The organism is Paenibacillus sp. 203 (genome assembly GCF_037027525.1).
Lineage (GTDB): Bacteria > Bacillota > Bacilli > Paenibacillales > Paenibacillaceae > Paenibacillus > Paenibacillus polymyxa_B.
The window spans coordinates 461,372-519,042 of sequence record NZ_JAXCHD010000001.1; the positions used below are offsets into that span (position 1 = coordinate 461,372).

Consider the following 57,671-nt stretch of genomic DNA (forward strand, 5'->3'; position numbering starts at 1 on the left):
TTTATATTCGTATTTTTATGGAGTTTCGTTCGGTCATCATGGATTTCGATATTAAAATACCGCTCGCAATGGTTGCATACGCCGCGTGCATAGAATGTATAAGATTCTGGCTGCTGATACGTGTAATAACAATGAGAGCATCGAACAATGTAATAACATTCTTTTTTGGATCTGGAAATAAAAGCTTGGCCCTGACAACGGGGACAGTGAACAGCTACTTGTTCTCCTCTCCGGATCACGGCGGCAAAGTCATATTTATATCCATGTTCATCTTTGAAGCGCTTTTGCTCCATATTCGTTCCTCCTTTCGGAAAGAGCGTAAAAACGTACATTTTATGATTCATATGTTATAATATTCCTTAATAACATTAACACTTGAAAATGGCCTTTTCAATGCACCGAAGGGTGAAAAGGTGAATAGGACGTGCAAAAGGAGAGGGCGAACATGAGCATTTTTACAGGGCTGCAACGTCCACAGTTTCAGGCTTATTATGACGAGACTTTTCTAATAGAACATCGTTTTGAAAATGGTATGAGTTTTCCGCCTTCTTATATAGATTATGTCAAAACTCTTGGTTACGGGCGACTATGCGGCTTATGGAACATTCATATTCCTCTTGGCGATCACCCCGATTCATGGCTTCATCGTTATCATGACTGGCGGCCCTGGTTTGATGATTTACTCGAATCGGAAGAGGTTTTACAAGAAGCGGCGCTGGAGCCAGATGGCTTTCCAGAACTTTTGGAGCATGCGGTTCCCTTCGCTTCCAGTGAAGGGAATGACCTGCTGATTTGGGATATTCAATTGCCTGATGAACGGGGAGAATTCCCAATCTATGCTTTGAATCTACGCACATGGGGCAATTTTCGGTATGCAGCCTCGGATTTGTATAGCCTCGTCGAAGCGTTGGTGGATGAAGAGCGCGTAAAGTCGGTATTGGGCTCAGATCGTACACCATTCCCTTATACATTCGAGCCTTTTTAACAACGCTTTTTTGAATCTACCATACAGTGCGCAGATCACCTGACATACCGCAAATCGGCCGTCATGCGTGGGAATAACAAAAATATCGCCTTCCCGATGCTTGATTCCCTTGAACACCATCGTCAGGCCAGCTCTTCCTGAATGATCTCTGTTTTTAGACCTTTAGCGCTGGTAATCGTAATGCTGATCGCATCATAGCCGTTCCGCTTCACATCTTCAAAATCGCATCGTTCGCCGTTGATCAGCTCTAACTGTCCATTCTCATCCACATCGTCTGCAAACTCGTCATCCCAATCCACATTATAAAAAGCGGTCAAGCTTACCTCGAAAGTATCTTCACCATCTTCGTCCAGATAGGGCAGCAGGGGAGTGCGATTGTTCTGTTGTTCCTTGGTATAAACTTCGCATAGCAGAGCATCGTAACCATGGCGGGTTCCGTCAAAAATCACGATCTGTTCACTTGTGACTGCATCTTCTGCAATAATGAGCTGGGGTGCAAATTCAGTTACAGCGATAAGCTCGTCCATAAGCTCTCCATAATAAAAAATGTGGAATTTTGTATGTCCGGCCTGTGAACGGAGCTTACCTGTCCACTCCTGCTCAACCCATGCCTCCGGGTTTTCGGGTACAATCCAACCTTCCAAATAAGCCGGTCCCCATTTAGGATTATGTATTTCTGTCATCAGTAGGCCTCCCTTTCTGCTCGTTGAGTCGTTCAATTACCTGATTAAAAAACGTTGTAAAGTCTGTTGCCACCAGATACAAATGTCCACATTCGTCCTGCTCTGCAATATCATAGTTCAGTTTGTCATCATAAGCATGAAGATGTGTGCGGTCCCAGTAGTACACATACGGGGTGTATTCATTACATATCAGAACGTAAAAATTGTCGCCCGCATCTGCACCAATTAACAAAGCGTTCTCGACATGATTGATTTCATCCAGAAAATCATTATTAATCGCTAGCGGTGCATCATTTGTGAGATCATGTCATAGATAAGGTGACGATTTTGTTGTTCTCATCCACATCTACCTTCACATTCACTCCCAGCTTGTCCTTAAACAGCTTGCTGATATTAATATAGTCATCCTTTACCGCACGGCTTGATCTACCGGTTGTGCGAGTCATCCCAGCGGTGATGATGGAACGGACGTATGTTTTATCGAGCTTGGCTTCGGGATTATAGGTATAAATGATCTGTTCCTGCTGATTGTAATAATGGGTTAATTCCGTGTAGTCGTTAGCATTCTCATACTGCTTTTCCTCACGCACATACTCAGGATGATCCATGGTGTAGTGGACTTCCCCGTCCAGAAAAGGATTTTCCTTGGAGGGTCGGAGTTCATAATGCCTGTAGGCTAGTTGAAACAGATACTCTATGCCCGAGCCCTTCGCCTGATAGTAGAGCTGACGATTATCCCCTTTTTTATCTATAGCGGTATAGCTGCTGATTAAAGGCCAGGCATCATACTTTTTATCCTTTACCTCAATGGCAAGCTTGTAATGTACAAGCACCTTTTCATTTTGAAATAATCCAAAGCTGCTCATAATGAAATAGGCAGGCACACATATAATTCCGATAATCAATATGAATATAAATATTCTTACACGCATAAGTAGAGTGATTCTCCTTTGGATGTCGATGATGTGGACAGCTCCCGTTCTACGGATGGTTTCTCCAACTCATCTGCCAGAACTTCAATGATGGTCATCAGCTCATGGAAATTATCCTCAAGCAGTTCTCCCTGGAAGGGGCGGAGCATCCCTAGAAATCCGTTTTGCATTTTGGGATGATCCAGATCATCGTGAATAAAAGAATGACAACGTAACAGCTCGCGAGCCTCCTGTTTATTCATTCAGTTCCTTAATCTCTGCGCGGATACCTCTGCACAGAAAGCTACCTGACAGTCCCGACAGGGCATCAATATCAACGACCATGTCTGCTTCTTCATAGCGGAAATCAAGCTGCAAGATGATATTTTCTGTTTCTACAGGAGTTAATACATGCTCTTTGGTTTCCAGAAATGTAAAAGTAACTACATAACGTGGGACGTCTTCTGCTGGAGCTTCAGGGATTACAGGTGCCTCAGCCGAAGGCTCCAGCTCCGGTGATTTAGGGACAAGCACGCTAGCGTAGGACAGCTCAATCGTCAGCGTAATTTGGTCTTTCGTCATATTAGCAGCCGTAATTCGGTCATAATGAAAGGGAGGGAAATAGCCGAGCTTTTCGACAATGCTGTCTGCACCTTGAATAGAAACGGTTGGAGAGAAAGCCAGCTCCAGTCCGATGGACCCTGCCAGTTGGTCTTCATATTCTGGATTGATACGTACAAGGGCTTGTTCCGGCTCTACTTTCAAAATCGTGCCTATAAAATACTGTTTGCCATGGATCAGAACAATATCATGCGGAACGAACGGCAACGCTCCCCCGGCTTGATAATGAATGAGATATTCGTTCTCTTTTTTTTCAACCTTTTGAACTTGAATTTGCATAAATTGCAGCCTCCTAGGGTTAATGGTATGGCGGATTGTTTAAGTGTGTGGTAAAGGGAACGGAGTCCACGATTGAAAAACATACTTCATATCCGGGGTATCCTGTTCGAGCATAAATGGAACAATATCCATAATAGCGCGTGCTTTACTGCCAGCATAAAAGTTACGCGGGCTGTGTAGCAGCTTGTGTGCCTTTAACCACTGGCTCAGCTTCATCATAACGTCTTCGACGATTGCTTGGTCGATATTTTCATAAACGTCCTGACGGATTGAAACGAGCATGCCGCAATGATTAGAAGATTGGCACATGGGGTCATTGGACAAAAGAATGTACACTTCCGGCGTTGTCCCTTTGTTATAGGATGATTTGATACTGGGAGCCTCGATAGCTAGCATCAGCGGAATCAATTCATCATCGGTTACAATGCGGAGCAGCTCTTGCAGGTTGTTAACCACAAGCATCCATCCTTTATTCATGAATTACCAATTCTTATACCATAATATATGACATGAAGATCGAATTCACCTTTTACATTGACTGTGGTACTGTTCATTAAAATCGTTTGGAAACCAGTTCAACTTCGCGTATACTAGGAAAGTCATACATGGAACGGGCCTGAGCCGCATGGCGGCCGTATGTTGGTTACATGAACAGATTCAACGATAACGGATAAGCTCCCTTCCTGAAAAGGGTAGAATGAGAACCGATACAAAAATGGGAATTCTGAACTATGGAACGATAGATGTCATATGGCACATGAACCTATTTTACGTGACACATATTGAATACAGATAAGGGAAGTGAATACCACTTGAAGAATTTTGCAGCATTAGGCGTAGAGCAGCATTGGGTAGAAGCCTTGAAAGAACAGGGAATTTCATCCCCAACTCCTGTACAGCAGGAGTCGATTCCACTGTTGATGGAAGGTCAGGATGTTATCGCCGAGGCACATACGGGAACCGGGAAGACGCTTGCGTTTTTACTGCCGATTCTACAAAAGCTGAATTTGGATAAGCGACACCCACAGGCGCTCGTGATTGCACCTACGCGTGAACTGGCGCTCCAGATTACGGAGGAAGCAAAATGCTTGGCTGCTACGGAGCCGAACCTGTCATTACTGGCTGTATATGGAGGACAGGACGTAGAGCGTCAGCTTCGTAAACTGAAAGGCGGCGCACAACTGATTATTGGTACACCTGGGCGACTGCTGGATCACCTGAGACGTGGCACGCTGGATCTGGGTGGCATTAAAATGCTGGTCCTGGACGAAGCCGACCAAATGTTACACATGGGCTTTTTGAACGATGTGGAGACGATTCTTCAGGAGGTTCCTTACCGGAGACAGACGATGCTGTTTTCCGCTACGATGCCAGCCGGTATTCGCAAGCTGGCTCGTGTATATATGAATGAACCCGTAGATGTCAAAGTGAAATCCGCTTCTTCCGTTCCAGTGAGCCAAATCCGTCAGGTCGTTGTGCAAACAACAGACCGTGGTAAGCAACAGGCATTGGTGGATATGCTGAATACAGATCGTCCGTACTTGGCTGTTATTTTCTGCCGTACGAAGCGCCGGGCTGCCAAGCTGAACGAAGAGCTGCAAGAGATGGGCTTCGAGAGTGGTGAGCTTCACGGAGATTTGTCCCAGAACAAGCGGGAGCAAGTGATGAAGGCATTCCGGGAAGCGAAACTCCAATTGCTCGTAGCGACTGATGTAGCTGCACGCGGCTTGGATGTAGAAGGCGTCACGCATGTCTTTAACTATGACATGCCGCAGGATGCCGAAAGCTACATCCACCGCATCGGGCGTACCGGCCGTGCCGGAGGCAAAGGCGTGGCGGTGACGCTCGCTACGCCAAGGGATGTTCCAGAGCTTCGGAACATCCAAAGAGTTGCTGGTGTCACATTCACCAGCAGTGAGGGCGGCGGACAGCGTAGACCTGCTTCCGATACGGCTGATCGGCAGGGTCGAGAACGCCGCTCGGGCAGAAACGACCGCCGTTCCTACGGCGGCAACGACTCTGGCGGTGGACGCCGGGGCAGCGGCCGCGAACAGGCGGGCCGTCGTGATGCCACAGGCGGCGAACGTCGCTCTAGCCGCGGCAGTAGCGAGCGTGGCGGGTATGATCGCAGTAGCGGCGGTTCCGCACGCGGAGGTCAGGGCCGCTCGGCAGGACAAAGCAGCGAGCGTGGCGGGTATGACCGCAGCAGCGGCGGTTCTGCACGCGGAGGTCAAGGTGGCCGCGGTGGACAAGCCAAAGGCGGCCCGCGTGGTGGTCAAGGACAAGGAGGCCGTCGCGGACGGTCTAGATAGTTAAAACAGGAGTATTCTCATAGAATACTCCACTATGGTTATCATAATAGCCCCGGGGAGGCTCATCTTCCGGGGCTATTGTAATCTTCATCCATACCGCTGAAGGAGCAGCACCATAAGATGACATGAGTAGCGGGGCTACCTTGAAATATACGATTAGCGTTTAGGATGCATTTTTCAAAAGATAAATTTGGAGGGATTATACATCATGCAGGAACAGGATATGGGCAAGCGCGCCATGGTCTCAGCATGGATCAGCCTGATTAGCAACATCCTATTAACCGGCATTAAGATTATTACAGGACTCATGTTCAACAGTAAGGTGCTGGTAGCCGATGGTGTGCATAATGCCGGAGACGTGATTGCCTCTGCAACGGCACTGGGAGCGATGCGCATATCCAGCCAGCCGCCGGATGAGGATCATCCTTATGGTCACGGCAAAGCAGAAGTGATTGGGGCAAGCGTGGTGGCGGTCATATTGTTTGGAGCGGGCATATTTATCGGCTATCATTCCATTGCAGCACTGTTCGAACCGATGCCACAGGAGCATATACTGGCATTGGTAGCCGCTATTATTTCCTTGCTCTGGAAACAGTGGCTGTATATTTACACGATTCGTATCGGGAGAGCGGCCAATAGTCAGGGTCTTATTGCAACGGCAAAAGATCATCTCGCTGATGTGTACGCCTCTGGGGCTGCTGTACTGGGTATCGGCTTAGGGCTAATTGGGGAGCATTGGAGCATTTCAATCTTATCTTACGGCGATCCTATTGCGGGATTCGTAGTGGCATTGCTAGTTCTGAAATTGGCGTGGGAAATGGGCCGTGAATCCATAGATGTACTTATGGAAAAAGCGATTGCAACGGAGGAAATTGAAAGCTACGCCGCAGCCGCACTGAGTGTAGCCGAGGTTCAACGTATTGACCGTATCCGTGCCCGTGAGCACGGCCATTATATTATTGTGGACATCCGCGCTTCGGTGGATGCCTCTTTGACGATTCAGCAGGGACACGATATTATCCGACTGATTAAGGGGGCTGTTATGAAGCGGGAACCTCGGGTTTATGAGGTGCTTGTCCATTTGAATCCATGGTATGCGGACGACCACTAGAACAGACGACACGAATTGACAGATAACTTGCAGGAAGGGTATGCTTTTAAAAGCCGAACGATGATGAATAAAAGCGAGGTTACCCGAAAATATGCGAAAATTTTTAAAATGGTTAGGCATTTCTGTGACTGCGGCGGTTCTTTTAGTGGGCGGTTATTATACGTATTCTATATATCATTTTACGAATCAAATTTCGGTTGCTTCCGGACAGGATTCGAAATTCAAACCGCAGGCACAAACTCAAACCAATGTACAACCTGTAGAGGTATCTCTCCCACCGGAATGGGATGGGACAGAAAGAGTGAATATTCTGCTGCTAGGCGGCGACTCCCGTGGAGAGGATTCAGGGCGTTCTGACTCCGTTATGGTTGCTTCTATTGATCCGGTTACGAAAAAGGCTACACTTATGTCGATTCTTCGTGATACGTACGTCAATATCCCAGGTCATGGGCAAAGTCGATTAAATGCTGCTTTTTCCTACGGTGGACCGGATTTGACCAGACAGACCGTGAGCGACCTGCTGGGCATACCGATTCAATATTATGTATATACTGATTTTAATGGCTTTATTGCGCTGGTTGATTCTGTGGGTGGTATTGACCTGGATGTCGAAAAAGATATGCACTATACCTCCAAGGCAGATAAACACCAGTTTGATATTGATTTGAAAAAGGGAATGCAGCACATGGACGGTAAAACAGCCTTGCAATATGTACGCTTCCGTCATGATGCTACTTCCGATTTTACGCGTACGGAACGGCAACGCAAATTCATTACCGAGCTTGGCGGTAAAATTCAGTCAACTTCATCTCTAATTAAACTGCCGAGTATTCTAAATAGCATTTCTCCTTATATTGAAACGAATCTCAGCACTACGGAAATGCTGCAATTGGCTTCATTGGGCTTTAATATCGATGCAACAACAGTAGCGAAGCAGCAAATCCCGCCGAATGAATTGGTGCGCGGGGAAACCATTAAGGGTGCGCAGGTGTTGGGTGTAGACGAAAGAAAGCTCAAGCGCTTCATACAGAATCTTTTTGAACAGGAGAACAAACCTGTGACCACGACGGTGGATGCTGCAACCACGATAAATGATACTCCATAACCCTCGAAAGCAAGCGAAGTTCGTACGATGACGTACAACTTTGTTTGTTTTTGTGTTTATTTGGGTATAACCTTGTATATTTTGTTCCAAAAATATATCGTATCTATGAAGAACGTCTACTCATTTGTGTAAAGAGAAGGGGAATGTGGTGTGGAAATAACTCCGGCATGGAAAGACCGATTCAAGAAGTTTTTTCTGAACAACAAGTTTGTGTTATTCCTGCTGGTACTGCTGCTGATCGGCTTGAATATCTTGGTGCTTACCAAAATTTCATACATATTCACACCTGTCATGGTGCTGTTAAAAACGATAATTCTCCCTGTCATTTTATCCGGCGTGTTGTACTATCTGTTCAACCCGTTGGTTGATGTACTGGAGCGTAACAAGGTGAAACGAGTATACTCCATTGTTGTACTGTTTTTGCTCATTATAGGGGTTATTGCGATTGTGGTTACATCGGTGGTACCTGTAATCCGCGATCAAATACAAGGACTTATCCAGAATTTTCCTGGCTATAGCGAGCAAGTACAACGACAATTTGAGAAACTGATCGGCAGCGATTTTGTAAACCAATTCCAGAACACCATTCAAATTAATCCATCTGAGCTGGCCTCCAAAGCTTCTGAAAAGTTATCTAGCTTTATTAATAATGCATGGACGGGTGTGGGCAGCTTTTTGGGCGTGGTTACAGAAACGGTACTTGCGATTGCCACGGTTCCATTTATTCTGTTCTACTTGCTAAAAGATGGACACAAGCTGCCACAGTTTATCCTGAAAGTGCTGCCGCCTATGTTTCGTAAAGAAACAGATCGCATTATGACCGAGATGAATCATCAGGTCAGTTCCTATATTCGTGGCCAGATTATTGTCAGCTTCTGTATTGGGGCGCTGTTGTATATTGGTTACCTAATCATTGGATTAGACTACTCTCTGACGCTTGCAGTCATTGCATCCTTTACGAGCGTTGTCCCCTACTTAGGTCCCGTCATTGCCATTACACCTGCGTTAATTGTAGCCTTGGTCACCTCACCGATTATGCTGCTCAAGATGGTTATCGTGTGGACAGTCGTACAGCTCATTGAGGGTAAATTAATTTCTCCACAAATTATGGGCAAATCTCTTCGGGTACATCCGATCACGATTATCTTCGTTATTCTGACCGCAGGCAATTTGTTTGGTGTGGTGGGAATTGTACTGGCGGTTCCGGGGTATGCTGTCTTGAAAGTAATCGTTACACATCTGTACAGTTTCTTTAAAAAGCGTTCGCATCTCTATGAGGCGGATAAAGGGAACGCAAGTCTTTACGAAAAATAAACGTTTCCACTATAAAATTGATATGGGCCCCTCTTGGGTAACTGTGGCTGCGCGTGCTATAATTAATGCCTATCCTTATTCCCAAATAGAAAGGTCAGACTTTTATGATAAAACTCAGCATTCTTGACCAATCTCCGGTATCGGAAGGCATGACGCATGCGCAGGCATTACAAAAGACCGCTGAGCTTGCTATAGAGGCGGAACGCTTGGGTTATCATCGCTTTTGGGTATCAGAGCATCATTCTGCCGCAAATCTCGCAGGCTCCAGTCCGGAGGTGCTGATTTCACATCTTGCCGCATGTACTTCAACCATTCGAGTGGGGTCGGGTGGTGTGATGCTGCCCCATTACAGCGCTTATAAAGTAGCGGAAAACTTCCGTGTGCTGGAGGGATTGTATCCGGGACGCATTGATTTAGGCCTGGGACGAGCGCCCGGAGGCATGCCCATTGCTACCAGAGCCCTGCAAGAAGGCAAAATGCGAGGTGGTGTAGATCTATACCCTGAGCAGTTGGATGACCTGTTAGCTTATTTACATGACAGCACAGGCAATAATCACCGTTTCGGTTCGCTACAGGCGATGCCGCTTATAGAAACTGTACCGGAAATGTGGTTGCTCGGCTCCAGTGGTGATAGCGCAGGTCTGGCAGCCGAGCGTGGCGTGGGCTTTGCGTTTGCGCAGTTCATTAATGGTGAAGGCGGCACAGGGGCTATGAAGGAATACCAGGAAAGCTTCCACCCTTCCCAGCATAGTGACCAACCACGTTCGCTTGTTGCCGTATTTGCGATCTGTGCGGATACCGAAGAGGAGGCGAATCGCTTGGCTTCCAGTATGGACTTGTCTCTTGTTCTATTAGAGCAGGGAATGCGCTCCGCTGGAACACCTTCCGTCGAAAAGGCACTGGCGTATCCGTATACGCCGTTTGACCGGATGCGGATTCGTGAGAATCGCAAACGTATGGTGGTCGGTTCGCCCGAACAGGTGAAGCGTCAGATTGAGCAGTTAAGTAAGGACTATAATGCACAGGAGATCATGGTTGCGAGCATTATTCACGACTTTGATGCCAAAATGAAATCTATACGTCTCATGGCTGAAGCATTTGGACTGTCTTCTGTACAGTCATAATGCGATTCGCCGGATTTAAAAGATCACAGCTTCGTGGAGCTGTGATCTTTTTTTGAATTTTTTGTGGAAATATTGGATGATATGCACTGTATGATATAGGAAATAAACCAGTTAACACTTGATAATGATTATCAATATCTTTATTATATAAAGATAGAATGAAGTTTTGATGAAAGTCGTGCGTTAAGCCCGTGACTATATATATTGGATAAGGGAAAGGGATGATTCCAAATGTTTCGTCTGAAAACGGCAAATCTGGATATCGCTTATGAAGATCGATTGATTGTAGAAGATCTGAACGTAGAAATACCGCAAGGGAAAATCACAGCCTTGGTGGGCGCAAATGGTTCTGGTAAGTCCACCATTCTGAAGACGATGGCTCGCATCATGAATCCTAAGGGCGGCAGTGTTCTGCTTGACGGTAAATCCATTCATAAGCAATCCACCCGGGAAGTAGCTAAGCAGTTGGCTATTTTGCCACAAAATCCGACTGCACCGGAAGGATTAACCGTGACGGAACTGGTATCTTACGGACGTTTTCCCTATCAAAAAGGTTTTGGTTCCATGAAAGCGGAAGATCGCAAAATGGTGGAGTGGGCCATTCAAGTAACGGGAATGAGCGAGTTCCACGATCGTCCGATTGATCAGCTTTCTGGCGGTCAGCGTCAGCGTGCCTGGATTGCTATGGCGCTTGCGCAGGATACGGATATTTTGTTTCTGGATGAGCCGACGACATTTTTAGATATGGCACATCAATTGGAAGTGCTGCATTTGCTAGAGTATCTAAATACTTCGGAGGAGCGCACCATTGTTATGGTCGTGCATGATTTGAACCATGCCGCCCGGTATGCTCAGCATATGATTGCGATCAAAAAAGGGAAGGCCGAGGCGGTAGGAACTCCAACTGAGGTTATGTCCCCTGATGTGCTGCGTGAGGTGTTCGGGATCGAGGCGGATATTGTAACAGATCCTCGTACGGGTGTACCGCTCTGTCTTCCGTATGCTTTGGCTGGACAGCCTGCCGTGAGCCAAGCAGTAAAAGAAATGAATGTGGAAGATAAGAAACTCGTGGGTTCTGTTGCTGAGCGACGTGATGCTAGAGCACAAGTAGCGGCAAGAGGTTAAAGAGGACATACCATGAAACCACTGGATTACGATCAGCTTGAGCAACTAGCGAAAATAGTGAGAGTCACGCCGGAGGATGCAGTATATTCCGGGCCAGTGGCTGAATGGCTTGAACCAGAGAAGATCCGCTCTGTGATGGAGTATTACGGTGATCTTCTGCGTGCTGAAGACGATTTAACCGCAGCCGTTTATTTTGTGAACCAGTTGCGTGGTCTCGTGTTTGCACAGCATTTTATGGTGTCACTGTGTGAACGCCGTTTGGATCTGTCCGTATCTAATCTTAGATTTCATATTTGTTATGAAGGTCAATATCCCTCTATTAGCCTTCAGGTCATCGACCTCACAGAGCTGGACAATACGCGGAACAATGGGGATGACCCTTCTTCCGAACAGGCTCAGCAAGTGTTACGTGACTTTTACAGTTTGCAGATGCGGCCCATATTGGAGGCAATAGCTGCAGTGGGGAGCGCATCTATTGGGCAAATGTGGGGACAGTTTCCGTTGACATTGCTGTATTTTAAGGATAGAGTACAGCCATTGTTGACTGATCCTCAGGATGTGGAGCGCTTTGAACAAGATTATATTTTTGTGACACGTGAACTTGAGGGAGAGGTATTCGGACGTAAAAGAAACCCGTTTACGGTTCGTCTCGTTGAATTGGATAATCCTTACCGCCCCGGTGAAAATACCTACATGAAACCGTCCTGTTGCCAATATTACAAGACAGGTGGAGGCCAGCGGTATTGTTATGCTTGCCCAAAAATGTCCGCTTCCGAACGTGAAGAACGCAGACTCGAAGTGATGGCATCACGGTAAAGGATCTGCGGATGTTGGCATGTCCGTCACCTTTTGGTTAAAATAGGTTATGTAATCTAAACCAAGCGACACGAAGGAGGATGCTGTATGTCTGTCTATTCACATAATGCCGTAACACCAGCCAATCAGGAGGTTTCTCTGGATACTTACATCGGTAAGGTGCTGGTTATTGCGAATACCGCCAGTAAATGTGGACTTACCCCGCAGTATGGGGATTTGCAAAAGCTTTATGATGAATATAAGGATCGGGGATTAGTTGTATTAGGTTTTCCTTGCAACCAATTTGGCGGTCAGGAGCCGGGCAGCAGCGAGGAAGCGGCTGAATTTTGCCAACTGAATTACGGGGTTAGTTTCCCGGTATTCGCCAAAGTGGACGTCAACGGACCGGATACAGCGCCTCTGTTTGAATATTTGAAAAAGCAACAGCCTGGAGAACAGGAAGATGGAACAATTCAGTGGAATTTCACGAAATTCATTGTGAATCGTGAAGGTGTACCTGTGGGTCGTTTTGAACCGAAGGAGTCACCAGAAGCGATGAAAGCAGCCATTGAACAATTGCTATAGTAGCTTTGCCTTAACTCCAAAGTATATGTTTAAAAAGGTCTGATTTCCTGCGTGTCTCCGGGAAACGGACCTTTTTTTGTTTCTCTACATGTGCATTTGTTTAAGGGTGGTCGCATCATGTGTAAGTCGATTCCAAGAGCATAATCAGGGGGCTTACAGGGAAAACTGAATGGAGCGAAAAAATATTTCAGCAAACCGTTGATTTTGTATATCCTTTCTTTTTTAAATGTGGACAAATTGTGAATATCACGAAAAGCTATTGTAATGTGAAAAATATCACACTATAATAAGCGCATGAAGTGAAATAAATCACAAACGCAAACGAGCTGTATACGTGAAACTATTCACAATTATTATACATTTTATGCCCACACACCAAGGAGGAATTTAACATGAAAGTAGCAGTTATCGGATGTACACACGCAGGCACGGCAGCTATCGTCAACACAGCTAAATGTTATCCAGATGCAGAAATTACCGTTTACGAGCGTAATGATAATATTTCATTTTTATCTTGTGGTATTGCGCTGTATGTAGGTGGTGTCGTCAAAGATCCACACGGCCTGTTTTATTCGTCTCCAGATCAACTGTCTGACTTGGGTGTAGTGACCAAGATGCTTCATGAGGTAACGAGTGTGGATACGGCAGGCAAGACGCTGCATGCACGTAATCTCCAAACAGGTGAAGAATTTACAGACACATTTGATAAATTAATTGTGACTACGGGTTCGTGGCCTATTATTCCAAAGCTGGAGGGCATTGAACTTGATCATATTTTGCTCTGTAAAAACTATAATCATTCCAATGATATTATTGAGAAAGCCCAGCACGTACAGAACATTACAGTCGTCGGGGCTGGATACATTGGTGTTGAACTGGTAGAAGCTTTCCAAATGAACGGTAAAAACGTAACACTGATCGACAGTGCTGATCGTATATTGAATAAGTATTTGGACCATGAGTATACAGACCGGATTGAAAGTTCCCTGAAGGAACATGGCATTAAGCTGGTACTTGGCGAGACGGTGAGTCGTTTTGAGGGTACGAACGGTAAGGTGAGTAAAGTCGTGACCTCTAAAGGAGAATATGAAACAGAGCTTGTTATTCTCTGCATCGGTTTCCGACCTCAAACGGATCTGCTCAAAGGTCAGGTAGATATGTTGCCTAACGGTGCGATCATTGTGGATAACTATATGCAAAGTAGCTGCCCGGACGTGTTTGCAGCAGGTGACAGTTGTGCAATCCGCTATAATCCGACAGGTAAAACGGCTTATATCCCTTTGGCAACCAATGCAGTTCGTATGGGTACACTGGTAGCACGTAATCTGGTACAACCAACGATTGCCTACATGGGAACCCAAGGAACTTCGGGTATCAAAATTTACGAAGACAATATCGCAGGAACAGGCTTGACGGAAGCGGCGGCAACGGACGAAGGCATGACTGTAGAAGCTGTAACCATTGAGGACAGCTATCGGCCTGAATTTATGCCAACCTCCGAAAAGGTATTACTGAAAGTGGTATATGAGCAGGAGACACGAAGAATTTTGGGGGCTCAAATTATGTCGAAGGTGGATTTGACGCAATCCATTAACACACTATCCGTAGCCATTCAAAATCATATGACCATTGACCAGTTGGCCTTTGTCGATTTCTTCTTCCAGCCGCATTATAACAAGCCTTGGAATTTCCTGAATGCAGCAGGTTTACAAGCATTGCCTACAATATCCGAACGGAACCCAGTTACTGTATAATTAGATTTGTCTGTGACATTGTTCATAAGTTTGTCAACAATCTGAGACGTACGGACGAATCCTTATAGTACAATATAGAGTAGCATAAGGATTAGGGGGTAAGTAGCTTATGGATTTGTTTTATATCCTTTTTCTTGTAGTCGTGGCCCTGGTAGGCCTCGGTGGAGTTATTTGGTTCTTGAGAGCAGTTGAAAAGGAAGAATACAACTAAATGTAAAGCGCGTAGTAGCGCAGTAGATGTAATAATACAGAAAGACAGTCCTTTTTCCAAGGGCTGTTTTTTTATAGTTAAGAAAGTGATTTTTTTCACAAACATAATCACTGATTTTAAATAAAATATGAAAGAAGAATATTTTAGTAAAAAGATATTAAAGGAGCGGGGACATATGGCGAGCTATAAACCGGGGCAAATTGCTGAAAAGACGGTGGAAACAGGAGTGGCCAAGGCGAACAACCCGTGGACTGTGGCGGTGGTACTGGGATTTTTGGCAGGTGCATTTATTGCACTCGGGTTTTTGCTGGATATACGTGTTATTGCAAGCGCGCCTAAAGAATGGGGAAGCATTGCCACCTTTATTGGAGCTGCGGTGTTCCCCGTAGGTTTGGTATTAGTTTTGATCGCCGGCGGAGAATTGCTGACCGGCAATATGATGGCGGTCCCTTTGGCGAGATGGGCAGGACGGATTAAGACAGGAGCCATGCTTCGTAATTTGGCGATTATTACGCTCAGTAATTTTGCAGGTGCGTTATTCGTTGCATTTTTCTTTGGGCATGTACTGGGTTTGACAGAAACGGGCCCTTACCTGGACAAAGTGGTGGATATGGCAGGACATAAGCTACATGAAAGCTTTTTGCAGTCTTTTATATCGGGTATAGGATGTAACTGGCTCGTAGCACTGGCTGTATGGCTGGCATATAGCACAGACTCTATCGGTAGCAAAATCATGGGGATTTGGTTCCCGACAATGGCCTTTGTCGCTATTGGATTTCAGCACGTTGTTGCCAATATGTTTCTCATTCCGGCGGCTATTTTTGCAGGCCACTTTTCGTGGGCAGATTATGTTATGAACTTCATTCCGGTCTGGCTGGGAAATTTGGTAGGAGGTAGCCTGTTTGTGGCTGGAGCCTACTGGTTGGCCTATTTGAAAAAGCCTCAAACCAACGCACATCCAGTGAATGAATCTCCAACTACTTCTTCGGTTGCACATCAAATCCGTTGAGTGATCCTGCTTAATTACGGTACTTTAAACAGCAATGAACAAAGCAAATCCGCCATGACAGGCCCGGGGGAACGAAACCTGTCATGGCGGATTTTTTTGGGAGTGGTCCATGATTTGGCATGGAGGATGAGTGTGCTCTCGTCCCATAATGCCTTGATCTCTTTTACCCTCGGTAAGATATGATGAAACAGGATGTTGAAAAAAATTATGATTCTAAAAAAATCCGTTTTGCTCTATGCAGCAGACGGATTTTTTTAATGTTTTGGAGAGCGGCTGTGTGGGAAAATCCTTCTCTTGCCATAGGCCAAAGCTGTGGATATGATAAGATCAGTGTAATTTTTGGAAACGGTAACGGAAAGGAGCATCAACACTATGGATCATCGTAATAGCGCGCCTCCTGAGGCCACGCTTCAACAAGACTTACAAAGGGGGCAGCGGATGACGGAGCAGCAGGACGGTATTTTTCCGGCTGTATGCCCGTTAGATTGCCCGGATACGTGTGGGCTCCTGCTTCACAAGGAAAATGGAAAGATAGTCAAGGTGACTGGGAACCCGGATCATCCTATTACCAAAGGGGCTATTTGTAACAAAGTTCGCAATATGACGGAGCGGGTATATGATCCTGATCGGGTGCTCTATCCGTTGAAACGTATAGGCCCCAAAGGAGAAGGAAAATTTGAACGTATTAGCTGGGAGGAGGCGGTCGATACCATTACAGGTCGGTTCAAGGAGCTGATACGTATGGACGGACCGGAATCTATTCTCCCCTACAGCTTTTATGGCAATATGGGCGTATTGAGTGTGGACGGAATGGACCGCCGATTTTTTAATGCGCTGGGTTCAAGCCAACTGGATCAGACGATATGTAGCGTAGCAGGGAATGAAGGCTGGGCGTCCGTTATGGGTTTTAAGGGCGGCACCAGCCCGGAGGACACGGAGGATGCAGACCTCATTATTGTGTGGGGTGGAAATGTCATTAGCACCAACATGCATCAGGTCGTTTTGGCTGAGAAAGCACGTAAAAAAGGTGCTAAGGTGGTCGTTATTGACGTTCATCGCAACCGGACGGCGCAATGGGCGGATTGGTTCATTCCGTTATATCCGGGGACGGATACGGCGCTCGCGCTGGGTGTTATGAATGTGCTGTTCGCTCAGGGACTGACGGACGACGAGTTTTTACATCGCTACACGGTAGGCCATGAGGAACTGCGCGAGCATGTTAAGACATATACACCAGAGCGAGTTTCGCGGATTACCGGCGTACCGGAAGCGGATATCATCCGTTTGGCGAAAATGTACGGAACTGCGCGAGCAGCGTATATCAATATCGGCAATGGGCTTCAGCATCATGATAATGGCGGTATGAACGTACGTGCGGTTACATGCTTGCCTGCGCTCACTGGACAATGGCTGAAGCACGGCGGGGGAGCGTCACGCTCTAATGGCGCTTATGGCAAGTTTAACGGCGCCAATCTGGCGCGTCCTGATCTGCGACAGAATCCGGATGCCCGGGTGATCAACATGAACCGGATCGGAGAAGCGCTGCTACAGAAGGAACAGCCGATTAAGGCGTTATTCGTATACTGCAGTAACCCCGTAGTTGTAGCCCCCGATTCGGAACGGGTGACTGAAGGATTTGGACGAGAGGATTTGTTCACAGTCGTTCATGACCTGTTTCTTACGGATACTGCCCGTTATGCCGATATTGTGCTGCCTGCAGCATCTTCCTTTGAAGGTACAGACCTATATAAATCCTACTGGCATCACTATGTTCAGATGCAGGAACCCGTCATTGCTCCACTCGGGGAAAGCAAAAGCAATTATGAGCTGTTTAGCCTGCTCGGACGGGCTATGGGCTTTGACGAAGCTGCCTTTACGGAAAGTGAAGAGGACATGATCGCAGGTGCGCTTGATAATCCAACGAACCCTTATCTCAACGGTGTAACTTTGGAAGCCTTAAAGAAGTCACCTTTTGTAAAGCTCGATATGACGCCAAAGGCTACTTATTTGGATCGTTTAACCACGCCTTCAGGCAAGATTGAGTTGTATTCGGAAAAAATGAAACAAGCAGGTCTGCCCGCGATGCCTTCTTATGTACCGCTGATTGAAGGGTACGACGGAGAGCATCGACCGCAAGCGGACGAGCGGTATCCATTAATGTTTATTTCACCGCCAAACCATAATTTTCTGAATTCTACTTTCGCTAACTTGCCCAAGCATCAGCGACTGGAGCGGGAGCCCTTGCTACAAATTCACCCGGAGGATGCTCAGACAAGGAACATCGCGGATGGGGACCCGGTTACCGTATGGAATGATCGAGGGACGTATGAGCTGAAAGCGAAAGTCACTGATCTAATGCTGCCCGGTACAGTGATTAGTCAGGGATTATGGTGGGAAGGCAAAGGACGCAGACAGCGTGCCAATGTGTTAACCTCTGATCGGCTGTCGGATATGGGACAGGGGGCTACTTTCTTCTCAACGGTGGTGAATGTGAAGCGTCAATGAGATAATGCCTTTTATGGCGTCAGATGCAAAAGGAGAAACAAAAGATATGAAATGGTTGGAGTCTTATCCGAAAGAAGTGAAAGTGTTTCTCGTTGCTAGTCTGATTAATTCTGCTGGAAGTTCCCTGATGTGGCCGTTGGTTAGCATGTATGTGTTTGACGAGCTAAACCGTAGTATGGGAGATGCAGGGATTGCGATTTTAGTGCAATCTCTGGGCGGAATTTTTGGTCAAGTGCTGGGCGGAGCCCTCTATCACCGTATTGGAGCCAAGAAACTGATTGTTGGCTCACTCGCGATGAACGCGCTGGGACTTCTCGCGCTTCCATTTACCAGTGGCCATTGGGTAGCGTTTGTCATCATGATGGGCTTTATCGGCTTTTTTAATGTCGTATCTGTGCCTGCGATTCAGGCCTTTGTAGGTTTTCGTTTTGCTGACCGTCGTGGTGAGCTGTTTAATATTATTTATGTCGCTAACAATATTGGGGTTGCAGTGGGTACGGGATTGAGTGGCGTTCTGGCTGACCTTTCCTATCAGCTCAGCTTTGTGATGAACGGAGTGACCTCTGCGGTATTTGCCGGGTTCTTCTGGTCTTATCTAAGCAGGGTGGATCGGGAAGAGGGAGAAGTGCAGCTCAGTAAGTCTGTGAAAAAAAGAGAGGAAATACCAGCTCGATTGCTGTTTCGTGATACCAGACTGTATCTCTTTGTGGGGTTAGGTTCGCTTTTTTTATGGTTCGGGAATTCGATCTGGAATACAGGAGTGTCTCCCCATATTATTGAGCAGGGCTTGCCTAAAACGATGTATGGATTACTATGGACACTGAATGGTATCCTTATTTTTGCCGCACAACCCATTATTTTTTGGATAAAACGACTGTACGCTCATCACGCTTCAGCGCAAATGACATGGGCCGGAGGATTTTATTTGGCGGCTTATATTGTCATGCTGGGCACACAGAACTATACTGGAATGATATTCGCTATGGTTCTGGCGACCCTGGGAGAAATGCTGATTGCACCTGCCGTTCCAGCATTCCTGTCTGATCATGGAGGTCGGGGTGCACCCTTTTACATTGGGCTTGTGGGGGGCATTGGCGCAGCCGGACGGGTAATGGGGCCTTATATTATGGGGAAGTTGTATGATGGCGGTGGGTTACCGCCTACACTTTGGCTGGCATCAGGCGTAGCGGTGTTGTCGATCCTGTTTTTCGTCCTGCATAGCTGGTTGAACCGTTTCCGGCATCATTCGGATACTTTGGATACTACGACGTCCAAGGTGGACGCTCCCAGTTCTTAAGTCCTAATAAAAGTGCAGTAATATGCTGTGATTATGGTACAATAGTGACGGATGGTTGTAGTTATTGCTTCAGGAAAGCCTTCACAGGAAGGATTGAAAGGAATTGTTTACAAGTCAACCCTTGACGATACGTCATTCGGAGATGAAGGATGCTCCTGATCTGATTGCGCTGGATGAATTGGTATGGAATGAACGCACGGCTCCCGCTTCATTGTCTTGGAAGTCGCGCGGAGAGTTTCTGCGCAATACGCCTCCAGGCTCTCAACTGGTTGCCATCGAACAGGAAGTACTCTGCGGGTATATTGGATTTCGTCCTCCAACGCTGTTGGCTAGTAACTGTCATGTACTCGAAATAAATATAGCTGTACATCCAGCTTATCATCGCAAAGGTATTGGGACGGCCCTCATGAACTCCATGAAGGACATTGCAGCTGCGGAGGGCATACGTAAGTTGAGTTTGCGTGTACTCTCATGCAACACGGAAGCCCTTATGTTTTATGAAAAAAGCGGTTTCGCGATTGAAGGACGTTTGCATGAGGAGTTTTACATAGCAGGTCAATTCGTAGATGATGTGTTAATGGCCTATTTCTTAAAATAGGCGGAAGGCTACAGACAGCAATTCGGTTGTATGCCCGGGCCTAAACCAACAACGCCGCAGACCTGATCAGGTCTGCGGCGTTGTTGTACAATACAATATTACCGAAGCTGCTTCCATTCATTTTGGAGCATACCGTACACTGCGTGGTTCATGTAGCCGTCGGGCAGCAATTCCGCTTCGCGTACAATGCCTTCGAGCACAAAGCCCAAACGTTCCGGAATACCGCGGCTGCGGCGGTTCGTAGTTGCGCAACGGATTTCGACCCGATGCAAGTCCAGCTCCATCAAAGCATATTCAACGAATACGCGGCAGGCGCTGGTCATTAGACCTTGTCCTTCGTACCCGTGTCCAAGCCAGTATCCGATGCTAACGGAGCGGTGAGTCCAATTGATCTCATGGTAGCTGATGATGCCAGCAAGCTCGTTGTCTATCCAAATTCCGGCGGTCAGACTACCGTTCTCTGCGGCTTGTTTCAAGGCGCCCTGCACGAACTGCTCTGTGTGGCTGATTTCCGTGGTAGAGTCTACCCATGGAAGCCATTGACGCAGGCGGTCACGGGACATTTCGATCAGCTCAAACAGAGGCTGCACATGCTCCTTGGTGAGCGGCCGAAGGACTGTGCGTTCGTCCAACGCATATGTAAACATGATTGATCCCCTCTTTCACTCGGAAAATCGCTAAACCAGCCAGTCTAGCATTTAATCCCATGCTACCTTATTCTGCGAGAGTCGTCAAAAGGGAGAGGAAGCTTCAAATTCAATAGGTCCCACCCGGAACCGTTCATGCTCGTATACATATTTCAGATCCAAATCCCCTACAAATTCGGTTGGGGATACACTGCCAGATACAGTGGCTTGCAGAGGAAGCTGTTCAGCATCATACATTACGACAGAGCTAAAATCGAGATACTTTGTAAATTGGGCTGGATCATCGTAAAATACGGATGCTTTAGGGTTTATCGTGTGTGTAACACCGTCAATCGTGACAGCAATATGAACCTGGCGGTTGTGGTCACGTAGCTCCACTGAGCTATGTACGCGCTGGGACACAGCATCTACTGCCGATTCGACCGCATATTCTTCCATCGTGCGTGCGTTAACAATATGCAATTCCTGCAATTCGACACCCGTTCCCGAGGCACGCGTGAGGATCACGACGGCTTCACGGACACCATCCCCGTTCACATCCCTATAAAATAATTGTGGTGCGGTGGAGATATCCGCCGAGCCTGACCATCGGAATGTGCGGCGTTGCTGGCCGATTTCCAGTACAGCTGATTGGAATAATCCCTGTGACGGATTAACGGCATATAAGCGGACGGATGAGTCTTCTGGAGCGCTGGCTAGCGGCTGAGATTGTACAGTTTCGTTCACTGGGTCCGATGAAGGATGGCCGGAAGTCATGACGGAAGAGGACAAAAGCATAGACAGCAGGATCACAATGAGCAGCTTAAACACGGGTGGGTCTCCTTTTCCGGGCAAAATAAAAGATATATACACTATAACGAATTTATTTGCCGAAAATGTTAACTCTTTTTCATAACTTGTCACTTTTTTTGCTGAAGAGAGCATAAGGATTTTCATTTTATTGAGTTATGCGGTGTGAAAGGGTATATTTAAGGGAACAGGTTTTACACAGATTATACGGAAGAAAGGTTGATTAGCGTGGAGAAGCCGATCACTCCCCCCAATTTTATTAAAAATGTTATTGAAGAGGATTTACGTACGGGTAAGGTAAAGGAGGTTGTTACACGATTTCCGCCTGAACCTAACGGATATTTGCATATTGGACATGCCAAAGCTATCTGGATCAATTTCTCGCTGGGAGATGAATTCGGAGGACGCACAAATTTGCGTTTTGACGACACCAATCCGGCGAAGGAAGACACGGAATACGTGAACTCCATTCAGGAGGACGTGAAGTGGCTCGGTTATGAATGGGAGGAAAAACATTTTGCCTCCAATTATTTCGAAGAAATGTACAAGCGTGCCATCCTGCTGATTCAAAAGGGTAAAGCCTACGTGGATGACCAAAGCGCGGACCAAATCCGTGAAACTCGTGGTACACTGACCGAACCAGGGCAAAATAGCCCTTATCGGGATCGCAGTGTGGAAGACAATCTGAAGCTGTTTGAAGAGATGCGTGCAGGCAAATACCAAAATGGTGAAAAGGTGCTGCGTGCCAAAATTGATATGGCTTCAGGAAACATTAATTTACGTGATCCAGTTATTTACCGCATTTCACACACAGCACATCACAATACAGGCGACACATGGTGCATCTATCCAATGTACTCCTTTGCTCATCCGCTGGAAGATGCGATTGAGGGAGTAACGCACTCGCTCTGTTCGCTGGAATTCGAAGATCAGCGCCCGCTGTACGATTGGGTTGTAGCTGAATGTGAGATGGAAAAGGTACCGCACCAATACGAATTTGGACGGCTGAACCTGGCTCAAACCGTAACCAGCAAGCGTAAGCTCAAGCTTCTGGTCGATGAAAAGCACGTAGATGGTTGGGATGATCCGCGTATGCCGACGATTTCCGGTTTACGTCGTCGCGGCTACACGCCGGAAGCCATCCGCAACTTCGTATATGAGACAGGCATTTCCAAAGCCTACGGAGTCATCGATTTGCAGGTACTGGAGCATTTTGTACGTGAGGATTTGAAGCTTAAGGCACCCCGCACCATGGCAGTCATAGATCCGTTGAAGGTGGTTATCACAAACTATCCTGAAGGACAAGTTGAAATGCTGGAGGCGGAAAACAATACTGAAAATCCGGAACTCGGTACACGTCAAATTCCGTTTTCCCGTGAGATTTATATTGAGCGTGAGGACTTCATGGAAAATCCGCCGAGCAAATACTTCCGTTTGTTCCCTGGTAATGAAGTACGTCTCAAGCATGCTTACTTCATTAAATGTAACGATGTGATTAAGGACGCAGACGGAAATGTAACGGAAATCCACTGTACCTATGATATAGAAACCAAGAGCGGATCAGGCTTTACTGGACGTAAAGTGAAAGGCACGATCCACTGGGTAGAGGCTACTCAGGCTGTACCTGCCGAATTCCGTTTGTATGAGCCTTTGATTAACGCAGAGGACACGGAAGAGATTGAAGAGGATGCATCGGAAAAAACATTCCTTGACCAATTGAACCCGAACTCTTTGGAAATTGCTCATGGTTATGTCGAGCCGAACATGAAAGAAGCTCAATCGCAGGACAAGTTCCAATTTTTCCGTCATGGTTATTTCAGTGTCGATCCGAAGCTTTCCCAACCGGGTCAGCCTGTATTTAACCGTGTTGTATCGTTGAAAAGCTCTTTCCAATTGCCTAAGCAATAGGCTGGTGGAAAGTGTGGGAGAGATGGTAGCTTCGTGCGACCAAGTTGAAAAGGAGTCTGCCGTCGGCAGACTCCTTTATTTTACGCATGCACACTCTTTATACATGATCATTGACTTGACGATACTCTATTGTCTTTGCTAACGAGCCAGAAGGGAGGATAGCTCATTCCTCTAGTGTTGTTAAGGGGCTTCTTCTATTCGTTTGTGCCCGCTGGCAGTCCTGGCTGATAACCGTTCTTGTACAGCATATACCACATGATAGCGAATCCCGCAGATCCAAGTAGGGCGAAGAACACCCCTGCATGGTACATCATTTCTCCACCAAAGTTCTGGAATAGCCATCCTCCCGCAAAACCTGCTACGATACCGGATATACCACTCCAGGTCAAGGTATATACGGCCTGTCCGGATGATCGGTATGCTGCAGGGGTAAATAGGACGGTCAACTGGGTGCCTACATAGAAGTATCCACCGAAGGTGACGCAATGAAGTGCCTGAATGAACACAATCTGAATCGGGTCTGTGGCCAGAGCCATCAGTTCCCAACGTAAGGCAAACAGCAAACTGACGAGTGCCAAACAGCCGACCATCACGGTCATTCTTTTCTTCAAGAAGCGATCAAACAGCAAAAATACAATAATTTCGAATACCGATGACATAAAAACAGCAAAACCAAGCATCTGTTTGGACCCACCCAGCTCGGTGATGTACAGGGACATAAAGGCGCTGTTGATCGAATTCGGGATGGATACAAGGATGCCCAATAAAATAAAGGATATAAAGTATCCGTTCATTAAAACACTGCCAAAGCCGCGCAAATGGATGGTTGCTGTCTCCACAGTACTTTTCAGTGGTGGAATCGACAAGGTGCAGATCAATGCAGCCAGAAGAAGTACCGTAAAGATGGTGGATATGCTGGATATCCCCGTTTGGTCAATAACTATGCCGGCAACTGCTGCTGTCACAGCCCAACCGAAGGAGCCCCATATACGGAATGCACCAAATTTCCGGTCTGTGCCCTCAATATAGCTGAGAATTAGGCTGTTGCTTTGCGCAAATAAAGGGCTTTGGAAAAAATAAAAACCAATCATCGACACATAAATCATGATATACGTATGGACATGAAATAAAGCTTGTAGCAATAACAAGGTACCTATAATCATAAATAGCAAAATACGTCGGAGGTTACGGCTCCGGTCGCTTGTATAGCCCCAAAAAGGGTTCGCGAATACGGATACAAAAGGCCCGATGGCCATCAGACTCCCGATCTCCAGCTTGTCCATGCCGATATCTTGCAGATACAACGGGAAGAAGCTGGAGAAAATGACCATAGCTCCATATAGAAAAAAATTATACAGTTTTAAGGAATATAGAGGAGTCTCTTGAATTTCTCTCTTTTGCAAGACAAGCCATTCCTTTCTTAGCCCGATAGAGAACTGCGCATCGATGCCGATCTGTGGGGAGGTTCTTTATTCCAATGTATCATGTGTTGAAAGGGTTAACAAACCAATAAATTAACAATTATGTAATAATTAAATTTTGTTCAAAAATTCATATGCATATTTTCAATTGTTTTCTGAAAAAAAAGGAGGATTTATTTGTGAAAGTGACTGGTATTATCGTCGCAGGAGGACGTTCCAGCCGAATGGGACAGGATAAGGCTTTGCTTGAGATCAATGGAGCCACTATGCTTGAACAGACGTATACTACATTGCAGCAGGCTGCCCAGCGGGTTGTCGTAGTCACTCGTGATAACCAAGGATATGGTCTGAGTGGTATGGAAACTGTGTCTGATGTTTTTCCAGGTATGGGACCCCTAAGCGGTATCCATGCGGGATTATCTGCATCTACTACGGAGTGGGGAATGGTTGTCGCTTGTGATATGCCTTTTATACAGCTAGAGGTGCTGCAAGACCTGCTCGTTGTAACTGAGAAATGGACGGAGTTGCATGGAACGACGGAACCAACATTGCAAGCAGTAATACCTTCTATGGATGGACGTATACATCCGTTGCTGGCTGTGTACCATCGGAGCGTGCTGCCGTCTGCCGAGGAATGTTTGCGCAATAGACAGCTTCGTCTCACCGATTGGTTGAACAAGCTGAACGTTCGTTATGCGACGGTAGAGGATTTGCCGCGGGTGAGTGAAGACATGTGGCATAAGGCCGCGTTCAATATGAATAATCCGCGGGACTACGAGCTTGCGTTAGAGCAGTTGAAGCATAGTGTACAACAGAACACGCAGAACGTGAAGAATTTAAAGGAAATACGAGAGGATTAGAAACGTACAAGCTTCCTGCGCGAGGACTATTTAGGAGAGCAATACTAGAGAAATATGATGGACTAAATTTGGGGGAATATAATTATGCTGGAAGCTATTATACATGCCGTTTTATTGGCTTTGGGATTGATTTTGCCTTTGGGGGTACAAAATGTATTTGTGTTTAATCAGGGGGCGTCCCAGTCGCGGTTTCGCAATGCACTGCCTGCTGTCATTACAGCGGGTGTCTGTGATACAATTCTGATCACGCTTGCGGTTGGGGGCGTGTCTCTTATTTTGCAGCAATTTCTATGGCTCACGAACGTACTCTATGCGGCGGGCTGTTTGTTTCTGCTGTATATGGCCTGGACTTTATGGAGATCGAAGGCAGCTTCCTCGGGAGAAAGTCAGGCGATGCTGCCGAAACGCCAGATGATTTTTGCCGCTTCGGTATCGCTATTGAATCCACATGCCATACTCGACACGGTTGGCGTAATTGGAACCAGCTCCCTTCAATATGACGGCGGGGAACGCTGGGCCTTTTGTCTGGCCGCCGTATCCGTATCTTGGATATGGTTTATCGGTCTGGCAACGGCAGGGCGTCTCGTGGGACGTATGGATTCAGAAGGGAAGTTTGGGACTGTGCTCAACAAAATATCGGCACTGATTATTTTAGGCCTGGCAATGTATATGGCGATAAATTTTATTACCAGTATGTGATCCGAGCCTAGTTAAAGGAAAAACTTCAATCAGCGAATATTCCGCTCAAAGCAAAGGGAACACCGATCAAAAACAGCATAAAGGCCAGACAGCCTGCACCATTTACACCGCCTGCAATTCGGGCGTCCCGAGGGTTAGATGGATTGTATAATACCTTAATCTTGCTGCCAACCCGGTTGAGGCTTAGGTTGGTGCTATAGATGAGTAGCAGTCCAATCAAGCTGAACAATGGCATCAGCAAATCGGAACTAAAATGAAACCAATACACATTGAAATCAATTGAGATGATAATCTACTCCTTTAAACAAAGCGATAATCAATATATCGGATGTTTTTTAGGAACCGTTTAATAGCTATGAGAATTACTTATTGCTAGATAAGGACATATCAAAATCAACATCCTCGATAAATTCGATAACCTCACCATTGGGGCTGTGGACTAATGCATTTGTTACAACTATAGGAGGTTCGCCAAGTGTAAGCTGATTGGGTTCCACAAAGGTTCTTGCTCCGTGGGCAAGGGCTTTTTGATATATTTCATCCACATTAAGAGTTGGTTGAATTTTGTAGAGAGGCGAAGGAAGTCACCGATTTATTTCGCATCAGTGGGGAATTTAATTATCTCATTCGGAATAACTGTATTTGTGAAATGAAGATAAACGAATGCTTGGATGAAATAAAAAAAAGTGACGCTGAATTACAACAGCGTCACCGTAATGCCCTGCTCCAGACGCTTCACGTCCTGGAGCTCGATCTTCCCGGCCATGGCGTGCAGAGCTGCCGCTGTGCCGCAGGCCGCTCCCTGCCGTAGCATGGCAGGGAGATCCAGCCCCGTAGCTGCGCCGGTGACCAGCCCGGCGACCATAGCGTCACCGCTGCCGAGCGCGCTGACAATGTCCGCGTCTGGCAGGCTCACGCGGTAGCGCGCATCGTGCGTTACCGCCAGCGCCCCGCGCGCGCCAAGCGAGATGACGGCCAGCTGCGCTCCGGCTTCCAGCAGCTTTGCTGCCGCCGCTTCAGCGGCATCCGGGCGCGCGGCGTCAATTCCCGCGAAGAGAGCAGCCTCATCCTCGTTAGGCTTCACGAGGTCGGGCTTTCCGCGCAGCCCCAAGCGCAGCGCCTCACCGCTCGCGTCCAGCGCCACCCGCGCGCCGCGTGCCTTCGCCAGTGTGCACAGCTCGGCGTACAGATCGGGCGGGCAGCCGGGTGGCAGGCTGCCGGAGAATACGACCCAAGCCGAATCCTCGGCAAGGGTCTCGATTTTGCGCCGCAGTGCGGCTAATTCAAGCGGCCCAACGGTCGGTCCGCTCTCAATCAGCTCGGTCTGCGTGCGCGCGGACGGGTCGAGCACGGTAATGGCGAGACGTGTCTCCCCATGTGCCGTTTCAATGAAATCGGTGCTTACGCCTTCTGCGCTCAACCCGTCAATGAGCAGCCGTCCCGTGTGTCCGGCAGCAAACCCGGTCGCTCGTACAGGCTCACCTAGCGTGCGAATGACGCGGGCGGCATTCACGCCCTTGCCGCCCGGTACCGTCAGGCCGCCTTCCATGCGGTGGACGGCATTCAAACCGAAGCCTGCAACCGTGTAGATTTTATCCACAGCCGCGTTAAGTGTTACGGTGGTAATCACAAGGCATCACTCCTTTAAGATCAGCAATTCGCAATATTTGATGCCATTCGCTCATGCTAAGATATTAGCTTTAATCCCAACGCTGCGGCAAGAATCATGGCGATGAATAAAACGCGCAGTACGCTTTTTTGTTCACCGTACAAGAACATGCCTGTAATCGTGCTGCCAACCGTTCCGATGCCTGTCCATACGGCATAGGAGGTGCCCATAGGCAAACTTTTCATGGCATAGCTGAGTAGAGAGAAGCTAAGAACAAAGGATAGGACCATAAGCACTAAGGACTTCCAGCCTTTGCCCACCGTAACTCCCTTCATACCGATGACTCCTAACACTTCCGAGCACCCCGCGATAACCAATGCAATCCAAGCCATTATGCGCCACTCCCTTCCTGAACATCACGGTCGGTAACTAACTTCAGACCGACCACACCTGCCAGCAAAAGGGCGATTAATAGTGTTTTGGACCATTGAAACGGTTCTCCGAATAGCAGCATTTCGCCTACGACTGTTCCCCCTGTCCCTAGTCCGGTGAATACAGCATACACTGTGCCTACAGGCAGTCGGTTCGCAGCCTTCATGATTAAATAAAAGCTGGCCACCACGGCCAGCACGGTTACAATCCAGGCGAGTATAGAGTCCGCATGCTTCAAACCCGATACCCATACAACCTCAATCAGGCCTCCAACAAAAACGTAAATCCAACTGCGATTCATGATGAATGTTCTCCTTAAAAATAAATTTTATAAGTTCGACGGCTTCACGCTTCATGAGGTGAGGTTAACGTAATCCACGCCAAAAAATAGGCCATGCAGCGTTCAGTCTTCGGTGGTAGTTGATGCTTCCACTGTACAGGAGCTCCACCATGACCCCGTCCACCAGGGTCATGTAAGCCAAAGCCACATCCACTGGCTCCATATGCCCAAAGGGTTCCCGATCCCGTGTATTCCGGAGGCGGCGAGTTAATTTCCGCTCCATTTTATCCAGAAAAGGATTAACAATATTCAGCACCTCGTGATACAACGATACTGGCGGAAAGAAGGAAAAGCGAAGCATAAACTTGGCTGAGTCGTTGCTCTCATATTCCTGTCCCATCCAAAACAAGAAGTCATGCAGGGTATGCTTAAGCGGCTGATCTTTACGTTCCGTAAAGTATTCGAAAATACGTAAATTCTGCTCTTGAAAAGCGTACCTAGCCACCTGTAGAAACAGATCCTCCTTGCCTTGGAAATGCGCGTATATAGACGGTTTTCGGATACCAACCTCAGCGGCAATACTGCTCAAGGAGGCTCCCTCATACCCATTGGTGGCAAATTGAAAAAGAGCGGCCTTTCGAATCTCTTCCATCCCCATTATTATCACCTACCTAACGTTCGTTAGTTTATTCTTGCACGAAAAAAAGCAAGTGTCAACCCAGCATCATTGCGTTTTGTATAAAGCTTTTCTTTGGATTTTTTTTATCAACATTTTAATAAAAAAGTGGGAAGAAATAAGGGGCTCATGTACAATATAATGAAGAATACTTGTCAAATGCAGTCCACTGGAAGTGAGGTTAGTTATGAGGCGAAGCTTACTGGCCGTATTGATCGCGGCTATGGTGTTTATTATTTATTATTTTGGCTTGTTTAATTACATCGGCAAAAATGAAGGAACTGTCATCAGTATTTTTTCCACCCTGACAGTGATCTCCATCAGTCTAATTATTTTTACGGAGAATCGTAATCCCTCCACTACGATGTCCTGGATTTTGCTGCTGGCATTGCTGCCAGTCGTTGGACTTCCTCTTTATTTTCTGTTTGGGCAAAATGTATTCAAGCGTCGCAAGTATGATAAAAAGGCATTGCGTGACCAACAGGCTTACGACCGCATAGAAAAGGATGCTTTGCGAGTCAAACGAGATCTGACCTGCTTTACAGGTGAGCAGCAGCAGTTGATGCGTTTGGCCCGCAGACTGGCCCGCTCCCCGATTTATTTTGCGACAGAAACTCAAATTCTGAACAATGGAGATGAAACCTTCTCCACTTTGCTGGAAGAACTGCGCAAGGCGCAGCATCATATCCATATGGAATATTACATTTTCCGGTCGGATGATATCGGTACCAGCATTCAGAAAATTTTGATCGAAAAGGCTAAAGCGGGTGTTAAGGTTCGGTTTATGTACGATGCGGTGGGCAGTATTCAGTTGTCGAAGTCCTTTTTGAAGGAAATGAGAGATGCAGGAGTAGAGGTTGTTGCGTACGGCGGCGCTCGGATCTTGTTCTTCTCCAGCCGGGTAAACTATCGTAATCACCGTAAAATTGTAGTCATCGACGGTAATATCGGATTAATTGGCGGTCTAAATGTGGGAGATGAGTATCTCAGCCGCAACAAAGCCTACGGCTTTTGGCGTGATACGCATATGATTGTGAAGGGCGAAGCTGTACGGACGTTGCAGCTTATATTTCTACAAGATTGGCTTCACATGACGGGTGAGTCGGTGCTCGATAGCGAATATCTGTCTCCCAATATTGAACCAATTACGGACGGAGGCGTGCAGATTATTGCCAGTGGCCCGGATAATGAGCGGAGAGTACTCAAAAATCTCTTTTTTTCCATGATCACGTCCGCCCGAAAATCAGTCTGGATTGCCACTCCTTATTTTATCCCGGATGAAGATATCCTGACTGCCTTACGGATGGCTGCCTTGTCCGGGTTGGACGTGCGTATTCTGTTTCCCGCAAAACCGGATAAATGGCTACCGTTTCTCGCGTCTCATTCGTACTTCCAGTCGTTACTGGAGGTTGGAGTCAAGGTATATGAATATGAGAAGGGGTTCCTCCACTCCAAGCTCCTCATCATTGACGGGGAAGTTGCGACGATCGGGACAGCCAATATGGATATGCGTAGCTTTCATTTGAATTTTGAAGTTAACGCCCTGTTAATTCAAACGCACAGTGTGCAGCAGATGGTAACAGACTACGAACGAGATTTGCACTCTGCCAGCCTGATTGTACGTGAAGAATTCATGAAAAAACGTCTGTTCAAACGTTTGATGGAATCGCTCGCGCGGCTGCTTTCACCGCTGCTGTAAGCATAAACGAATTCGCTACAGCAGTATCCCGTAGTTAAAATGTAGTAAAGCCTAAAATATCCTGTAGACGGTATATAATATCTTTCCAAAATGTTGAATGATCCTCGTAAGCTGCTAGATCCAAACTGTATTCAGCCCCCTGATTATTCCATAGCTTATCAAAATAGGCCGCAACCTGTCGGGTCAGCTTGCTGTCCGCCGGAGCGGCCACCCACAACTCATTTTCCAGATTCAAATCATCCAGATTACGGGGGGTCAGATTGGTAGAGCCACCCCAAATGATATGCTCTCCTTGCGCCTTGGCGATATAAATCAGTTTGGTATGGAACTGCTCATGGGTGGTATGATACCAGCGAATTTGAATGTTCCCGCCCGATTTATCGGACAACTCCTGGGCAACCGGACGATTGGGGATGCCGATTTTTTCCTGACCAAACGCGTTTTGATTGGGGTCCAGCAGCAGTTGGATGTTTACACCGCGGGCAGAGGCATCCAGCAGGCTGTTCAATACTTTGCGGTCAGCCAAATAAAACATGCCCATATGAATGCTGTCACCTTTCTTCGTCTGCGCAATGCCATCCAGAACTGAGGTGTATACCTTGCCCTCAGTTAGATATTTGATCCGATAGCTGTCCTTACTCGATGGAACTTTGGATTCGGCCTGTGGTGTATAGGCAGGAAGCTGCCCACCGCCCGAAAAGTCCAACACCGCCTGCTCTGTTTGTAAAATGTCTCCGATGATAGGCCCCTTCACCTCCAGCGCTACATTGGAGTGATAGGCGCTCGCGTCGTGCACGTTGCCTGTAGAAATGAGCGCTGTCTGTTCGTTGGCAACCAATTTTCGGTGATTGGCCTTGACGTTCAACAGCTTAAGATAGGAGCGAGCCGTAACATCAGGTCCGTCACTGGCCATCAGGTTGGGAATCCAGCCTGTGCCCTGCTGCCCGAACCATTGGAAAAAGGTACGCCACACCGCCGAATAGATGGGGGTGGAGTCCCGCAACGGGTCTACATCGGTCTGCACGACTTGGATCCCTGCTCGCTTCATATTCTCCAACAAAGGATTGGGGGCAGAATTATAGTTGGTATTGACTTCATCTGTAATGAAAAAGATAGGCATATCCGGATAAGCTTTCTTTTTGGCAATAAGATGATCGGTCATTTGTGCGCTGACTTGGGGGAAGTGCTGACCTTTATGCTTATAGTCATTGAACAGAAACAGGTCGATGACAATAAATTGTTGGGCTTCATCAATGATCCCGAGCATACGATTGAAAATTTGACCTTCATGCTGTGCAGTGCTTCCATCCCCGGTGGGATAGGTCAAATCTGTCCAGAAGTTTACCTCATGGGTCGAATACTCCTGACTCTCATAAGAGACGAACGGAGGCAATGGTTTATGGGTCTGATACAGCATGACGGCAATCAGCCAGAGGATAAGCATCAGAATGGCGATTTTAAAAGCCTGACCCTTTTTCTCAGTTCTTCTTTGATATTCCGGCACAGAATGCAGCGGATCACGTGTAGTCATATGACGATCAACTCCTCAATTGAATGCTGCATTCCATTTTATCGTGCCGGAACATGCAGTTTTATGATGGGATACTGTCAAGTTATTAACGCAAGTGTGCAGGATTGACGCGGATACTAAATAAAATGAAATGGAAGATGTTTTACTATTCGTTGAGGACATATGTCCTTTATAGGAAGTCTGCCCTATAATTTAATATATAGAAAAGTCATTTACATGGGGAGAATAACGATTTATGAGAGGAATCTTGTTTGCTTTTCTGGGAGGAGCGTGTATTACGCTACAGGGGGTAGCAAATACACGGATTAGTCAGGATATCGGTACATGGCAGGCGGCCACTGTTACTCAGCTAATAGGCTTTATTTTGGCAGCATTAGTCTGGATGTTTACAAGGGATGGCAATGTGGCTGAACTGAAACAGGTAAAGCCGATGTATCTTTGGGGCGGTGCCTTTGCAGCAATTATTATATTTAGTGAAGTCACGGCAATCCAACATATTGGCGTTACGTTCACGATCTCGGCGTTGTTGATTGCGCAGTTGTGTTTAACCTTCCTGGTAGATATTAAGGGATGGTTCGGTATAGTGAAGCAAAAGATGAAGCTGCCACAATTTATAGGTATTGGTATGATGATCGCGGGTGTAATTATTCTGAAGCTTTAAAATAGAAATTTAACTTGTAAAGAAAGCTTAGAATGTAGAGATTGAAGGTGAGCTTAGGAATGAGAGAAATTCAGGATCAAGAGCAGCTAAAATATTTTTTGCAGCTGCATGAGTTGGAATCCATACTCTACGAGCCGCTACATCCTTATTTGTCGTTGCATCGTTTGGAGCAAGGGGAAAAGCTCTGTTTACAGGGGGACCCCATCGAGCATCTATATATACTGGTGCAGGGCAAGGTCAAGATTTATACCAGCTCTACAGAAGGGAAGACCCTGATTCTTTGCTTCAAAACACCGATCGAGGTTATAGGAGATGTTGAATATATTCGGAGTAGTCACGTCATCAACACAGTAGAGGCAGTGTCTCCGATCTATGTGATCGGTATTCACCACCAATGGATGAACAAATACGGCAGAGACTATGCTCCTTTGCTGCAATTTCTATTGGATATTGTCACGCGAAAGTTTTGCCTGGACTCCGACTTTTCCAGTTTCAATCTCATGTATCCGGTGGAAGTCAGGCTGGCGAGCTACCTGCTATCGGTTTCTTTTGACGAATCGAATACGGCTTTTCATGAGGAATTACGTGCATCCAGTCTGGTAGATGTGGCGAATTTGATCGGAACCAGCTATAGACATCTCAACCGTGTTATTCGCAAAATGATTGAAGATGGATGGGTTGAACGGACAAAAGGCTACATTGTCATTCGGGACAGAAAAGGTTTGAGTGAACTGGCAGGACATAATATTTATGAATCATTGTAATATGGGCATTTATGAAAGCAGAAGAATATCAAGGATCATCAAGGGAGAGTTAACATATGTTATTAGGAATTGTATTGGCGATTATCGCAGGTGCCTTGGTCAGTCTGCAAACGATATTCAATAATAAGGTGAATGAACGGACAGGATCGTGGACTACAACAACATTGGTGCTGGGAACAGGGTTCGTGGCTTCCTTACTCGGAAGTCTTATTTTTGAAGGGAAAAATACATTTACTTTACAGCATATGCAGCCGTGGTACTGGTTCAGTGGCATGATTGGTGTCGGTGTTGTGTTCTGTCTGGTGCAAGGAATGAAGCGACTTGGCCCGACCTATGCGATCTCCATAGTATTGACGGCGCAATTAGGCACGGCCCTGTTGTGGGATTCGTTAGGATGGCTGGGATTAGAAAAGATTCCGTTTACCTTTAACAAGTTGATCGGAGTATTGGTCATTATCGGTGGTATTCTGGTATTCAAATTTGGACATGGGCGTACGAAGGAACAAGCAGAAAGCATTTCATCTGTACCTGATTCGATGAAGGGATAGAGGAGATTGTAAATGGCCTTTATCTTGCTGGAATAGGGATCGTCCTTTCGAGTAGGCATTTTGCAGAAAAGCGGCAGTTCAATTAGGAGCGGCTTTTCTGTAGAGTTTCCGAAATAACTGGTTTATTGCAAATTTTGAACATGGCCATGGGTAAGAAAAAATGTTCACGATCGTGTATATATTTTTCCATCCATGATACAATGAAAGTATCTTAAAATAGCCACTTTAAGGGCTACGATATTGAATATAAGAGACGATAAATAGATCGGTTACCGTGTTCGGGAACGGTCTTATTTGTGCTTCTTGAACTTGATGCAATAACAGAGTGACTTTGGATGAGGTGGGACATAGATGAGTAGTACGGATAATATAAAGGGAGCACCTGACGGTTTTAACAAATCCGGCTCTTTGCTGCCTGCCGCAAGGACAGGTGAACGGAAGATTGAGCACGTCCGCCTTTGTTTGCAAGAAGATGTGGCCGGACAAGGCATCACCAGCGGGCTGGAACGGTATGCCTTTAAGCACTGCGCTCTGCCGGAGTTGCATTTTGACGAGGTTCGTCTGGATACTACTTTTTTAGGACGAGCTGTACGAACACCGCTGCTTATTAGCTCTATGACAGGCGGCAGCGCCGAGACAGGAGCGATTAATGAGCGACTAGCAGAGACAGCGGAGAGACGCGGCTGGGCGCTGGGCGTCGGTTCGGTACGGGCTGCGGTGGAAAGGGAAGAACTGGCCTCAACCTTTGCGGTTCGCAGTCTGGCACCCAGTATCCCGATCCTTGCCAATCTGGGTGCGGTGCAGCTGAACTACGGATTTGGTGTGGATGATTGTCGCCGTGCAGTGGAAATTGCCGGAGCAGATATGTTGGTGCTGCATTTGAACGGATTGCAGGAGATTTTTCAACCTGAAGGGAATTTGGATTTTAGCGGTTTGCTTCAACGCATTGAGGAGTTGTGTCGTCAGCTTTCAGTGCCTGTAGGAGTGAAGGAAGTAGGTTGGGGCATAGATGGCGAGACGGCATCGAGAATGTATGATGCGGGTGCAGCCTTTATAGATGTCGCTGGCGCAGGCGGGACAAGCTGGAGCCAAGTGGAGAAATTTCGCAATCCTGATCCTGTGCGTCGTGCGGCGGCGGAGGCGTTTGCGGATTGGGGCAACTCGACCGCTGATTGTATCGTGGAAGTCAGAGCCGCTGAGCCACATGGTGCTCTGATCGGCAGCGGTGGACTGAGAGACGGTGTCGATGCAGCGAAGGCGCTTGCTTTGGGAGCTGACATGGCAGGCTTCGGGCGTTCTTTGCTCGGTTCTGCGGTTGCCTCTAGTGAAGCGCTGGAGGCACGTATGGAGCAGGTCGAACTGGAACTCCGCACGGTTATGTTTGGTATTGGGGTAGATGGAATAGAAGGACTCAAAAATACGACTCGACTAAGAAAGAAGGTAAACGGATGAGCGGACTTATTACATTGGTTCCGATGAATGCAGAGCAATATGATCAATTTGAACAACGCTCGCTTGCCGACTACGCGGATGAGAAAATCCAAGCGGGTACATGGACGGTAGAAGAAGCACCAGAACGTGCGGCAGAAAGTTTTGCTCGATACCTGCCACAGAGACTAGACACACCTCATGCTCACCTGTATATGTTGATGTTTTCCGATGCCGGGGGGCAGAGTCAGGAGGAAGCTGGCTACATCTGGTTCAATATTACGGATGGGGTGCAAGGAAAAGAAGCCTTCCTACTGGATATTCTTGTATACGATTCATACCAAGGGAGGGGTCTAGGCACGCAGGCGATGGAGGCTTTGGAACAGGAGGCTCGCAGGCTGGGAGCTGTACGCATCGGTTTGCATGTATTTGGGCATAATGAGCGAGCTTTGCATGTATATCGCAAGTCGGGCTATCGGATTACAGATATCCAGATGAGCAAAGAAATCTAAATAGGGATATAGCAATATCCTGAATTTCATAACCGTATGCTTGCCGCGTGTATAGGTTCTCATATATAATGTGGGTTGGTAAACTAACGGATGGCATAACGCATATTTTATATAAACGGGAGTTGTTCTGATTATGGCTTTAAAAGCGGGGATTGTGGGCTTGCCGAACGTGGGCAAATCAACACTTTTTAACGCAATAACGCAGGCGGGTGCGGAATCCGCAAACTATCCATTTTGTACGATTGACCCCAATGTAGGCGTCGTTGAAGTACCAGACGAGCGGCTGGATAAGCTGACCGAACTGGTTGTGCCGAATAAAACGGTGCCAACGGCATTTGAATTTGTTGATATTGCAGGACTTGTGCGCGGTGCGAGCAAGGGCGAGGGTCTGGGTAACAAGTTTTTGGCTCATATTCGTGAAGTGGATGCGATTGTACATGTGGTACGTTGCTTTGAAGATGAGAACATTACCCATGTGGACGGCAAAATTGACCCGATCAGCGACATTCAGACCATTAATTTGGAACTGATTCTGGCGGATATCGAAAGTGTAGACAAGCGTATTGAACGTTCCCGCAAAAACATGAAGGGTGGCAACAAGCAGTACACCCAAGAAGTAGAAGTGTTGGAGCGGATCAAGGAATCGCTGTATGCTGATAAACCTGCGCGTAGCTTAGAATTGTCGGATGAAGAACGGTTGATTGTACGCGATCTTCATTTGCTTACGATGAAGCCTGTACTCTACGCAGCTAATGTTAGCGAAGATGGCGTAACGGAAGCGGATAGCAATCCATATGTGCAAAAGGTACGCGATTTTGCCGTGGCGGAAAATGCAGAAGTGGTGCCGATCAGCGCCAAGGTAGAATCTGAAATTGCTGAGCTGGAAGGCGAAGACAAGGCGATGTTCCTCGAGGAGCTGGGATTAGCTGAATCCGGATTGAACCGTCTGATTAAAGCAGCTTATCGCTTGCTGGGCCTGTATACGTATTTCACAGCAGGTGTGCAGGAAGTACGCGCTTGGACGATTCACAAAGGAACGAAGGCACCGGGTGCTGCGGGCGTAATTCATACGGATTTTGAACGCGGATTTATTCGTGCCGAGGTTGTATCCTACAACGATTTGGTCGCTGCTGGTTCGATGAACGGGGCTAAGGAACGTGGTCAGCTTCGTCTGGAAGGTAAGGAATATGTAGTGCAGGACGGAGACGTTATGCATTTCCGTTTTAATGTTTAATATATAATTTCCAGAATACAATACCTGATTCGGATATATAAAAGACGATGACTTCATTATGTGTGTTCTGAAAGGTGCTAGATTACGTGGTCGCTGCCTATATTAGGGCGGCGACTTTTTTATTGTTTTGCATGTTGTGTGGATTTTTGCAAAATCCTAAATTAGTCAGTATTTCTTGTAGCTAATTCATGAATTAGTTGGTATAATAAAGAGCTGTAGCCAGTGAAATTGAAGCTGGTTTCATATTAATTTAACTGAAGAGGTGAATCGCTTGTTGGACCGATTGCAATCATTGGCGGACCGCTACGATAAACTGAGCGAACTGCTCTGCGATCCGGATGTAGCGAACGATAGCAAGAAACTTAGAGATTATTCCAAAGAACAGTCTGATTTACAGCCTGCTTATGAAGCATATACCGAATATAAAAATGTCGTTGAAGAGCTGGAAGCTGCAAAAACCATGCAGGGTGAAAAGCTGGACGACGAGATGCGTGAAATGGTCAAAATGGAGATTGAAGAACTGAGTGTTCGCAAGCGGGAGTTGGATGAAAAAATCCGTATTTTGCTGCTGCCAAAGGACCCGAATGATGATAAGAACGTTATTATTGAGATTCGTGGTGCAGCAGGTGGTGACGAAGCGGCACTGTTCGCAGCTGACTTGTATCGGATGTATACTCGTTATGCCGATACTCAAGGCTGGCGTGTAGAGCTGATGGACGCGAACATGAATGATCTCGGGGGCTTTAAAGAGGTTATTTTCATGATTAACGGTCGTGGTGCATACAGCAAAATGAAATTCGAAAGCGGCGCACACCGCGTACAGCGGATTCCGACGACGGAATCAGGTGGGCGTATTCATACGTCGACATCTACAGTATCCGTTATGCCTGAGGCCGAAGAAGTGGATATTGAAATTTCCGATAAGGATATTCGCGTGGATACGTTCTGTTCCAGCGGTGCAGGCGGACAGTCCGTTAATACGACCAAGTCGGCGGTGCGTGTAACGCATATGCCAACAGGTATTATGGCAACCTGTCAGGACGGAAAATCCCAGAACTCCAATAAGGAGAAGGCGCTGCAAGTTTTGCGTGCCCGTATTTCGGATATGCTGCGTCAGGAAGAGGAAGCCAAATATGCAGGCGAGCGTAAGAGCAAAGTAGGCACCGGAGACCGCAGTGAGCGTATACGTACCTACAATTTCCCGCAAAGCCGTGTAACGGATCATCGTATTGGCCTGACTATGCATAAGCTGGACCAGGTGATGAACGGGGAGATCGAAGAAATCGTATCGGCGCTCACGATTGCAGAGCAGGCTGATTTGATGGAACAAGAGGTTTAAGTTTTGGGGAACGAACGCGATTGTGTGTATCGGATGTCGCCGGAACGGAACATGAGTGTCAGAGAAGCCTTAGTTGAGGCTTCTTCTTTTTTAGGAAGCTGTGGCGTTCTGGAGCCGCAGCATAATGCCCGTTTGCTGCTGGAGCATGTGCTTGGGTTGGAAGGTACGGCGTTTTACGCCGCTCTGGGTGATCCGTTCCCTTCCACCGCCAAGGAGGCGTGGGAACGGACCATAGCCCGCAAAGCTGCGGGTGAACCGGCGCAGTATATTATCGGACGGCAGGAATTCTATGGCCGCCCGTTCATGGTTTCGCCGTCGGTGCTGATCCCACGCCCGGAGACAGAACTGCTCGTCGAGGCGATACTCCAGCACGGTGATCGGCTGTGGCCAAGCGGCGCTCCGCAGACGCTCGACATCGGCGCGGGCAGCGGTGCGATTGCCGTGACGCTGGCGGCTGAGCGACCGAGCTGGCGCGTGGCGGCAGGGGATATTTCGGCTGCCGCGTTAAAAGTAGCGGCTCATAACGCCGCTGCGAACGGCGCAGCCGTAGAATTCCGCGAGGGCGATCTGCTGACGCCATTTGCGGGAACGAGGGTGGACATTCTCGTGTCCAACCCGCCGTACATCCCGGCTGCTGACATCGCTGGCTTACAGCCAGAGGTCCGCGACCATGAGCCGCGGATGGCGTTGGATGGTGGTCCTGACGGGCTCGGCCCGTATCGGGCAATGCTGGAGCAGCTCGGACTCCTTCAGGCTCCGCCCCGGCTAATCGGGTTTGAATTGGGGATGGGACAGGCCAGAGACGTGGCTGACCTGCTGGAACAGGCGGGTCATTGGAAGAACATTATAATCGTTCCTGACCTTGCTGGGATCGAACGACATGTCCTAGGTGTCTCGGAGTAGTGCTGCATTTTCTTTTTGCGAGTCTTTCCTTTAGAATAAGAGGAGTATGACCGAGAAACGGCTCAGGGGGAAATCATGCTTCAGAAATTGAAAAAAATTGACGGTCCGGTTATCTTTATTCTGATTTTGCTCATGGCGATTAGTATCGTAACAGTATACAGCGCAGGTAGAGCTCCTACGAACCTGCCTGATCACGGCAACGATTACCAGAGGATGATTGGGTATTATATATTGGGTTTTGTGGCGATCTTGGGTTTAGCGATGGTCGATTTTCGGATATTCATTAAAAAAGCCCTGTACGTATATGGAGGCGGAATATTCCTATTGGGTCTCGGATTTTTTGGCGGGACGGTTAACAACTCTCAGGGCTTTCTGAAAATTGGTGGCTTGAATCTTCAGCCTGCTGAGGTATTCAAGCTGGTCCTTATCATTTTTCTGACTTATATGCTGATCAAAAAGCGCAAGAGCAAGCTGTATTTCATTCAGGATGTTCTTCCAGTCGCTCTGGTGAGCTTTGTCCCGTTTGCCATGGTTATGGCACAAAATGACTTGGGTAATGCGCTCGGTTACATTGTCATCGTCATTGGTATGCTATGGATTGGTAATGTGAAGGCATCCCATGCGTTAATCGGATTCATCGTATTTGCAGTCGCCGTTGGTGGCGGGATCAAGGCTTATATTTCGTTTCACGATGAGATTGATTCCTTTATGAAGGGGATTGGCCGTAGTCACTGGGTTGAGCGTTTGGACCCTTGGTTGGTACCGGAAGAGGCAACCGCGAAGGCGTCTTATCATACCAAAAATGCCAAGCTGGCGATAGCCTCTGGCGGGATGATGGGCAAGGGCTTTTTGCAAGGAACCTCGGTACAGTCCGGGCGTGTTCCTTATACGTACGCGGATTCTATTTTTGTAGTCGTAGCGGAGGAATTTGGCTTTGTAGGCTCTTCAGTGCTGCTATTGTTATATTTTATTTTGATTCACCGAATGATCCTGATTTCGCTGGAATGCCGGGATCGCGCCGGACCGTATATTATTGTTGGGATTGTGTCCATGTTGCTGTACCAGATTTTTGAGAATATTGGTGCGTTTCTGGGCATTATGCCGCTAACCGGGATTACGCTCCCGTTCATAAGTTATGGTGGTACCTCGTTGCTTATTAACATGGCTAGTATCGGCTTGGTTATGAGTATTAAGGTGCACGGCCAAGAGCTAGAGGACGATCTGCCACAGCCTTCCAGAGTAAGCTTGAGGAAGGCGAAAAAAGCCTAGTGCAGGTGGATTTGGCTTGAAACTGATTGGCATTTGTGTGAGTTGAAACGGTGCAACGAGAGAGTCCAGATTGTGAAATCTGGGCTTTTTTATATGCCTCGGTGAGGGTCAGAAGCTTGGTGTAGCATGATTTGAGGGTGTATGGAAGAAAATCTGTAAAGTGTTCTTGAATCTTTTACAAGATGCATAGGTTTAGACTCTCCCAAACCGGACAGACTGATAGACATGATAGAGTTTGGGTTTGGGGGAGACGAAGATGAGAAATTGGATCAAGCAAGCTGCAATGATACTATTTTGTATTTCGATATTAATGATGTCTTGGGAAGGTCAAAAGACGGATGCTGCTATGACCACTGGAACAAGAGGTACCTTAGCATCAGGAGTAGCTACAACAGGGCTGAATGTGATTCCACATGACTCCATTCGACTGCGTATTTTGGCCAACTCGGATCGTCCGGAGGATCAGCTGGTTAAACGCGAAATACGGGACGCTATTGTACAGCAGATGAATGCCTGGGTGGGTGAGCTGGAAAACCCGCAAAGCTTAGATCAAGCTAGATCATTGATTGGTGCTCATTTACCTGAAATTGACCGTTTGGTAGGTACGGAACTGGCTCGTCGCGGCATTGCATATGATCATCAGGTGGAACTGGCGAGCGTACCTTTCCCGACGAAAATGTACGGTGGTCTGGTCTACCCAGCAGGGAATTATGAAGCGCTTCGGGTTACGCTGGGGCAAGGAAAAGGGCAAAATTGGTGGTGCGTGCTGTTTCCTCCGCTGTGCTTTATTGATGCAGGCAGTGGTGAAGCAGCGGCACAAACAGTATCAGCAAAAACGGATCACGGAGAAAGTCGGACGAATGCCGCTGACAAGGAGCCGGAAGTACGTTTTTTTCTGTGGGATGCACTTGCGGGACTGTGTAGCTGGGTGAGTGGCTTGTTTGCCTAAACGTTGAGGAGTGTAAGTTTCCCCATATGCTATAATGGAGCTTACGATAGATATACACATGGCAGAGCCAAATAAACTGATCTTTCAAAGTAGCCTTATAGGATCAAGCGAAATCACTGGCCTGTATATGACAATAAGATATGGGATGATCTGATATGAGTGATAAATCGAATCAAATGCAAGACTTGCGCGGAGATTTTGTGCAAAAGGAAAAATCGGAGCAAAAGCTGGACGAACAGGAAAATTGCGAGCTGAAGCAGGCATTGAGGTCTTCCCATACCCAATGGTGGGATGTAAGATGTTTGGTTCCTGTGAGCAACATTGACGGGGATGTTTCTGACGAAGTTTGGGCTGAACAGACTCGGATCGCGGCGGAAAAGGGCATACGGGAGGCTGGCGTACTCCTCCAAGCTGGAGAGACGGTAGCCTTTCCTACGGAGACCGTGTACGGCCTGGGGGCCGATGCTCGTAGTACAAAAGCGGTGGAGGCGGTATTCGCTGCCAAAGGACGTCCCTCCGATAACCCGCTCATTGTACATATTTCTGATGCTGATCAATTAGAGGGTATGGTAGCAGAAATAAACGATACAGCCCGAGCGCTGATGAATATGTTCTGGCCGGGACCGCTGACTCTCGTATTGCCGGTAGTGCCGCAGGCACTGTCATCGCGTGTGACAGCCGGGCTGGATACAGTCGGTGTGCGCATGCCGGATCATCCGATAGCGCTTCGTCTGATCGCTGAAGCGGGTTGTCCACTGGCTGCGCCAAGCGCCAACCGGTCGGGAAGACCCAGTCCCACCCTTGCACAGCATGTGCGAGAGGATCTGGAGGGCCGAATCGGCGGCATTTTGGACGGAGGTCCCACGGGGGTGGGGCTGGAGTCCACGGTGGTGCAGGCGGGTGACGACGGAACCGTCACCATCCTGCGCCCCGGCGGCGTGACGGCTGAGCAGCTCGCTGCGGTTGCTCGCGCCGTCGTGCTGGACCCGGCGTTGGCTGCTACGCCCGGGGAAGACGCGGACAGCCCAGCCCCGCGCTCGCCGGGCATGAAGTACACGCACTACGCGCCGCGAGGCCGCTTGAGCGTGGTACAAGGCCCGTCGTCCGTTGAGGTGACGGGCTGGATTCGCGCCGCGTTGGCGGAGGCTTCCGCGCGCGGGGAGCGCACGGCAGTGCTCGCGTTCGACGAGCATGCCGCCGGCTACGCCGGAGAGCGCGTCTATACGCTAGGCAAGCTGGACGCGCTCCATGAGGCGGCGCAGCGCCTGTACGGCGTGCTGCGTCGCTGCGACGAGGACGGCGTCACCTACATTTTGGCGGAATCCTGTCCGCCGAAGGGATTGGGAGACGCCGTCATGAACCGCCTGCTTAAAGCGGCAGGTCACCGAATCGTCCGCTTGTAGCTTCTGTCGAATCAGAGCCTCTTATATTAAATTTTCCTCCCTCCTCGTCTCGGTATTGGGTACTTTCAGTACATGCTTGTACTGATTTGCCCCTTGTCCGCATAACGTGTACAAGAACAGACGGATAATGGAGGGATGGAGTATGCTGGCAGCCTCTGCCCATGCCGGGCAGGTTGTAACGATTCTGATCATGGCGGTAGCGCTAGGAATGGATGCGTTATCGCTGGGCGTAGGGATCGGCATGAAGGGGATACGCCTGCGAGACGTGCTGCGCATCAGTACTGTCATTGGCTTTTTTCACATTCTGATGCCATTACTGGGAATGTTCACAGGCCATTATATGAGTTCTTTATTAGGTCATGTGACGGCCTACTTCGCAGGGGGTCTACTCATCCTTTTGGGCGGGCATATGGTGTATAATTCCTTTAAAGGAGACGGCGTACAGGTATTGGATCATCGTTCGCCTTTAGGCCTTTTGCTGTTTGCACTTGGGGTGAGCGTTGACTCATTTTCTGTAGGAGTGTCACTGGGTATGTTCCAAAGTGATCTGGTGCTGTCCGTTCTGGCGTTTGGTTTTTGCGGGGGAGCAATGGCGATGCTGGGCCTGCTGCTGGGTCGCAAGGTCAGCCGTAATCTAGGAGATTATGGGGAAGCAGTGGGTGGTGCCATTTTGTTGGCATTCGGCTTTATGTTTATGTTTTGATTTTAGTGTAGACAGTGTAAAATAAGTGCAGGGTTATCGTAAAGGATTAGGATTATAGTAATCCTCTGTTTATATATTTTTTAACATACGGGGGGTGAAAACGTTGAAGAATATCTTATTCGTATGCACAGGAAATACCTGTCGCAGTCCAATGGCTGAAGGCATGCTGCGTAAGTTGGCTGCTGAGCATGGGCTAGAACTGGAAGTGCGTTCTGCGGGAGTAGCCGCGATGGAAGGCACACCGATATCCCGACATGCAGAGGCGGTTCTACGTGATCACGATATATCCGATCAGATCACTTCAACCCCTTTGAGCGACGGGCTTGCCGGGTGGGCGCATCTGATCTTAACCTTGACGCAAGGACATAAACAGCACGTAATTCAACGCTTTCCCCAAACGGCGGGCAAAGTATTTACACTTAAGGAATATGTGGAGAACCGGGATGCGGTGTTGAATGATGTACAGGAGTTGGATGGTTTATATGCTTCACAGCAGTTGATGGCTTCACTTGGACAAGAGCTATCGGCGCAGGAGCGTGAACGAATGATTGAATTACACCAACGGATTCCGGGCTTTGATATTTCAGATCCGTTTGGCGGTTCGCGAGAAGACTACGATGTCACAGCTGCGGAAATCCGTACGGCGCTGCATAAGCTGCTGGACAAGCTAAAGGCTTCTTCCGAATAAAATTAGTATTACTCATCTGTTTTGTACGGAATCTGTTGATTTTCGGCCGCTAATCCGTTAAGATAAGGTGGAAAAATGAGAATCCGATGTAACTGGCGACAAAAGTGGGATTAACCACGATGGAGCATCGGATATACGGCCGGTCGCCTGGGCAAAAGAGCAATTCCACATAGGTGTGGACTGCTCTTTTTTTCATATACAAGTTATGCCAGATTTTTAGCTGAGAGTTGATTCCTTTAAAGGTTCTTCCATTTTTTCTGCTCGAAATCTGAAACATCGGCTATAATATAGTCAGATTGTGATCAGGAGAGAGTGTGTTGAATTTGGGGCATGAGACCGTGCCTAGTCTCTGAGAGGCTGTTCAACCAAAGGAGGTTCCAATAGTGGGACAATTGGATCATGAGATTTCGCTAGAAGCACAGACCACTTCTGTTGTGCGGGAAATCGCAGAAGCAGCCAGTCTCAAGGCTGGTCGCCTGCTGGTTATTGGCGTTAGCACAAGTGAAGTGGCTGGAAGTCGGATTGGTACGGCGGGAGCGCTCGATGTGGCTCAGCAACTGTTGTCTGGAGTAGAGTCCGTTCGCAGGGAGTATGGCTTTGATGTGGCGTTTCAATGCTGTGAGCATTTGAACCGAGCGCTGGTCGTTGAACGGGCTGTGCTGGAGCGATTGGGACTGATGGAGGTTGCAGCTGTTCCTGTTCGTACAGCAGGAGGCTCTATGGCCACCGTCGCCTATCGTTCTATGAGTGACGCGTGTTTGGCGGCGAACGTGCAGGCCCATGCCGGGATAGACATCGGCGAAACGCTGATTGGCATGCATCTGCGACCCATTGCTGTTCCATTTCGCCCAAGTCTTCGCTGGATTGGCGAAGCACGTGTGACAGCGGCATTCACCCGTCCACCACTTATTGGTGGACAACGGGCAGTGTATAGTCTGGAGCAAGAAGTCGGCGGAAACTGCGATTAGCATTTGGCATGGCGGCATTCTTGTACTAATCTTTTTTGCATTGATGATGAGGTACCCAACAGAGGAGCAGGCGTTTGCTTGTATACCCAACAATTGACTATGGAGAGGGAGTAATCAATCATGATGGAACACCTGCGTAAAAGTGACCCGGCAGTGATGGAAGCAATGGGACTTGAACTGAAACGACAACGCCACAATATCGAGCTAATCGCATCCGAGAACATTGTCAGTGAAGCAGTAATGGAAGCCATGGGCTCCGTGCTGACGAATAAATATGCTGAAGGTTATCCGAACAAACGCTACTATGGTGGCTGTGAACATGTAGATATCGTTGAAGACATCGCACGTGACCGCGCAAAAGAATTGTTCGGCGCCGAGCATGCTAACGTGCAGCCTCACTCTGGAGCACAAGCCAACATGGCGGTGTATCTGGCAGCTCTCAAACCTGGAGATACTGTACTGGGTATGAATTTGGCGCATGGTGGCCATTTAACACACGGAAGTCCGGTTAACGCTTCCGGCTTGTTGTATAACTTTGCTGCTTACGGTGTACGCGAAGACAACTTCCGCATCGACTACGATGAAGTGCGCAAGGCAGCCTTTAAGCACCGCCCTCGTCTGATTGTAGCTGGCGCGAGTGCATATCCGCGTACTATTGATTTTGAAGCTTTTGCTTCCATTGCCAATGATGTAGGCGCTCTGTTTATGGTGGATATGGCACATATCGCTGGTCTCGTGGCAGCGGGAATTCACCCAAGTCCAGTTCCGCATGCCCAATTTGTAACAACAACGACACACAAAACGCTGCGTGGTCCGCGCGGGGGTCTGATTCTGACTCGCAAAGCATGGGCGCAAGCGATTGATAAAGCTATTTTCCCTGGTACTCAAGGGGGGCCACTGATGCATGTGATCGCGTCCAAAGCAGTTGCTTTGGGTGAAGCGCTCCAGCCATCGTTCAAAACCTATGCGCAAAACGTAGTTCGCAACGCACAGGTGCTGGCTGAAACACTGTTGGCTGAAGGGATTAACATTGTATCCGGTGGTACGGATAACCATCTGATGCTGTTGGATACGCGCAATTTGAATATTACAGGTAAAGAAGCGGAGCATGTATTGGATTCGGTGGGCATCACAGTCAATAAAAATGCGATTCCTTTTGACCCGACCAGTCCATTCGTAACAAGCGGAATTCGTATTGGTACACCTGCTGCAACATCTCGTGGTATGGATGAAGAGGCTATGGTCAAAATCGGTAAAATCATTGCTGAAACCCTTAAAAACCCGAAAGATGATACTGTATTGTCCAAAGCAAGCCAAGCGGTTGGCGAGTTGACAGATAAGTTCCCGATTTATCCAGGAACTCAATACTAATTCATCGACATTCATAATTTTTATATTATAGGCTGTTTTCCTTCCGTAAGCCGGAGGAGAACAGTCTTTTTTTGCTTCCGAACGACTCGAAACATACATTTTTGGGTAATAAGCGATTACAGTAAGGGTTTATGCGCGCTTTCCTTCATGATCTACGACAAAGGAGTGATTGCATTGAGTCAAAGAAAATCCGCGCAATTATTGCAGCAACTCGTATTTGTGGGACCGATGGCGTTGTTTTTCGTCTTGATTATGGTCATTCCGTTCCTGCTGGGCCTGTATTACTCCATGACGAACTGGGATGGAGTATCTGAAAATATCCGATGGCTCGGACTAGGAAATTATATTCATATTTTTAGGGATGATCCAGATTTCCATAATGCGTTCTGGTTTACGGTCCGGTTTACCGTATGTGGTGTCATTCTGACAAACCTGATTGGCTTTTTCCTAGCCTATGCACTTACCAAACCGTTGCGTACCCGTAATGCACTGCGAACTGTATTTTTTATGCCCAATATGATTGGCGGCTTGCTGCTCGGCTTTATCTGGCAATTTATATTTGTACGCGGCTTTTCTGCGGTAGGGGAGGCGACAGGGCTTTCCTTTTTTAAACTGCCGTGGCTGGGTGATGGGCCAACTGCTTTTTGGGGGACTGTCATTGTGTTTGTATGGCAATATGCAGGTTATCTCATGGTTATTTACATATCCTCGTTAAATAATGTCCCGCATGCCCTTATTGAATCGGCCCAAATCGACGGTGCGAGCCGAAGACAGATTTTGCGTCATATTGTAGTGCCACTTATTATGCCAGCGGTGACCGTCTGCTTGTTCTTGGCGATATCCTGGTCCTTTAAAGTATTTGAGTTGAATTTGGCTCTCACGAAGGGGGGACCTTTCAAGTCGACAGAGTCTGTAGCGTTGGACATATATAATGAAGCGTTTACAAATAATCGACTTGGATTAGGGACTGCCAAAGCTATGATTTTCTTTGTGGTCGTTGCGATCATTACCAGCATTCAGGTGCGTCTCACGAAGAAAAAGGAGGTCGAAATGTAATGGGAAAAACGTCAAACTATCGTTTGGGCACATGGGCTGCTGAATTATTGCTTATTGTGATCGGGTTAATCTTTCTGGTTCCGTTCTATTTTTTGCTCGTAAACTCCGTTAAATCCTTTGGCGACATTTTGGCCCATTCCGCTTCGTGGCCGACAACCTTCCGTTTTGAAAACTATGCTAACGCCTGGAATAAAATAAACTTTCCCACAGCACTGGGGAATTCACTGATTGTCACGATCGTCAGTAATGCGCTTTTGCTGCTAATCAGCTCGATGGCCGCTTACCAGATGGTTCGGCATGACACTCGTTTTAACCGGTTCCTGTTCGGTTTGCTTGTGGCTGCGATGGTAGTTCCCTTTCAATCGATTATGTTGCCGCTTATGGAAGTGTCCAACGTATTGAGCTTGAACAACAGTATACCGGGACTGATCTTATGTTATCTGGGTTTTGGAGCGCCTTTATCCGTTTTTCTTTTTCATGGCTTTATTAAAACGGTACCTATTGAGATCGAGCAGGCGGCAAGGGTGGACGGTTCATCCCGGTACGGGGTGTTCTTTCGCATCGTTTGTCCGCTGCTGCTGCCTATGTTCGTAACCGTGCTTATCTTGAATACCTTATGGATCTGGAATGACTATCTGTTGCCTTCGCTCATTTTGAATGATCCTGAGCTGCGTACCATTCCGATTGCAACCTATATGTTGTTTGGTCAGTACACCAAGCAATGGGACTTGGCGTTGCCAGCACTGGTGTTGGGGATCACGCCAATTGTTGTGTTTTTTCTGGTGATGCAAAAATACATCGTTTCTGGCATTGCAGCTGGCGCGGTCAAAGGCTGAAGGGAGAGATAATCGATGAAAAAAACAGCGTTACTTGTCATCTCCTTGATGGTGCTGCTCGCATGTACACTTGCAGGTTGTGGAAATACGAAGGCTCAACAGAGTGAGACGAAAACGATACACATTTATCAATTCAAAGTAGAGATATCGGAACCGTTAAACAAGCTGAAGGCAGAATATGAAAAAACGCACCCTGGCATCAAGCTGGATATCCAATCTGTCGGTGGTGGTACGGACTACGGTGCTTCGTTGAAGGCTAAATTCGCATCAGGCGATCAGCCGGACATTTTTACAAATGAGGGCTACCAGGATCGCGATACGTGGTTGGAGTACCTGGAGGATTTGTCGGATCAGCCATGGGTGAAAGATCTGGACGATTTCGCTCGTAAGCCGATGACGGTTAACGGTAAGATTTATGGACAGCCTATGAACCTAGAAGGATTTGGATTTGTTTATAACAAGGATTTGTTTAAAAAAGCGGGCATAACCAAACTGCCTCAGACAATAGATGAACTGGAGGAAGCAGCCAAGCGACTGAAAGCGGCAGGGATTATACCTTTTGCTAACGGGTATGCGGAATGGTGGGTTCTGGGGAACCATTTTATCAATATCCCGTTTGCCAGACAGCCGAACCCGGAAAGTTATGTTGAGGATTTAAACAAAGGAACGGCTCGCATCCCCGGTAACCCCGTGTTCGATCAGTGGGTGAAGTTGCTTGATCTGACTATAAAATATGGGAACCGCAATCCGCTCACGACGGATTACAATACACAAGTGACACTGTTTTCGACAGGTAAGGCTGCTATGATGCACCAGGGGAACTGGACGCAACCGCAAATGGATGGAATTAATCCTAACTTGAATTTGGGTATTCTGCCTGCGCCTATAGACAATGATCCCTCCACAGGAGGTAGACTCGCGGTGGGAGTGGCCTCGAACTGGGTGATCAATAAAAATTCGCCTGTGAAGCAGGAGGCAAAAGAATTTCTCAATTGGTTGGTCACATCAGAAACAGGCAAACATTATATCACCAAGGAATTTAAGTTTGTTCCTGCCTTCAAAAGTATCACGTCCAGTGACGAGACGACAGGTGATCTAGGTGCAGAAATATCTCGACATGTGAGGGAAGGCAAGATATGGAGTTGGAACTTTCAACGCTTTCCGAAAGGGCTAAATCAGGATTTAAGCAGTAGTATGCAAGCCTATATTGCAGGGGTTATCACGAAGGACGAAATGCTTCGGCAATTTCAGGGAGCGTGGGATAATTTGAAGTATAGATAAAAGAATACCGCTGCATGATGAAGCAAAGGCTATAGCATGGGCAGGAATTTTAAAGCCAGCAGGCTTTGACGGTCAAGTGCCGTCAGGGCCTTTTTGATGTGGTTTTATGTGACGAAAGTCACACATGAAGTGGTCCTATTAAGCATTTTACATGTCATATCTTTCCCTTGACAAAAGGTTGCGGTGGCAGGTGTTAAATCAATCAAGGGAATGTTATAATAAACAGGATTTACAGGCACGCATTGCATCTGTGCTTATTTGGTTTGTGCAAATAGGTTACATAGATCCTTTCGACTCAGGATAGTTCGATATGCTGGCGCGAAAGAACGTGACGATAATACCGGAGGGAATATATTATGGCGAAACTGGTGGTTTGCGATCACCCTTTGATCCAACACAAGCTTACATTTATCCGCGATGTGCGGACCAACACCAAGGATTTCCGCGAGCTGGTGGATGAAGTAGCAACATTGATGGCTTATGAAATTACACGGGATATCCCGCTGGAAAGCATTACGGTGCAGACACCGGTTGCTGAGACAGAAGGAAAAGTGATTTCAGGACGTATGCTGGGTCTTATTCCGATTCTGCGTGCAGGCTTGGGTATGCTGGATGGCGTAGTAAAGCTGCTGCCTGCAGCAAAGGTAGGCCATGTGGGACTGTTCCGCGATCCTGAGACGCTGCAACCCGTAGAATACTATACGAAGCTGCCTACAGATGTAACTGAGCGCGAATTGATCGTGATTGATCCGATGCTTGCAACGGGTGGCTCGGCAATTGCGGCGATTGATGTATTGAAAAAGAGAGGCTGTACTCAAATTAAAATGATGAATCTGATTGCTGCTCCTGAAGGAGTCAAAGCTGTGCAGGATGCGCATCCTGATGTAGACATCTATGTCGCTGCATTGGACGAGCGTCTGGATGATCATGGATACATCATTCCGGGTCTTGGCGACGCGGGAGACCGCTTGTACGGAACCAAGTAGACTGCCCATGGCGGTTCGGCAAAATCTATGGACGTTATGACAGGTCGTTTTTCTGAATAATGGAAGACCTGTAAAGCGGACATTTATTATGAAAAGGAGTTCAACAGAAAATGTCCAAAATCAAAGTGATGACAATTTTTGGTGTGCGTCCGGAGGCGATTAAGATGGCTCCTCTTATTTTGGAGCTTCAGCGTCACCCGGAGCATATCGAGTCCGTGGTATGCGTTACGGCTCAACATCGCCAGATGCTTGATCAGGTTCTGGAAGTTTTCAATATTCACCCTGACTATGATCTGGATGTAATGAAGGATCGCCAGACACTAAATGAAATCTCGATGCGGGTACTTCAAGGTCTTGAACCTGTATTGCGTGAGGCCAAGCCCGATATCGTGTTAGTTCACGGTGATACGCTGACGACTTTCCTGGCCAGCTATGCAGCCTTTATGCAGCAGATTGAAGTAGGGCATGTGGAAGCGGGTTTGCGGACGTGGAACAAGCTTTCTCCATATCCTGAAGAAATGAACCGTCAGCTCACAGGCGTGCTGTCTGATCTGCATTTCTCGCCTACTTCTTTATCGGCTGGAAATTTGCGGAAGGAAAACAAGCCTGAATCGCGAATATATGTTACAGGCAATACAGTAACTGATGTATTTCAGTATACGGTTCGCCAGGATTACGAGCACCCTGTACTGGATTGGGCTCAGGGCAAACGCCTGATTCTTATGACAGCGCATCGCCGGGAATCTCAAGGGGAACCGCATCGTCAGATTTTTAATGCGGTTAAGCGAATTGCGGATGAGTTTGAGGATATCGCTATTGTTTATCCGGTTCATCCAAGTCCGGCAGTGAAGGAACCTGCATTTGAGATTTTAGGCAACCATCCGCGTATTAAGCTGATTGATCCGCTGGATGTCGTGGATCTGCACAATTTTTATCCACATACACATCTGATCCTTACGGATTCCGGTGGGCTTCAGGAAGAAGCACCTTCGTTCGGAGTACCTGTTCTGGTGCTGCGTGATACGACTGAAAGACCGGAAGGAATTGAAGCGGGCACCTTGGAACTGGTGGGTACGAGTGAAGAGAACGTGTACAATCGGACTAAGGCTCTTTTGACAGATTCCGCGTTGTACGAATCTATGAGTCAGGCAGCGAATCCTTACGGCGATGGACAAGCATCAGTAAGAATTGTCAATGCGATTTTGCACCATTATGGTGTTCAAACTGAACGTCCTGAGGAATTTCACACAATGTTCACAAAAGGTGTTCGTCCGATATAATTATTCTTTACAAGGCAAGCATACAGTTAAACTGTACGGTTACCAAGGGATACAGCAATTTAAGATGCTTTGTCGTTTGATTTTATACTTTAGGGCACTAAAATATCTCAATTGACAAAGCATCTTATATTTAAGTAAAATGGACTGGAATTGCAGGGGTGACATGGAAAAGTGGTCAAACCTTCCAAGCAAAACAACAACCGAAATAACACCGGAAATGCCTTTAAGGCTATAGGACTGGTGAGCGCGATCGGCATTGATTTGGCGATATGCACACTGGGTGGTTTCTATGCAGGAAAATGGCTTGATGCCAAACTTGGTGGCTCCGGAATTTGGATTGGCGTAAGCGTTCTCGCAGGCTTGGTTGTAGGCGCATTAAGTATTGCCCTTGTGATCGGAAAGGTACTGAGGGATAACCATGAATGAGATGACCCGTATGCAAAAAATGTTATGGATCGTAGCGCTTGGTATTATGGCTCTGTGTTTCCTGGTCTCCGCCTTCATGCCCCAACATCGTGACATTGCTCACGGAATCATTCTGGGAACGGGAGTAAGCTGTCTAAATGTGCTGTATATGGCCTACAAAATTCGACAGGTTGCGAGTGCGGCCGCCGGTGAAAGAAAGAAGAGAGTGTTTGGTATTGGCTTTGGCGTTCGATTAGGGACCTCGATTTTGGCAGTGGTGCTGGCGATAGAATTTCCGGCCTATTTCCATGAGATCGCTGTAATGGCAAGCCTGGTGACTGGGCAATTTCTTCTGTTAATTATAGGCATCATATTCGCGCTTCAGGAAAAATGATGGCTCAACTGAGAAAGGGGTGAGAAAACATGTTGCATGAATCACCGATTATCCAATTGGGCGGGTTTAACATTGACTTGTCCGTCATTATTATGCTTATTGTGACTTGTGCGATTGTATTTGGACTGGCATTTGCTGCAACGCGCAATTTGTCTGTGGACAATCCAAGCAAGCTGCAAAATTTTATGGAATGGGTCGTTGAATTCGTTCAAGGACTGATTACCAGCACGATGGATTTGAAAAAAGGGAAGCCATTCCTCTCCTTGGGGATGACGCTGATCATGTTCATTTTCGTCGGGAATATGCTGGGCTTACCGTTCGGGATTGTGACCGAATTCGATAATGCGCAAAGTGCCCAAGTATTTGGACATGAAATCATTCCAGTCAAAGAAGCATTAGAACAAGCACAGGCGTCTCACCCGGGCGAAGCTGCCCATGTAGGCATCAGCTGGTGGAAATCACCTACTGCAGATGCAGGGGTATCTATTGGACTCGCTTTGATGATCTTTGTCCTGGTTCATTTCCTGGGGATCTTCCGCAATACCAAAGCTTACTTCAAGCATTACGTTCAGCCATTTCCATTCTTTTTGCCAATTAACTTGATTGAGCAGTTCTCAAAACTGTTGACACATGGTATGCGTCTATTCGGTAATATTTTTGCCGGCGAAGTTTTGATCAGTGTTCTGCTGAAAATGACAGCACTTGGTGTGGGAGGTATGGTTACTTCCGTATTGGGACTCGTGGTCTGGCAAGGATTCAGTATTTTTGTCGGCAGTATTCAAGCGTTCGTCTTCACCATTCTGACGTTTGTATACATTTCGCAGTCCATTGACACGCATGAAGAAGGGCATTAGACAAGCTTGTTTTCCGGTTTTTAGTTAAGTTCAGGAGTACGCTTCGCTCTTAACTGCAAATACATGTACAATACAAATACACATCACTAAGGAGGATTTTTAAAATGGGAGTTTGGGCATATATCGCAGCTGCAATCGCAGTAGGTTTGGGCGCTTTGGGCGCAGGTATTGGTAACGGTCTGATCGTAAGTAAAACAGTTGAAGGTATCGCTCGTCAGCCTGAAGCAAAAGCAACGTTGCAAACGGTAATGTTTATCGGTGTAGGTCTGGTCGAAGCCCTGCCAATCATCGGGGTCGTTCTGGCATTCATTTTCTACGCAGGTGCTTAATTGAATGGAAGCAAGGTTTGGCGGGGAAGGCACAGCCATCCGCGCCTTCTTTGTTCGTTTGAACATGAAAGATCCAGAACCGACGTTCACCGGAAAGGAGTGACTTCAATTGAGTTTAAATTGGACAAGTATCGTTTTCACAATCATTGCATTTTTGATCTTGTACTGGTTACTGACGCGTTATGCATTCGGCCCTCTCTTTTCCGTTATGGAGAAGCGCCGTCAGCTTGTATTACAGCAAATGAATGAAGCGGCACAGACGCGTGAACAGGCTGCTGCTTATGTTGAGGAGCAAAAGCAGGCTCTCCAGCAGGCACGTAAGGAAGCGTACGACATTATTGAGCAGTCAAAACAAACAGGTAACAAGCAAGCGGAGCAAATTATTGTTCAGGCTAAAGACGAAGCTGTCCGCCTGAAAGACGAAGCTGTTCGTGAAATCACAAGCGAGCGTAATAAGGCGGTTGCCGAACTGCGCAGCGAAGTGGGTAAAGCTTCGGTACAAATTGCTTCCAAACTGATTCAAAAGGAAATCAAGGAAGACCAAGTCCAAGGAGAGCTTGTCGACCAATACCTTAAAGAGGTAGGAGGCAAAGCATGAGCCGGGATACGGTAGTTGCCAAACGGTATGCGAAAGCTTTGTTTGAAGTGGCAGAGCAAGAACAGACCATTATGGAAACCGAGCAGGAGCTACGTGCTTTTGTAGAGGCTGTATCGGGGGATGCTGAAATCCGTAAATTCATTAATTCTCCTAACATTACGGAAACGGTCAAGCTTCAAGTTCTGGCTAACAGTTTTGAAGGCAAGCTGTCTGCCTCGCTAATTAACACGATCAAGCTGTTGATTCAGCGTAGTAGAGCAGATTTGTTCGAATCTCTCCTTGCCGGATACCTCGATATTCAGGAATACAAGCTGGGACTTGCTCATGCAAAGGTGTATTCGACTTATGCTTTAAGTGATCAGGAAAAAACAGCGGTAGCCGAGCAATTCGGAGCCCGTGAACATAAAACAATCCGTGTGGAAAATATAGTGGACCCGAGTCTGCTGGGCGGATTGAAAGTGGTTATCGGCGATACACTGTACGACGGCAGTCTGGCCGGCAAGCTGGATCGTCTCGAGAAATCCTTTAACAGACGAGTATAGAAGATAGGGGTGAACACACTTGAGTATCAAACCTGAGGAAATCAGTTCATTGATTAAAAGTCAGATTGAACAATATAAAAATGATATCGAGGTCGTTGAAGTCGGCACTGTTGTTGAAGTCGGCGACGGTATTGCCCGCGTCTACGGACTGGAAAAAGTTATGGCCGGTGAATTGGTTGAATTCGACACTGGCGTATTGGGCTTGGCGCTCAACGTGGAAGAAAGCAATGTCGGTGTTGTTATTTTGGGTCAATTCTCCGACATTCGTGAAGGCGGTCAAGTAAAACGTACAGGTCAGATCATGCAGGTCCCTGTAGGGGAAGCACTGATCGGACGTGTAGTTAACCCACTGGGACAACCGGTAGACGGTAAAGGACCGATTGCTACAACAGAATTCCGTCCGGTTGAAAGTCAGGCTCCAGGTGTTATGGCCCGTAAATCGGTACATGAGCCTATGCAGACGGGGATTAAAGCTATTGATGCAATGGTTCCGATTGGTCGTGGTCAACGTGAGTTGATCATCGGTGACCGTCAAACAGGTAAAACTTCTATCGCAATCGATGCAATTTTGAACCAAAAAGGCAATGGCATGAAATGTATTTATGTCGCTATTGGTCAAAAACAATCCACGGTAGCTCAAGTTGTTGAAACATTGCGTCGTCACGGTGCGCTGGAATACACGATTGTCGTTACGGCATCTGCTTCCGAACCATCACCATTGCTGTACATTGCTCCTTACTCTGGCTGTGCCATGGGTGAGTATTTCATGTACAAAGGCGAGCATGTCCTTGTTGTTTATGATGACTTGACTAAACAAGCGTCAGCTTACCGGGAACTGTCCCTGTTGCTGCGTCGTCCACCGGGTCGTGAAGCTTATCCGGGTGACGTTTTCTATCTTCACTCTCGCTTGCTGGAACGTGCAGCGAAGCTGAATGATGAGTTGGGCGGCGGATCACTTACCGCATTGCCGTTCATTGAGACACAGGCTTCCGACGTTTCTGCATATATCCCAACTAACGTTATTTCCATCACGGATGGACAGATCTTCCTGGAAGCTGACTTGTTCTATGCAGGGCAACGTCCAGCGATCAACGTAGGTATTTCCGTATCTCGTGTAGGTGGTTCTGCTCAGATTAAAGCGATGAAAAAGGTAGCAGGTTCCCTGCGTCTGGATCTTGCTCAATATCGTGAGCTTCAAGCGTTCTCCCAATTCGGGTCCGACTTGGATAAATCCACAAAGGCCCGTCTGGATCGCGGCGCACGCATGATGGAAATTCTGAAACAGGGCGTTAACCAACCGCTTGCTGTAGAGCAACAAGTAGTGAGCTTGTATACTGCTGTAAAAGGCTTCCTTGATGATATCCCTGTAGCGGATGTAAAACGTTTTGAAAAAGACTTCCTGTCTTTCATGGTGTCTGACCATCAGGACGTGCTTCAATCTATCCGCGACACGAAAGACTTGGTGGCTGATAACGAAGCGGCTTTGAAGGCGGCT

General features: G+C 47.4%; 60 protein-coding genes, 3 pseudogenes and 1 riboswitch (2 of these 64 running past the window's edge). Of the genes and pseudogenes, 45 read left to right on the top strand and 18 right to left on the bottom strand.

Annotated features, from left to right (window positions below):
• Positions 1-293 carry the 5' portion of a hypothetical protein gene (locus WA407_RS02155; RefSeq protein WP_336076678.1) on the bottom strand. It extends 367 nt beyond the left edge of the window, so only the first 293 of its 660 coding nucleotides appear in the window; the start codon lies at positions 291-293; its stop codon lies beyond the left edge, outside the window.
• A 152-nt stretch (positions 294-445) separates the two neighbouring features.
• Between WA407_RS02155 and WA407_RS02160 the strand changes: the two genes are divergently transcribed.
• On the top strand, positions 446-985 hold the full coding sequence (locus WA407_RS02160; protein ID WP_235306554.1) for an SMI1/KNR4 family protein: 540 nt from the start codon (positions 446-448) through the stop codon (positions 983-985).
• Between the two features lie 3 nt (positions 986-988).
• On the opposite strand, the pseudogene WA407_RS02165 reads toward WA407_RS02160, so the two are convergent.
• The 7 genes and pseudogenes from WA407_RS02165 to WA407_RS02195 all read right to left on the bottom strand — a co-directional run.
• A pseudogene (locus tag WA407_RS02165) lies at positions 989-1,105 on the bottom strand (Imm26 family immunity protein); the annotation flags it as partial.
• Between the two features lie 2 nt (positions 1,106-1,107).
• Positions 1,108-1,668, bottom strand: coding sequence for a hypothetical protein (locus WA407_RS02170; RefSeq protein ID WP_235306552.1), 561 nt, complete (start codon positions 1,666-1,668; stop codon positions 1,108-1,110).
• Positions 1,652-1,900 (bottom strand): hypothetical protein, encoded by a 249-nt coding sequence (locus WA407_RS02175; protein WP_235306551.1) that lies wholly within the window; start codon positions 1,898-1,900, stop codon positions 1,652-1,654. The genes WA407_RS02170 and WA407_RS02175 overlap by 17 nt, the downstream gene beginning before the upstream one ends.
• A gap of 70 nt (positions 1,901-1,970) precedes the next feature.
• Positions 1,971-2,600 carry a hypothetical protein gene (locus WA407_RS02180; RefSeq protein WP_235306550.1) on the bottom strand — a complete coding sequence of 210 codons (630 nt, stop codon included), beginning with the start codon at positions 2,598-2,600 and terminating at the stop codon, positions 1,971-1,973.
• Positions 2,591-2,842 carry a hypothetical protein gene (locus WA407_RS02185; protein WP_235306549.1) on the bottom strand — a complete coding sequence of 84 codons (252 nt, stop codon included), beginning with the start codon at positions 2,840-2,842 and terminating at the stop codon, positions 2,591-2,593. The genes WA407_RS02180 and WA407_RS02185 overlap by 10 nt, the downstream gene beginning before the upstream one ends.
• Complete coding sequence (locus WA407_RS02190; RefSeq protein ID WP_336076679.1) at positions 2,835-3,479, bottom strand: immunity 50 family protein; 645 nt, start codon at positions 3,477-3,479, stop codon at positions 2,835-2,837. The genes WA407_RS02185 and WA407_RS02190 overlap by 8 nt, the downstream gene beginning before the upstream one ends.
• A gap of 39 nt (positions 3,480-3,518) precedes the next feature.
• The gene (locus WA407_RS02195) at positions 3,519-3,956 is read right to left on the bottom strand and encodes a hypothetical protein (protein WP_235306547.1); all 438 of its coding nucleotides are present in this window, start codon (positions 3,954-3,956) and stop codon (positions 3,519-3,521) included.
• A 335-nt stretch (positions 3,957-4,291) separates the two neighbouring features.
• Between WA407_RS02195 and WA407_RS02200 the strand changes: the two genes are divergently transcribed.
• The 13 genes from WA407_RS02200 (at position 4,292) to WA407_RS02260 (ending at position 20,324) form a co-directional block, all read left to right on the top strand.
• Entirely contained in the window at positions 4,292-5,791 is a 1,500-nt protein-coding gene (locus WA407_RS02200) for a DEAD/DEAH box helicase (protein WP_336076680.1), read from the top strand.
• Positions 5,792-5,999: 208 nt separating this feature from the next.
• Entirely contained in the window at positions 6,000-6,902 is a 903-nt protein-coding gene (locus WA407_RS02205) for a cation diffusion facilitator family transporter (RefSeq protein ID WP_013312377.1), read from the top strand.
• Positions 6,903-6,993: 91 nt separating this feature from the next.
• A complete protein-coding gene (locus tag WA407_RS02210) occupies positions 6,994-8,007 on the top strand; it encodes an LCP family protein (protein WP_013312376.1) in 1,014 nt (337 codons plus the stop codon).
• 150 nt (positions 8,008-8,157) lie between these two features.
• Positions 8,158-9,321, top strand: coding sequence for an AI-2E family transporter (locus tag WA407_RS02215; protein WP_061832023.1), 1,164 nt, complete (start codon positions 8,158-8,160; stop codon positions 9,319-9,321).
• Positions 9,322-9,425: 104 nt separating this feature from the next.
• The gene (locus WA407_RS02220) at positions 9,426-10,445 is read left to right on the top strand and encodes an LLM class flavin-dependent oxidoreductase (protein ID WP_235306545.1); all 1,020 of its coding nucleotides are present in this window, start codon (positions 9,426-9,428) and stop codon (positions 10,443-10,445) included.
• 231 nt (positions 10,446-10,676) lie between these two features.
• Entirely contained in the window at positions 10,677-11,570 is an 894-nt protein-coding gene (locus tag WA407_RS02225; RefSeq protein ID WP_235306544.1) for an ABC transporter ATP-binding protein, read from the top strand.
• A 12-nt stretch (positions 11,571-11,582) separates the two neighbouring features.
• On the top strand, positions 11,583-12,386 hold the full coding sequence (locus WA407_RS02230; RefSeq protein WP_336076682.1) for a hypothetical protein: 804 nt from the start codon (positions 11,583-11,585) through the stop codon (positions 12,384-12,386).
• An 87-nt stretch (positions 12,387-12,473) separates the two neighbouring features.
• Complete coding sequence (locus tag WA407_RS02235; protein ID WP_254328229.1) at positions 12,474-12,950, top strand: glutathione peroxidase; 477 nt, start codon at positions 12,474-12,476, stop codon at positions 12,948-12,950.
• Between the two features lie 392 nt (positions 12,951-13,342).
• Positions 13,343-14,704, top strand: coding sequence for an FAD-dependent oxidoreductase (locus WA407_RS02240; protein ID WP_069290565.1), 1,362 nt, complete (start codon positions 13,343-13,345; stop codon positions 14,702-14,704).
• A 386-nt stretch (positions 14,705-15,090) separates the two neighbouring features.
• Complete coding sequence (locus WA407_RS02245) at positions 15,091-15,924, top strand: formate/nitrite transporter family protein (RefSeq protein WP_254328231.1); 834 nt, start codon at positions 15,091-15,093, stop codon at positions 15,922-15,924.
• Between the two features lie 372 nt (positions 15,925-16,296).
• Positions 16,297-18,429, top strand: a complete 2,133-nt coding sequence (locus WA407_RS02250) for a molybdopterin-containing oxidoreductase family protein (protein WP_336076683.1) — start codon at positions 16,297-16,299, stop codon at positions 18,427-18,429.
• Positions 18,430-18,475: 46 nt separating this feature from the next.
• A complete protein-coding gene (locus tag WA407_RS02255; RefSeq protein WP_069290563.1) occupies positions 18,476-19,726 on the top strand; it encodes an MFS transporter in 1,251 nt (416 codons plus the stop codon).
• Between the two features lie 103 nt (positions 19,727-19,829).
• The gene (locus WA407_RS02260) at positions 19,830-20,324 is read left to right on the top strand and encodes a GNAT family N-acetyltransferase (RefSeq protein WP_039271600.1); all 495 of its coding nucleotides are present in this window, start codon (positions 19,830-19,832) and stop codon (positions 20,322-20,324) included.
• A 98-nt stretch (positions 20,325-20,422) separates the two neighbouring features.
• Here the strand turns inward: WA407_RS02260 and WA407_RS02265 are convergent, their stop codons facing one another.
• Both WA407_RS02265 and WA407_RS02270 read right to left on the bottom strand, forming a co-directional pair.
• On the bottom strand, positions 20,423-20,971 hold the full coding sequence (locus tag WA407_RS02265; RefSeq protein ID WP_028540721.1) for a GNAT family N-acetyltransferase: 549 nt from the start codon (positions 20,969-20,971) through the stop codon (positions 20,423-20,425).
• Positions 20,972-21,055: 84 nt separating this feature from the next.
• A complete protein-coding gene (locus WA407_RS02270; protein ID WP_235306538.1) occupies positions 21,056-21,781 on the bottom strand; it encodes a copper amine oxidase in 726 nt (241 codons plus the stop codon).
• Positions 21,782-21,988: 207 nt separating this feature from the next.
• Here WA407_RS02270 and WA407_RS02275 point away from each other — a divergent pair, with 207 nt between their 5' ends.
• The gene (locus WA407_RS02275) at positions 21,989-23,668 is read left to right on the top strand and encodes a glutamine--tRNA ligase/YqeY domain fusion protein (RefSeq protein WP_336076684.1); all 1,680 of its coding nucleotides are present in this window, start codon (positions 21,989-21,991) and stop codon (positions 23,666-23,668) included.
• 180 nt (positions 23,669-23,848) lie between these two features.
• On the opposite strand, the pseudogene WA407_RS02280 reads toward WA407_RS02275, so the two are convergent.
• Positions 23,849-25,071, bottom strand: a pseudogene (locus tag WA407_RS02280) (MFS transporter).
• A 197-nt stretch (positions 25,072-25,268) separates the two neighbouring features.
• Between WA407_RS02280 and mobA the strand changes: the two are divergent.
• Together mobA and WA407_RS02290 are read left to right on the top strand one after the other, a co-directional pair.
• On the top strand, positions 25,269-25,949 hold the full coding sequence (mobA, locus tag WA407_RS02285; protein WP_336076685.1) for a molybdenum cofactor guanylyltransferase: 681 nt from the start codon (positions 25,269-25,271) through the stop codon (positions 25,947-25,949).
• Between the two features lie 84 nt (positions 25,950-26,033).
• Entirely contained in the window at positions 26,034-26,648 is a 615-nt protein-coding gene (locus WA407_RS02290; RefSeq protein ID WP_336076686.1) for a LysE/ArgO family amino acid transporter, read from the top strand.
• A 25-nt stretch (positions 26,649-26,673) separates the two neighbouring features.
• Here the strand turns inward: WA407_RS02290 and WA407_RS02295 are convergent, their stop codons facing one another.
• The 6 genes and pseudogenes from WA407_RS02295 to WA407_RS02320 all read right to left on the bottom strand — a co-directional run bounded on the left by WA407_RS02295 (position 26,674) and on the right by WA407_RS02320 (position 29,621).
• Positions 26,674-26,916, bottom strand: a complete 243-nt coding sequence (locus WA407_RS02295) for a DUF3592 domain-containing protein (protein WP_336076687.1) — start codon at positions 26,914-26,916, stop codon at positions 26,674-26,676.
• Between the two features lie 94 nt (positions 26,917-27,010).
• Positions 27,011-27,196, bottom strand: a pseudogene (locus WA407_RS02300) (VOC family protein); the annotation flags it as partial.
• A 149-nt stretch (positions 27,197-27,345) separates the two neighbouring features.
• Positions 27,346-28,278, bottom strand: a complete 933-nt coding sequence (locus WA407_RS02305; RefSeq protein WP_336076688.1) for a 1-phosphofructokinase family hexose kinase — start codon at positions 28,276-28,278, stop codon at positions 27,346-27,348.
• A 56-nt stretch (positions 28,279-28,334) separates the two neighbouring features.
• A complete protein-coding gene (locus tag WA407_RS02310; protein WP_013312355.1) occupies positions 28,335-28,649 on the bottom strand; it encodes a DMT family transporter in 315 nt (104 codons plus the stop codon).
• On the bottom strand, positions 28,649-28,990 hold the full coding sequence (locus WA407_RS02315; RefSeq protein ID WP_039271586.1) for a DMT family transporter: 342 nt from the start codon (positions 28,988-28,990) through the stop codon (positions 28,649-28,651). The genes WA407_RS02310 and WA407_RS02315 overlap by 1 nt, the downstream gene beginning before the upstream one ends.
• Before the next feature lie 64 nt (positions 28,991-29,054).
• The gene (locus WA407_RS02320) at positions 29,055-29,621 is read right to left on the bottom strand and encodes a TetR/AcrR family transcriptional regulator (protein ID WP_336076689.1); all 567 of its coding nucleotides are present in this window, start codon (positions 29,619-29,621) and stop codon (positions 29,055-29,057) included.
• A gap of 211 nt (positions 29,622-29,832) precedes the next feature.
• On the opposite strand from WA407_RS02320, the gene cls reads away from it, so the two are divergent.
• Positions 29,833-31,344: a cardiolipin synthase gene (gene cls / locus WA407_RS02325; RefSeq protein ID WP_039271582.1), complete on the top strand. Its 1,512-nt coding sequence runs from the start codon at positions 29,833-29,835 to the stop codon at positions 31,342-31,344.
• 34 nt (positions 31,345-31,378) lie between these two features.
• On the opposite strand, the gene WA407_RS02330 is transcribed toward cls, so the two are convergent.
• The gene (locus WA407_RS02330; protein ID WP_336076691.1) at positions 31,379-32,875 is read right to left on the bottom strand and encodes a phospholipase D family protein; all 1,497 of its coding nucleotides are present in this window, start codon (positions 32,873-32,875) and stop codon (positions 31,379-31,381) included.
• A 235-nt stretch (positions 32,876-33,110) separates the two neighbouring features.
• Here WA407_RS02330 and WA407_RS02335 point away from each other — a divergent pair, with 235 nt between their 5' ends.
• From WA407_RS02335 to atpA, 27 genes are all read left to right on the top strand, one after another.
• Entirely contained in the window at positions 33,111-33,536 is a 426-nt protein-coding gene (locus WA407_RS02335) for a DMT family transporter (RefSeq protein WP_039271579.1), read from the top strand.
• Positions 33,537-33,595: 59 nt separating this feature from the next.
• Positions 33,596-34,300 (top strand): Crp/Fnr family transcriptional regulator, encoded by a 705-nt coding sequence (locus WA407_RS02340; protein ID WP_165177763.1) that lies wholly within the window; start codon positions 33,596-33,598, stop codon positions 34,298-34,300.
• Positions 34,301-34,356: 56 nt separating this feature from the next.
• Entirely contained in the window at positions 34,357-34,848 is a 492-nt protein-coding gene (locus WA407_RS02345) for a DMT family transporter (protein WP_235306530.1), read from the top strand.
• 351 nt (positions 34,849-35,199) lie between these two features.
• Positions 35,200-36,300, top strand: a complete 1,101-nt coding sequence (gene fni / locus WA407_RS02350) for a type 2 isopentenyl-diphosphate Delta-isomerase (RefSeq protein WP_336076693.1) — start codon at positions 35,200-35,202, stop codon at positions 36,298-36,300.
• Entirely contained in the window at positions 36,297-36,788 is a 492-nt protein-coding gene (locus WA407_RS02355; RefSeq protein WP_235306528.1) for a GNAT family N-acetyltransferase, read from the top strand. The genes fni and WA407_RS02355 overlap by 4 nt, the downstream gene beginning before the upstream one ends.
• A 133-nt stretch (positions 36,789-36,921) precedes the next feature.
• The gene (gene ychF, locus WA407_RS02360; RefSeq protein ID WP_039271572.1) at positions 36,922-38,022 is read left to right on the top strand and encodes a redox-regulated ATPase YchF; all 1,101 of its coding nucleotides are present in this window, start codon (positions 36,922-36,924) and stop codon (positions 38,020-38,022) included.
• 271 nt (positions 38,023-38,293) lie between these two features.
• Entirely contained in the window at positions 38,294-39,361 is a 1,068-nt protein-coding gene (gene prfA, locus WA407_RS02365) for a peptide chain release factor 1 (RefSeq protein WP_013312344.1), read from the top strand.
• A gap of 3 nt (positions 39,362-39,364) precedes the next feature.
• Positions 39,365-40,264: a peptide chain release factor N(5)-glutamine methyltransferase gene (prmC, locus tag WA407_RS02370; protein WP_235306527.1), complete on the top strand. Its 900-nt coding sequence runs from the start codon at positions 39,365-39,367 to the stop codon at positions 40,262-40,264.
• Positions 40,265-40,339: 75 nt separating this feature from the next.
• On the top strand, positions 40,340-41,533 hold the full coding sequence (locus WA407_RS02375; RefSeq protein ID WP_235306526.1) for an FtsW/RodA/SpoVE family cell cycle protein: 1,194 nt from the start codon (positions 40,340-40,342) through the stop codon (positions 41,531-41,533).
• Positions 41,534-41,789: 256 nt separating this feature from the next.
• Complete coding sequence (spoIIR, locus tag WA407_RS02380) at positions 41,790-42,482, top strand: stage II sporulation protein R (RefSeq protein WP_039271565.1); 693 nt, start codon at positions 41,790-41,792, stop codon at positions 42,480-42,482.
• A gap of 155 nt (positions 42,483-42,637) precedes the next feature.
• Complete coding sequence (locus WA407_RS02385; RefSeq protein ID WP_235306525.1) at positions 42,638-43,885, top strand: L-threonylcarbamoyladenylate synthase; 1,248 nt, start codon at positions 42,638-42,640, stop codon at positions 43,883-43,885.
• Between the two features lie 142 nt (positions 43,886-44,027).
• Entirely contained in the window at positions 44,028-44,588 is a 561-nt protein-coding gene (locus tag WA407_RS02390) for a manganese efflux pump MntP (protein WP_023990719.1), read from the top strand.
• 103 nt (positions 44,589-44,691) lie between these two features.
• A complete protein-coding gene (locus tag WA407_RS02395) occupies positions 44,692-45,276 on the top strand; it encodes a low molecular weight protein arginine phosphatase (protein WP_029518516.1) in 585 nt (194 codons plus the stop codon).
• Positions 45,277-45,354: 78 nt separating this feature from the next.
• Positions 45,355-45,436: riboswitch (ZMP/ZTP riboswitch) on the top strand.
• A gap of 220 nt (positions 45,437-45,656) precedes the next feature.
• Entirely contained in the window at positions 45,657-46,244 is a 588-nt protein-coding gene (locus tag WA407_RS02400) for a TIGR01440 family protein (protein WP_235308285.1), read from the top strand.
• 120 nt (positions 46,245-46,364) lie between these two features.
• Positions 46,365-47,615, top strand: coding sequence for a serine hydroxymethyltransferase (gene glyA, locus WA407_RS02405; protein ID WP_013312336.1), 1,251 nt, complete (start codon positions 46,365-46,367; stop codon positions 47,613-47,615).
• A gap of 147 nt (positions 47,616-47,762) precedes the next feature.
• A complete protein-coding gene (locus WA407_RS02410; RefSeq protein ID WP_442952018.1) occupies positions 47,763-48,671 on the top strand; it encodes a carbohydrate ABC transporter permease in 909 nt (302 codons plus the stop codon).
• The gene (locus tag WA407_RS02415) at positions 48,671-49,507 is read left to right on the top strand and encodes a carbohydrate ABC transporter permease (protein ID WP_235306523.1); all 837 of its coding nucleotides are present in this window, start codon (positions 48,671-48,673) and stop codon (positions 49,505-49,507) included. Before WA407_RS02410 ends, WA407_RS02415 begins: the two co-directional genes overlap by 1 nt.
• Positions 49,508-49,522: 15 nt before the next feature.
• Complete coding sequence (locus tag WA407_RS02420) at positions 49,523-50,788, top strand: ABC transporter substrate-binding protein (RefSeq protein WP_336076694.1); 1,266 nt, start codon at positions 49,523-49,525, stop codon at positions 50,786-50,788.
• A 356-nt stretch (positions 50,789-51,144) separates the two neighbouring features.
• Positions 51,145-51,774, top strand: coding sequence for a uracil phosphoribosyltransferase (gene upp / locus WA407_RS02425; RefSeq protein WP_013312332.1), 630 nt, complete (start codon positions 51,145-51,147; stop codon positions 51,772-51,774).
• A 110-nt stretch (positions 51,775-51,884) separates the two neighbouring features.
• Complete coding sequence (gene wecB / locus WA407_RS02430; protein ID WP_061832041.1) at positions 51,885-53,054, top strand: non-hydrolyzing UDP-N-acetylglucosamine 2-epimerase; 1,170 nt, start codon at positions 51,885-51,887, stop codon at positions 53,052-53,054.
• A gap of 171 nt (positions 53,055-53,225) precedes the next feature.
• On the top strand, positions 53,226-53,480 hold the full coding sequence (locus WA407_RS02435; protein ID WP_023990711.1) for an AtpZ/AtpI family protein: 255 nt from the start codon (positions 53,226-53,228) through the stop codon (positions 53,478-53,480).
• Positions 53,473-53,853: an ATP synthase subunit I gene (locus tag WA407_RS02440; RefSeq protein WP_013312329.1), complete on the top strand. Its 381-nt coding sequence runs from the start codon at positions 53,473-53,475 to the stop codon at positions 53,851-53,853. Before WA407_RS02435 ends, WA407_RS02440 begins: the two co-directional genes overlap by 8 nt.
• A 29-nt stretch (positions 53,854-53,882) precedes the next feature.
• Positions 53,883-54,707: a F0F1 ATP synthase subunit A gene (atpB, locus tag WA407_RS02445; protein WP_235306521.1), complete on the top strand. Its 825-nt coding sequence runs from the start codon at positions 53,883-53,885 to the stop codon at positions 54,705-54,707.
• 104 nt (positions 54,708-54,811) lie between these two features.
• Positions 54,812-55,036 (top strand): F0F1 ATP synthase subunit C, encoded by a 225-nt coding sequence (gene atpE / locus WA407_RS02450; protein WP_007432750.1) that lies wholly within the window; start codon positions 54,812-54,814, stop codon positions 55,034-55,036.
• Positions 55,037-55,145: 109 nt separating this feature from the next.
• The gene (atpF, locus tag WA407_RS02455; protein WP_023990709.1) at positions 55,146-55,634 is read left to right on the top strand and encodes a F0F1 ATP synthase subunit B; all 489 of its coding nucleotides are present in this window, start codon (positions 55,146-55,148) and stop codon (positions 55,632-55,634) included.
• Complete coding sequence (locus tag WA407_RS02460; RefSeq protein WP_061832042.1) at positions 55,631-56,176, top strand: F0F1 ATP synthase subunit delta; 546 nt, start codon at positions 55,631-55,633, stop codon at positions 56,174-56,176. Before atpF ends, WA407_RS02460 begins: the two co-directional genes overlap by 4 nt.
• A gap of 19 nt (positions 56,177-56,195) precedes the next feature.
• Positions 56,196-57,671 carry the 5' portion of a F0F1 ATP synthase subunit alpha gene (atpA, locus tag WA407_RS02465; RefSeq protein ID WP_013312325.1) on the top strand. 39 nt of this gene lie beyond the right edge of the window, so only the first 1,476 of its 1,515 coding nucleotides appear in the window; the start codon lies at positions 56,196-56,198; its stop codon lies beyond the right edge, outside the window.

What these genes read in the sequence shown, in the direction of transcription:
- WA407_RS02230 (WP_336076682.1), top strand. Translation starts at nt 11,583, where the DNA reads ATGAAACCACTGGATTACGATCAGCTTGAGCAACTAGCGAAAATAGTG.
- WA407_RS02385 (WP_235306525.1), top strand. Translation starts at nt 42,638, where the DNA reads ATGAGTGATAAATCGAATCAAATGCAAGACTTGCGCGGAGATTTTGTG.
- atpB (WP_235306521.1), top strand. Translation starts at nt 53,883, where the DNA reads ATGTTGCATGAATCACCGATTATCCAATTGGGCGGGTTTAACATTGAC.
- WA407_RS02170 (WP_235306552.1), bottom strand. Translation starts at nt 1,668, where the DNA reads ATGACAGAAATACATAATCCTAAATGGGGACCGGCTTATTTGGAAGGT.
- WA407_RS02440 (WP_013312329.1), top strand. Translation starts at nt 53,473, where the DNA reads ATGAATGAGATGACCCGTATGCAAAAAATGTTATGGATCGTAGCGCTT.
- WA407_RS02315 (WP_039271586.1), bottom strand. Translation starts at nt 28,990, where the DNA reads ATGAATCGCAGTTGGATTTACGTTTTTGTTGGAGGCCTGATTGAGGTT.
- wecB (WP_061832041.1), top strand. Translation starts at nt 51,885, where the DNA reads ATGTCCAAAATCAAAGTGATGACAATTTTTGGTGTGCGTCCGGAGGCG.
- WA407_RS02250 (WP_336076683.1), top strand. Translation starts at nt 16,297, where the DNA reads ATGGATCATCGTAATAGCGCGCCTCCTGAGGCCACGCTTCAACAAGAC.
- WA407_RS02185 (WP_235306549.1), bottom strand. Translation starts at nt 2,842, where the DNA reads ATGAATAAACAGGAGGCTCGCGAGCTGTTACGTTGTCATTCTTTTATT.
- WA407_RS02225 (WP_235306544.1), top strand. Translation starts at nt 10,677, where the DNA reads ATGTTTCGTCTGAAAACGGCAAATCTGGATATCGCTTATGAAGATCGA.
- WA407_RS02190 (WP_336076679.1), bottom strand. Translation starts at nt 3,479, where the DNA reads ATGCAAATTCAAGTTCAAAAGGTTGAAAAAAAAGAGAACGAATATCTC.
- WA407_RS02390 (WP_023990719.1), top strand. Translation starts at nt 44,028, where the DNA reads ATGCTGGCAGCCTCTGCCCATGCCGGGCAGGTTGTAACGATTCTGATC.
- WA407_RS02420 (WP_336076694.1), top strand. Translation starts at nt 49,523, where the DNA reads ATGAAAAAAACAGCGTTACTTGTCATCTCCTTGATGGTGCTGCTCGCA.
- WA407_RS02160 (WP_235306554.1), top strand. Translation starts at nt 446, where the DNA reads ATGAGCATTTTTACAGGGCTGCAACGTCCACAGTTTCAGGCTTATTAT.
- spoIIR (WP_039271565.1), top strand. Translation starts at nt 41,790, where the DNA reads ATGAGAAATTGGATCAAGCAAGCTGCAATGATACTATTTTGTATTTCG.
- WA407_RS02345 (WP_235306530.1), top strand. Translation starts at nt 34,357, where the DNA reads ATGTTATTAGGAATTGTATTGGCGATTATCGCAGGTGCCTTGGTCAGT.
- cls (WP_039271582.1), top strand. Translation starts at nt 29,833, where the DNA reads ATGAGGCGAAGCTTACTGGCCGTATTGATCGCGGCTATGGTGTTTATT.
- WA407_RS02240 (WP_069290565.1), top strand. Translation starts at nt 13,343, where the DNA reads ATGAAAGTAGCAGTTATCGGATGTACACACGCAGGCACGGCAGCTATC.
- WA407_RS02340 (WP_165177763.1), top strand. Translation starts at nt 33,596, where the DNA reads ATGAGAGAAATTCAGGATCAAGAGCAGCTAAAATATTTTTTGCAGCTG.
- glyA (WP_013312336.1), top strand. Translation starts at nt 46,365, where the DNA reads ATGATGGAACACCTGCGTAAAAGTGACCCGGCAGTGATGGAAGCAATG.
- WA407_RS02460 (WP_061832042.1), top strand. Translation starts at nt 55,631, where the DNA reads ATGAGCCGGGATACGGTAGTTGCCAAACGGTATGCGAAAGCTTTGTTT.
- WA407_RS02375 (WP_235306526.1), top strand. Translation starts at nt 40,340, where the DNA reads ATGCTTCAGAAATTGAAAAAAATTGACGGTCCGGTTATCTTTATTCTG.
- WA407_RS02290 (WP_336076686.1), top strand. Translation starts at nt 26,034, where the DNA reads ATGCTGGAAGCTATTATACATGCCGTTTTATTGGCTTTGGGATTGATT.
- WA407_RS02330 (WP_336076691.1), bottom strand. Translation starts at nt 32,875, where the DNA reads ATGACTACACGTGATCCGCTGCATTCTGTGCCGGAATATCAAAGAAGA.
- WA407_RS02355 (WP_235306528.1), top strand. Translation starts at nt 36,297, where the DNA reads ATGAGCGGACTTATTACATTGGTTCCGATGAATGCAGAGCAATATGAT.
- WA407_RS02415 (WP_235306523.1), top strand. Translation starts at nt 48,671, where the DNA reads ATGGGAAAAACGTCAAACTATCGTTTGGGCACATGGGCTGCTGAATTA.
- WA407_RS02210 (WP_013312376.1), top strand. Translation starts at nt 6,994, where the DNA reads ATGCGAAAATTTTTAAAATGGTTAGGCATTTCTGTGACTGCGGCGGTT.
- WA407_RS02255 (WP_069290563.1), top strand. Translation starts at nt 18,476, where the DNA reads ATGAAATGGTTGGAGTCTTATCCGAAAGAAGTGAAAGTGTTTCTCGTT.
- WA407_RS02265 (WP_028540721.1), bottom strand. Translation starts at nt 20,971, where the DNA reads ATGTTTACATATGCGTTGGACGAACGCACAGTCCTTCGGCCGCTCACC.
- WA407_RS02220 (WP_235306545.1), top strand. Translation starts at nt 9,426, where the DNA reads ATGATAAAACTCAGCATTCTTGACCAATCTCCGGTATCGGAAGGCATG.
- upp (WP_013312332.1), top strand. Translation starts at nt 51,145, where the DNA reads ATGGCGAAACTGGTGGTTTGCGATCACCCTTTGATCCAACACAAGCTT.
- WA407_RS02245 (WP_254328231.1), top strand. Translation starts at nt 15,091, where the DNA reads ATGGCGAGCTATAAACCGGGGCAAATTGCTGAAAAGACGGTGGAAACA.
- WA407_RS02205 (WP_013312377.1), top strand. Translation starts at nt 6,000, where the DNA reads ATGCAGGAACAGGATATGGGCAAGCGCGCCATGGTCTCAGCATGGATC.
- WA407_RS02320 (WP_336076689.1), bottom strand. Translation starts at nt 29,621, where the DNA reads ATGGAAGAGATTCGAAAGGCCGCTCTTTTTCAATTTGCCACCAATGGG.
- WA407_RS02410 (WP_442952018.1), top strand. Translation starts at nt 47,763, where the DNA reads ATGATCTACGACAAAGGAGTGATTGCATTGAGTCAAAGAAAATCCGCG.
- ychF (WP_039271572.1), top strand. Translation starts at nt 36,922, where the DNA reads ATGGCTTTAAAAGCGGGGATTGTGGGCTTGCCGAACGTGGGCAAATCA.
- WA407_RS02235 (WP_254328229.1), top strand. Translation starts at nt 12,474, where the DNA reads ATGTCTGTCTATTCACATAATGCCGTAACACCAGCCAATCAGGAGGTT.
- WA407_RS02195 (WP_235306547.1), bottom strand. Translation starts at nt 3,956, where the DNA reads ATGAATAAAGGATGGATGCTTGTGGTTAACAACCTGCAAGAGCTGCTC.
- fni (WP_336076693.1), top strand. Translation starts at nt 35,200, where the DNA reads ATGAGTAGTACGGATAATATAAAGGGAGCACCTGACGGTTTTAACAAA.
- WA407_RS02180 (WP_235306550.1), bottom strand. Translation starts at nt 2,600, where the DNA reads ATGCGTGTAAGAATATTTATATTCATATTGATTATCGGAATTATATGT.
- WA407_RS02335 (WP_039271579.1), top strand. Translation starts at nt 33,111, where the DNA reads ATGAGAGGAATCTTGTTTGCTTTTCTGGGAGGAGCGTGTATTACGCTA.
- WA407_RS02310 (WP_013312355.1), bottom strand. Translation starts at nt 28,649, where the DNA reads ATGGCTTGGATTGCATTGGTTATCGCGGGGTGCTCGGAAGTGTTAGGA.
- atpE (WP_007432750.1), top strand. Translation starts at nt 54,812, where the DNA reads ATGGGAGTTTGGGCATATATCGCAGCTGCAATCGCAGTAGGTTTGGGC.